General features: G+C 63.0%; 43 protein-coding genes and 2 tRNA genes. 30 read left to right on the forward strand and 15 right to left on the reverse strand.

Features of this window, described 5'->3' with window-relative positions:
- Positions 1 to 717: ABC transporter substrate-binding protein (locus F4Z81_11615; protein MXW05704.1), on the reverse strand; the 717-nt coding region annotated here is incomplete at its 3' end.
- Positions 718 to 826: 109 nt separating this feature from the next.
- On the opposite strand from F4Z81_11615, the gene F4Z81_11620 reads away from it, so the two are divergent.
- The 23 genes from F4Z81_11620 (at position 827) to F4Z81_11730 (ending at position 28,126) form a co-directional block, all read left to right on the forward strand.
- Positions 827 to 1,666, forward strand: a complete 840-nt coding sequence (locus F4Z81_11620) for a sugar phosphate isomerase/epimerase (protein ID MXW05705.1) — start codon at positions 827 to 829, stop codon at positions 1,664 to 1,666.
- Positions 1,667 to 1,769: 103 nt separating this feature from the next.
- Positions 1,770 to 3,716, forward strand: a complete 1,947-nt coding sequence (locus tag F4Z81_11625) for a hypothetical protein (protein ID MXW05706.1) — start codon at positions 1,770 to 1,772, stop codon at positions 3,714 to 3,716.
- A 72-nt stretch (positions 3,717 to 3,788) separates the two neighbouring features.
- Positions 3,789 to 4,766 (forward strand): LLM class flavin-dependent oxidoreductase, encoded by a 978-nt coding sequence (locus F4Z81_11630; GenBank protein MXW05707.1) that lies wholly within the window; start codon positions 3,789 to 3,791, stop codon positions 4,764 to 4,766.
- Between the two features lie 114 nt (positions 4,767 to 4,880).
- Complete coding sequence (locus F4Z81_11635; protein MXW05708.1) at positions 4,881 to 5,693, forward strand: phytanoyl-CoA dioxygenase family protein; 813 nt, start codon at positions 4,881 to 4,883, stop codon at positions 5,691 to 5,693.
- The gene (locus tag F4Z81_11640) at positions 5,693 to 7,897 is read left to right on the forward strand and encodes a N,N-dimethylformamidase large subunit (protein ID MXW05709.1); all 2,205 of its coding nucleotides are present in this window, start codon (positions 5,693 to 5,695) and stop codon (positions 7,895 to 7,897) included. The genes F4Z81_11635 and F4Z81_11640 overlap by 1 nt, the downstream gene beginning before the upstream one ends.
- A complete protein-coding gene (locus F4Z81_11645) occupies positions 7,894 to 8,820 on the forward strand; it encodes a metallophosphoesterase family protein (GenBank protein MXW05710.1) in 927 nt (308 codons plus the stop codon). The genes F4Z81_11640 and F4Z81_11645 overlap by 4 nt, the downstream gene beginning before the upstream one ends.
- 91 nt (positions 8,821 to 8,911) lie before the next feature.
- On the forward strand, positions 8,912 to 10,360 hold the full coding sequence (locus F4Z81_11650; protein MXW05711.1) for a sulfatase: 1,449 nt from the start codon (positions 8,912 to 8,914) through the stop codon (positions 10,358 to 10,360).
- Positions 10,361 to 10,369: 9 nt separating this feature from the next.
- Positions 10,370 to 11,317, forward strand: a complete 948-nt coding sequence (locus F4Z81_11655; GenBank protein MXW05712.1) for a phosphotransferase — start codon at positions 10,370 to 10,372, stop codon at positions 11,315 to 11,317.
- Positions 11,318 to 11,364: 47 nt separating this feature from the next.
- Positions 11,365 to 11,438: transfer RNA gene (locus tag F4Z81_11660), tRNA-Pro, on the forward strand.
- A gap of 49 nt (positions 11,439 to 11,487) precedes the next feature.
- Positions 11,488 to 11,562: transfer RNA gene (locus F4Z81_11665), tRNA-Pro, on the forward strand.
- A gap of 189 nt (positions 11,563 to 11,751) precedes the next feature.
- Positions 11,752 to 12,897, forward strand: coding sequence for a fumarylacetoacetate hydrolase family protein (locus tag F4Z81_11670; protein ID MXW05713.1), 1,146 nt, complete (start codon positions 11,752 to 11,754; stop codon positions 12,895 to 12,897).
- Entirely contained in the window at positions 12,894 to 14,648 is a 1,755-nt protein-coding gene (locus tag F4Z81_11675) for a hypothetical protein (GenBank protein MXW05714.1), read from the forward strand. The genes F4Z81_11670 and F4Z81_11675 overlap by 4 nt, the downstream gene beginning before the upstream one ends.
- A gap of 12 nt (positions 14,649 to 14,660) precedes the next feature.
- Positions 14,661 to 15,284 (forward strand): HAD family phosphatase, encoded by a 624-nt coding sequence (locus tag F4Z81_11680; GenBank protein ID MXW05715.1) that lies wholly within the window; start codon positions 14,661 to 14,663, stop codon positions 15,282 to 15,284.
- 223 nt (positions 15,285 to 15,507) lie between these two features.
- Entirely contained in the window at positions 15,508 to 17,562 is a 2,055-nt protein-coding gene (locus F4Z81_11685; GenBank protein ID MXW05716.1) for a PQQ-binding-like beta-propeller repeat protein, read from the forward strand.
- Positions 17,563 to 17,627: 65 nt separating this feature from the next.
- Positions 17,628 to 18,254: a DUF1080 domain-containing protein gene (locus F4Z81_11690; GenBank protein MXW05717.1), complete on the forward strand. Its 627-nt coding sequence runs from the start codon at positions 17,628 to 17,630 to the stop codon at positions 18,252 to 18,254.
- A 54-nt stretch (positions 18,255 to 18,308) separates the two neighbouring features.
- Entirely contained in the window at positions 18,309 to 20,522 is a 2,214-nt protein-coding gene (locus F4Z81_11695) for a TonB-dependent receptor (protein ID MXW05718.1), read from the forward strand.
- Between the two features lie 51 nt (positions 20,523 to 20,573).
- The gene (locus F4Z81_11700; protein ID MXW05719.1) at positions 20,574 to 20,966 is read left to right on the forward strand and encodes a hypothetical protein; all 393 of its coding nucleotides are present in this window, start codon (positions 20,574 to 20,576) and stop codon (positions 20,964 to 20,966) included.
- An 8-nt stretch (positions 20,967 to 20,974) separates the two neighbouring features.
- Positions 20,975 to 21,982: a hypothetical protein gene (locus tag F4Z81_11705; GenBank protein MXW05720.1), complete on the forward strand. Its 1,008-nt coding sequence runs from the start codon at positions 20,975 to 20,977 to the stop codon at positions 21,980 to 21,982.
- Between the two features lie 79 nt (positions 21,983 to 22,061).
- Entirely contained in the window at positions 22,062 to 22,349 is a 288-nt protein-coding gene (locus tag F4Z81_11710) for a hypothetical protein (GenBank protein MXW05721.1), read from the forward strand.
- Positions 22,350 to 22,370: 21 nt separating this feature from the next.
- Complete coding sequence (locus F4Z81_11715) at positions 22,371 to 22,586, forward strand: hypothetical protein (GenBank protein MXW05722.1); 216 nt, start codon at positions 22,371 to 22,373, stop codon at positions 22,584 to 22,586.
- Between the two features lie 72 nt (positions 22,587 to 22,658).
- The gene (locus F4Z81_11720) at positions 22,659 to 25,643 is read left to right on the forward strand and encodes an amidohydrolase family protein (GenBank protein ID MXW05723.1); all 2,985 of its coding nucleotides are present in this window, start codon (positions 22,659 to 22,661) and stop codon (positions 25,641 to 25,643) included.
- A gap of 39 nt (positions 25,644 to 25,682) precedes the next feature.
- A complete protein-coding gene (locus F4Z81_11725) occupies positions 25,683 to 27,080 on the forward strand; it encodes an amidohydrolase family protein (protein ID MXW05724.1) in 1,398 nt (465 codons plus the stop codon).
- A 29-nt stretch (positions 27,081 to 27,109) separates the two neighbouring features.
- The gene (locus F4Z81_11730) at positions 27,110 to 28,126 is read left to right on the forward strand and encodes a Gfo/Idh/MocA family oxidoreductase (GenBank protein MXW05725.1); all 1,017 of its coding nucleotides are present in this window, start codon (positions 27,110 to 27,112) and stop codon (positions 28,124 to 28,126) included.
- Positions 28,127 to 28,148: 22 nt separating this feature from the next.
- Here F4Z81_11730 and F4Z81_11735 read toward each other — a convergent pair whose 3' ends face one another.
- Positions 28,149 to 28,946 carry a sugar phosphate isomerase/epimerase gene (locus tag F4Z81_11735; protein ID MXW05726.1) on the reverse strand — a complete coding sequence of 266 codons (798 nt, stop codon included), beginning with the start codon at positions 28,944 to 28,946 and terminating at the stop codon, positions 28,149 to 28,151.
- 85 nt (positions 28,947 to 29,031) lie between these two features.
- Here F4Z81_11735 and F4Z81_11740 point away from each other — a divergent pair, with 85 nt between their 5' ends.
- The 3 genes from F4Z81_11740 to F4Z81_11750 are packed head-to-tail and all read left to right on the forward strand — an operon-like array spanning position 29,032 to position 33,327.
- Positions 29,032 to 30,438 carry a transporter gene (locus F4Z81_11740; protein ID MXW05727.1) on the forward strand — a complete coding sequence of 469 codons (1,407 nt, stop codon included), beginning with the start codon at positions 29,032 to 29,034 and terminating at the stop codon, positions 30,436 to 30,438.
- Positions 30,439 to 30,445: 7 nt separating this feature from the next.
- Positions 30,446 to 32,491: a hypothetical protein gene (locus F4Z81_11745; GenBank protein MXW05728.1), complete on the forward strand. Its 2,046-nt coding sequence runs from the start codon at positions 30,446 to 30,448 to the stop codon at positions 32,489 to 32,491.
- A 17-nt stretch (positions 32,492 to 32,508) separates the two neighbouring features.
- A complete protein-coding gene (locus F4Z81_11750; protein ID MXW05729.1) occupies positions 32,509 to 33,327 on the forward strand; it encodes a sugar phosphate isomerase/epimerase in 819 nt (272 codons plus the stop codon).
- A 2-nt stretch (positions 33,328 to 33,329) separates the two neighbouring features.
- Here the strand turns inward: F4Z81_11750 and F4Z81_11755 are convergent, their stop codons facing one another.
- The 6 genes from F4Z81_11755 to F4Z81_11780 all read right to left on the reverse strand — a co-directional run bounded on the left by F4Z81_11755 (position 33,330) and on the right by F4Z81_11780 (position 39,887).
- Positions 33,330 to 34,151 carry a M55 family metallopeptidase gene (locus F4Z81_11755; GenBank protein MXW05730.1) on the reverse strand — a complete coding sequence of 274 codons (822 nt, stop codon included), beginning with the start codon at positions 34,149 to 34,151 and terminating at the stop codon, positions 33,330 to 33,332.
- A gap of 29 nt (positions 34,152 to 34,180) precedes the next feature.
- On the reverse strand, positions 34,181 to 35,008 hold the full coding sequence (locus F4Z81_11760) for a 1,4-dihydroxy-6-naphthoate synthase (protein MXW05731.1): 828 nt from the start codon (positions 35,006 to 35,008) through the stop codon (positions 34,181 to 34,183).
- Positions 35,009 to 35,084: 76 nt separating this feature from the next.
- On the reverse strand, positions 35,085 to 35,870 hold the full coding sequence (gene mqnB, locus F4Z81_11765; protein MXW05732.1) for a futalosine hydrolase: 786 nt from the start codon (positions 35,868 to 35,870) through the stop codon (positions 35,085 to 35,087).
- A 3-nt stretch (positions 35,871 to 35,873) separates the two neighbouring features.
- The gene (locus F4Z81_11770) at positions 35,874 to 36,641 is read right to left on the reverse strand and encodes a methyltransferase domain-containing protein (protein MXW05733.1); all 768 of its coding nucleotides are present in this window, start codon (positions 36,639 to 36,641) and stop codon (positions 35,874 to 35,876) included.
- 83 nt (positions 36,642 to 36,724) lie between these two features.
- Positions 36,725 to 37,801 (reverse strand): Gfo/Idh/MocA family oxidoreductase, encoded by a 1,077-nt coding sequence (locus F4Z81_11775; protein MXW05734.1) that lies wholly within the window; start codon positions 37,799 to 37,801, stop codon positions 36,725 to 36,727.
- Positions 37,794 to 39,887, reverse strand: coding sequence for a M3 family metallopeptidase (locus tag F4Z81_11780; GenBank protein ID MXW05735.1), 2,094 nt, complete (start codon positions 39,885 to 39,887; stop codon positions 37,794 to 37,796). The genes F4Z81_11775 and F4Z81_11780 overlap by 8 nt, the downstream gene beginning before the upstream one ends.
- Before the next feature lie 144 nt (positions 39,888 to 40,031).
- On the opposite strand from F4Z81_11780, the gene F4Z81_11785 reads away from it, so the two are divergent.
- Positions 40,032 to 41,198 (forward strand): alpha-hydroxy-acid oxidizing protein, encoded by a 1,167-nt coding sequence (locus F4Z81_11785; GenBank protein MXW05736.1) that lies wholly within the window; start codon positions 40,032 to 40,034, stop codon positions 41,196 to 41,198.
- A gap of 66 nt (positions 41,199 to 41,264) precedes the next feature.
- On the opposite strand, the gene F4Z81_11790 is transcribed toward F4Z81_11785, so the two are convergent.
- Both F4Z81_11790 and F4Z81_11795 read right to left on the reverse strand, forming a co-directional pair.
- Positions 41,265 to 42,518, reverse strand: a complete 1,254-nt coding sequence (locus F4Z81_11790; GenBank protein ID MXW05737.1) for an MFS transporter — start codon at positions 42,516 to 42,518, stop codon at positions 41,265 to 41,267.
- Between the two features lie 56 nt (positions 42,519 to 42,574).
- Positions 42,575 to 43,645: a DUF2961 domain-containing protein gene (locus F4Z81_11795; protein ID MXW05738.1), complete on the reverse strand. Its 1,071-nt coding sequence runs from the start codon at positions 43,643 to 43,645 to the stop codon at positions 42,575 to 42,577.
- An 85-nt stretch (positions 43,646 to 43,730) separates the two neighbouring features.
- On the opposite strand from F4Z81_11795, the gene F4Z81_11800 reads away from it, so the two are divergent.
- Entirely contained in the window at positions 43,731 to 44,411 is a 681-nt protein-coding gene (locus F4Z81_11800) for a DsbA family protein (protein ID MXW05739.1), read from the forward strand.
- A gap of 85 nt (positions 44,412 to 44,496) precedes the next feature.
- On the opposite strand, the gene F4Z81_11805 is transcribed toward F4Z81_11800, so the two are convergent.
- The 5 genes from F4Z81_11805 to F4Z81_11825 form a co-directional block, all read right to left on the reverse strand.
- Positions 44,497 to 45,417: an ABC transporter permease gene (locus F4Z81_11805; GenBank protein MXW05740.1), complete on the reverse strand. Its 921-nt coding sequence runs from the start codon at positions 45,415 to 45,417 to the stop codon at positions 44,497 to 44,499.
- A 49-nt stretch (positions 45,418 to 45,466) separates the two neighbouring features.
- Positions 45,467 to 47,134 carry an ABC transporter substrate-binding protein gene (locus F4Z81_11810; GenBank protein ID MXW05741.1) on the reverse strand — a complete coding sequence of 556 codons (1,668 nt, stop codon included), beginning with the start codon at positions 47,132 to 47,134 and terminating at the stop codon, positions 45,467 to 45,469.
- Positions 47,131 to 48,120, reverse strand: a complete 990-nt coding sequence (locus F4Z81_11815) for an ABC transporter permease (protein MXW05742.1) — start codon at positions 48,118 to 48,120, stop codon at positions 47,131 to 47,133. Before F4Z81_11815 ends, F4Z81_11810 begins: the two co-directional genes overlap by 4 nt.
- A 118-nt stretch (positions 48,121 to 48,238) precedes the next feature.
- Positions 48,239 to 49,144: a hypothetical protein gene (locus tag F4Z81_11820; GenBank protein MXW05743.1), complete on the reverse strand. Its 906-nt coding sequence runs from the start codon at positions 49,142 to 49,144 to the stop codon at positions 48,239 to 48,241.
- Positions 49,141 to 50,283, reverse strand: coding sequence for a Gfo/Idh/MocA family oxidoreductase (locus tag F4Z81_11825; protein MXW05744.1), 1,143 nt, complete (start codon positions 50,281 to 50,283; stop codon positions 49,141 to 49,143). Before F4Z81_11825 ends, F4Z81_11820 begins: the two co-directional genes overlap by 4 nt.
- Before the next feature lie 253 nt (positions 50,284 to 50,536).
- On the opposite strand from F4Z81_11825, the gene F4Z81_11830 reads away from it, so the two are divergent.
- Complete coding sequence (locus tag F4Z81_11830; protein ID MXW05745.1) at positions 50,537 to 51,880, forward strand: sodium:alanine symporter family protein; 1,344 nt, start codon at positions 50,537 to 50,539, stop codon at positions 51,878 to 51,880.
- Between the two features lie 156 nt (positions 51,881 to 52,036).
- Positions 52,037 to 52,651 (forward strand): RNA polymerase sigma factor, encoded by a 615-nt coding sequence (locus F4Z81_11835; GenBank protein MXW05746.1) that lies wholly within the window; start codon positions 52,037 to 52,039, stop codon positions 52,649 to 52,651.
- Positions 52,652 to 52,757 lie beyond the last annotated feature (106 nt).

Raw genomic sequence — 52,757 nt, forward strand, 5'->3', positions numbered from 1 at the left:
CCGTTGAATCACCGCCGAAGTAAACGTTTCAGGTCCGGGGGTCCAGTTCTCATCCCGGAAGGGGCTGCCGACGAAAATCGTGGGACGCTCGCTTTCGGTCAGGCCGCCGATCCGCTCCGCCACCGTGGCCAGCCGCTGGCGGTAACCTTCGGAAAGCTCGCGTGCCAATTCCTCACGACCGACAAGCCTGCCCACCGTGCCGATCGCATCGAGCACGTCCTCAATAGACTGTGGGTCGAGGACGAACACCGGAACATCCAGTGCTTTCAAGCTGTATACCAGTTCTTTGGCATTACCCTTTGAGGCCAGTACAAGATCAGGATCAAGGGCCACGATTTTCTCGAGGCTCATGGCCGTGACGTCGCCGATCTTCTCGATTTGCCTGGCTTCCGGCGGATGATCGCAGTAGGTCGTGACCCCCACGACCGAACTTCCCGCACCGACGGCGAAAAGCAGTTCCGTGTTGCTTGGAATGAGCGAAATGATTCGCTCCGGAGTACCCTGGAGGGTCACGGCGGAACCGATGACATCCGTTTCAGTCACCTGACCGGCAGCAACCCTGGAAATCAACAGGAAACAGAGGAGAAGAACAGACCTCGGGAACCGCGAAACGTGCCTCACAATCGTACCTGACGTCACCATGGAAGGGTACTGTTTACAGCGATATACAATATAGGTGAAGACGGTTAAAACGGTACTTTTTTTTGTAATACGCACTAAATTGATTCGTAGCCTGAACTACGTAACCGGACATAGTAACTGGACATTGCCGTTGCACCGTCCGTGCCCGACCCTTTATCGGTTGAGACGGCGGTCTCTCGGAGGGATGCCTACGATGGGACGCTTTGACTACTGCCTCAATACGAGCACGATCCGTTCGCCCGGCGTTTCCGTGCTGGAATACGTGGATATCGCAGCCGACGCCGGATATGACGGGATCGAACCCTGGGCGGAGGAAATCGATGCCTGGGTCGAAGGGGGCGGTACGCTGACGCAACTGCGGGACCACGCTGCCGGCCGGGACATCCGGATCGTGAACCTGATCGCCTTTTTCGAATGGGCAGTGCCCGAGACCGACCGCCACGCCCATGGTTTAGAAGAGGCGCGGCGGTGCTTCGAAATGGCACAGGTGCTGGATTGCCCTTTCGTAGCCACGGCCCCGAAGGGGATCCACGACCGCGAAGTCGACCTTTTTGCCGTCGCCCGGAGATTCGCCGAACTGACGGACGCCGTATCGGATTTCTCCCCGAAACCCCTGCTGGAGTTCTGGGGCGTGTCCCGGACGCTGGGAACGGTGGGAGAAGCCCTGCTCGTGGCCGCCGAAAGCGGGGTGCGTGACGCCAGGCTGCTGACGGACATCTTTCACATGTACAAGGGAAGCGGGCACCAGCGCGGGATGGACTACCTCGATCCCGGCCGCCTGGGCCTGGTCCACGTGAACGACTATCCTGCAGACCCGCCCCGTACGGACATCGAAGACGAGCACCGGGTCTATCCCGGAGACGGCGAAGCGCCGTGGGACGAGATCGTCGCCAGCCTGGAACGGCAGGAATACCGGGGCATGCTGTCGCTCGAGCTGTTCAATCCCGCCTACTGGGCCGAAGGGCCGGTGGCCACGGCACAAAACGGACTGGCAAAGCTTCGGGCATGCGTAGAAAACGCGTGATTCGCAACTGACCGGTTCATGCCGCACGGACATCACGTTCATCCCTCGCGTCTATCCCCCTGCTATCATGTCCACAGCCACATTGCCACAATCCGACCGGGAAATGTCCCCAGCGCCTCCCGCTGTACGGCCCGTTTCCGCCGGCCTCACCCTCCGGGCCGTGGTGATCGGATGCGTCTTCACCATCCTGTTGACCATCTGGTCGCTCGCCTCCGAATTCGTAACGCGCGGCTCATTCATTACGGTCACCCACCTGCCGGTGGCGGCGCTGCTGCCCTTCCTTCTGATGGTCCTCATGGTGAATCCCTGTCTGAAAATCACCGGCTTCAGCCGTCCATTCAACAGCCAGGAACTTGTCGTGATCTTCTTCCTGGTCTTCACGGCTTCCGTCATACCGGGCTGGGCCTTCAGCAATTACGCGATATCGATCATCAGCGGTCCGTTCTATCACGCCACGCCCGAGAACCGGTGGGCGGAACTGTTCCTCGACTATCTTCCGTCCTGGCTGGTGGTCCCGAACCACCTGGGTGGGTTGAACCAGTTCTACGAGGGCGTGTATTCCACGCGGAACATACGCTGGCAGATCTGGTTCGTACCCATGTTCTGGTGGGTGACGTTCTACATCGCCCTGTTCATGGTCGGCGCTTCGATCATGGTCATGCTCCGGAAGCAGTGGGTTGAACACGAACGGCTGGCCTTTCCGTTGGCCCAGGTGCCACTGGCGCTGATAGACGGCGCCGAGGATCGGGCCCTTCTGCCCAGGATTGCCCGTGTACCCATGTTCTGGTGGGGGTTCGGCATCACGCTGGTCATCATGATCTGGAACATGTTCAGCTTCTTCGACCTCATGCCCGCAATCCCCCTCGGCGCGGGACACGCCTTTCCCCTGACCCTGTACGAGGCCTTCCATCCCATCCAGGTGCGCGTAAACTTCCTGCTGATCGGAGTGGCCTACTTCACGCGGGTGGAAGTTTTGCTCAGCGTCTGGCTGTTCTACCTCATCCGCATTGTGCAGCAGGGCGTGATGACCCGCGTCGGCGTGCCGGGTCCGCAGGAAATGATGCATTTCCAGCACCTGTCCGGCTTTCTGGTCTTCGTGGTGTTCGGGCTGTGGATGGCGCGAAGGCATATCCGCGACGTGATCCGGAAAGCCCTGGGAAGGGCGCCTGAAATCGATGATTCACGAGAGTTCTTTTCGTACCGTACGGCCGTGCTATCTTTCTCCGGCGGTTCGATTTACATGGTTTTCCTTCTGTGGAGCGCGGGCATGACGCTCTGGGTCGTAGCGCTCATGATGTTCGTCCTGCTCGTCCTGTATATTGGCGTAACCCGCGTAGTGGCCGAGACCGGCCTGGCATCCCTGGACCTGCCGTACAACAGCGCCAACGAAATCACGCTTCGGTTCGTCGGATCGGAGCACATCAACGCCCGGACCATCGCGGGGATGTGGCTGTGCCAGACCTTCACCCGAAACTGGCGGACCCTCGGCATGTGTTCCATGGCGCACGCCGCCAAGGTGGGCGACGTAATCGGCGGCGTGGGCAAGGGGGTGTTCGGCGCCATTGCGCTTTCGCTGGCCATTGGATTCATGACAGCCCTGTTGTACACGCTCTACCTGGGGTATGACATGGGCGCGTCCCAGCTCAAGGCAGGCGGATTCGAGTCCGGGGCGAAGGGTTACTGGACGCAATTGGAGACTTTTCTTACGAATCCGCAGGCCATGACGCAATCCCAGTTGACCATGGTAATGAGCGGCGTCCTGATCTCGGCATTCCTGATCTGGGCCCATCACCGGCTTCACTTCTGGCCCCTTCATCCCGTGGGGTTCGGGATCGTCACCACCTACGCGGCGGATATGGCTTTCCTTTCCATCCTGATCGTATGGATCGTCAAATCCGCTGTCCTCCGGCTCGGCGGCGTATCACTCTATCGCAAGGGCCAGCCTCTGTTTATCGGCATTATCGCCGGATACGCCCTGGGGGTTTTTCTGACCTTCCTGGTGGACGCGGCCTGGTTCCCGGGCGCGGGACACGTCGTGGACGGTTGGTAGCGGAGCGACCCATAGTGGCGCGGCGCGGTTCATCAACAGATAGTTCAAAGCGCAAGGAGCAGATGATTCCTCATGAAACTTTCCATTCTCGACCAGTCTCCCATACGTGATGGGGTAACGGCCGTGCAGGCCTTCCAGGAGACCCTGACCATGGCCAGGGAGGCCGAACGGCTGGGTTACCGGCGTTTCTGGGTGTCCGAGCACCACAACGCCCACTGCCTGGCCGGCAGTTCGCCTGAAGTGCTGCTCGCTGCTATCGGGGCCGCCACGAAGGACATGCGGATCGGTTCCGGGGGCGTCATGCTGCCCTATTACAGCCCCTTCAAAGTCGCCGAGAGCTTCTCCGTGCTCACGAATCTCTATCCGGACCGGGTCGACCTGGGGGTCGGACGAGCGCCAGGCGGAGACATGAAGACGGCCCGGATGCTGGCGCCCGGCGCAGGGCCGCGGTTCGAGCAGTTCCCCGAACTTGTCGCCCAGCTGGTGGAGATCCTTCAGGACCGGGATTTCGAGCCGCGGGTCACGCCGCCCATCCAGTCTCCGCCCCCCGTCTGGATGCTCGGGTCCAGTCCGGAAAGCGCGATGCTCGCCGCCCGGCTGGGCCTGCCCTACAATTTCGCCCTCTTCATCAACAGCAACATCGACCCGCGCATCCTCGAATTCTACCGTCACTATTTCGAGCCCTCCGCCCAGACGCCGCGGCCCGAGGCCTGCATCGCGATTAACGTCATCTGCGCCGACACCGAGGCGGAGGCCAAACGCCTCGCCCTCAGCCGCGACCTCCTCTTCGCCCGCTTCGCTTCGGGCAAGCCCAGCAACGTCGTACCTACGGTGGAGGAGGCCGAAAAACACCGGTTCAGTGAAGCCGAAAAAGCCTTTCTGGAGGACAAGTTCCGCCTTGCGGCCGTGGGTAGTCCGGACCAGGTCCGGGACACCATCGACCGGCTTGCGGGCCGGTTCGGAGCCGAAGAGGTCATGGCCGTAACCATCACCCACGATTTCAAAGCCCGGCTGCGGTCCTACGAACTCCTGGCCGGCGTGTACGGGTAGATCGCTTCATTAAAGGTGAATCGCTCCAAATAGGATTGCCTGCAGGAATCAAAATGACTACATTGTGATGGCCTCCACTTCCCGTACGCGACCATCGAACAAGGAGCATCCGACATGACCATGGTCATGGAACAAACCGTGCTGAGCGACGAGCAGATCGCGTTCTACCAGGAAAACGGGTTTCTCCACATCCCGGAGGTATTTACGCTGGAAGAGACTGCCGAATTGTCGGATCAAATGGACCGGCTCGTCGAGGACTGGGCGTTCACGAGCCCGGGATGGAACGGTCCATGGCGCCTGGCCTACATGGATCCGGAGACGGAGGCCAAATCCAAACTGACGGCCATGCACGATCTCCATTTCTATTCCCAGGCCTGGTCGCGCGCCGTCGCCAACCCACGGCTGGTGGAGGCCCTGTCGCAGCTGCTGGGGCCAAACGTGGAGCTGCACCACACCACGCTGCACATCAAGCCGCCCCAGACCGGGCATCCCTTTCCCCTGCACCAGGACAACCCTTTCTACGGCCATCACGACGGCCGGTACATCGACGTACTCGTCCACCTGGACGACACCTGCCACGAGAACGGTGAGATCCGCTTCCTGGCGGGCTCCCACAAATCCGGTCATCTGCAGCATATCACCGAATCAGAAGAAGGTCCCTGCGCGCCTCATCTGCCGACCGACGAGTACAAGCTGGAAGACACGGTGGCCGTACCGGCCCGGGCCGGCGACGTGGTCATCTTCTGCATCGACACCGTGCACGGTTCCTACATCAACCAGACAAAAGAGCCCCGCAGGCTCGTGCGCATGGGCTACCGGAACCCGGACAACCGGCAGGAGTACGGCCAGAGCTTCGGACGGCCGGGTCTTATGGTCTGCGGATACCGCAAACGGCGAGAAGGCGACGAACTGCTCCCGGGTAACTGATGACCGACATTCCCCTGCTGGGTTACACCGACCGGTTGTCCGGCCGGCCCGGCGACGAGATCGCCTTCAAGGTCAGCAGCGTGGCCGCGGAACCCTACCAGGCCAGCCTCGTTCGCGTGATATGCGCCGACCCCAATCCCGCCGGTCCCGGATTACAACTGGAGGAAGCCGGCCTGCCCTTCTGGGGCGAATTCCCCTCCAGGTCCCAACCCTTCCACCCGGGCTCTCACGCCGTCATCCCTCTTGACGGCCGCTTCCACCCGGCCAGCGGCCTTACCCTTACCGCCACGATATGGCCCACGTCCCCGGACAAGGCGGACCAGGGCATCGTCAATTGCAGTACCAGTGGACGGAAGCCGGCGCTCAGTCTCTGCCTGGACCGGGGCGTTTTGACCGCGGTCGTCCGTTCATCGACGAACCAGGTGACCCGTGTTACCTGTCGAAGCGAGCCGATCAAGTCCCGGCAATGGTACCGGGTGTGGGCGAGCTACGATGCCGGAAGCGGGACGGTGAGTGTGGGGTTCCGGGCAATCCACGCACCTCCCGGACCATCCAATATCACAGTTGAGGCCGTCGGCCCCGTTCCCCTGGGCGACCTGGCCCGGATCATCATCGGTGGACAGGACGGCGATCCCGTTCACGGCCACTTCAATGGCAAGATCGAAGCGCCTTCCCTCGTCGACATCCCGGTGGAAGAAACCGACCACCACGAATACGACGTCAGAAACCATCCTGGCGCATGGGCCCTGTGGGACTTCGCCCGTGACACGAGTTCGACCCGAATCGTGGACGTCGGACCGCATGGAATGCACGGCCGCCTGGTCAACATGCCGGCCCGCGCCATGACCGGTTCCCGGTGGACCGGCGAGGAAATGTCCTGGAAGCACGCACCGGATCAGTACGGCGCCATCCACTTCCACGACGACGACATCTACGACTTCGGCTGGGAGACCGATTTCACCTTCACGATCCCGGACGGCATGCGATCGGGACTCTACGCGGCCCGTATCCGCTGTGGCGAACACGAGGACATGATGCCGTTCTACGTCTGCGCGCCACGGAGCAGGCCCACGGCGGATCTCTGCGTCCTTGCGTCCACCTTCACCTATACCGTCTACGGCAATCACGCCCGTCCGAATTTCCATCCTTCCTGGCTGGACCGGATCAATGAATGGAACGCTTATCCCTGGAATCCCGCCGTTCACCCGGAATACGGGCTCTCCACCTACAACTTTCACGGTGACGGCAGCGGCATCTGCCACGCCAGCCACAGGCGTCCCCTATTCTCTCTACGCCCGGGCTACATCACTTTCGGCGCCACGGAAGGCGATTGCTCGGGGCTGAGGCATCTTCAGGCGGACACCCACCTGTACGCATGGCTCGAAAAGCAGGGTATCCCCTTCGACATCGTCACCGACCAGGAACTGCACGATGACGGTATCGAGGCGATAAAGGGCTACCGCGCCGTAACCACGGGTTCCCATCCGGAATACCATACGCCGCGCACGCTCGACGCCCTGCGGCAGTTCCGGGAACAGGGCGGCCACTTCATGTACCTGGGGGGAAACGGGTTCTACTGGCGCATCGCCGTCCACCCGGAGGGCAACGGGACCCTCGAAATCCGTCGGAACGAAGGCGGCATACGGGCCTGGGCGGCCGAACCGGGCGAGTACTTCCAGGCCTTTGACGGCGGTTACGGCGGACTCTGGCGCCGGAACAACCGTCCCCCGCAGCAGCTCGCCGGCGTGGGGTTTTCGGCCCAGGGCAATTTCCATGGATCGTACTATCGCATCGATCCGGACGCCCGCGTCAACCCGGAGACCGCATGGATCTTCGAGGGGGTGGAGGGCGAGACCGTGGGCGATTACGGGTTCAGCGGAAACGGTGCCGCCGGGTTCGAACTCGACCGGGCCGACTACCGGCTGGGCACCCCCGAAAACACCCGCGTCATCGCGAGTTCCGAAGACCACCACGAATCCTTCATACCCGTGCCCGAAGAGCTGCTCACCCACATCACGACCTGGTCCGGTGAACCGATCGACAAACTGATCCGGGCGGACATGGTGTATCAGCAGTCGGACTCCGGCAGCCAGCTTTTTTCCACAGGATCCATCACCTTCTGCGGCAGCCTGCTGCATAACGATGCCGACAACGACATTTCCAGGATCGTGTCCAACGTGCTGCGCCGGTTCCTGAAACCATGAAGATCGCCGTTTTCGCCGACGTGCACAGCAACCTTGACGCGCTGGAAACCGTCCTGGACCATATCGACCGCTGGCGTCCCGACAGGATCCTCTGCGCGGGCGACATCATCAACCGGGGACCCAAACCCCGCGAGTGCACCGAATGCGTTGTGACCCGTGCCTTGGCGGAAAACTGGGGCATGATTTACGGGAACCACGAGCGGTACGTGCTGAAGTACGGAAGCGGAAACCTGCCCGACCGCGGTCCCGAATTCGAGATCATCAGGCATGCGAAGTGGACGTACGATCAGTTGGCCGGGCAGACTGGACAGGCGGGTCAGACTGGGGCGAAGAGGCCGGACCGCACGGTAAGCGAGACCGGCCCGAACCGACCGGACAGCCTGGTCGAACGCCTCGAAGCACTGCCCTTTCAGTGGTCCATGACCGATGAGGCGGGGAACGAATTCCGCATGGTGCACGCCTCCATGCTGGGAGACCGCAAAGGGATCTTCCCCGATGACACCGAAGCATCGCTGCGCGAGAAAATCGCTCCGGCGCCGAAGGTGCTGGTGGTGGGACATACGCACCGGCCCCTGGTCCGGCCCGTGGACGACGCCCTGGTCGTCAACGTGGGCGCGGTGGGTGCGCCATTCGACCGGGACCCCCGCGCGGCCTACGCCCGGATGACGTTCGAGGCCGGCGCCTGGAAGGCGGAGATCATCCGACTCGACTATGACCGCGAACGGGCGATCTCGCGCTTCCACGAATCCGGCTACCTGGAGGACAGCGGCGATTTCGCCAGGCTTATCCTTGCCGAGTTCCGCGAAGCCCGGTCCCTTATACCAGGTTGGTACCGCGCCTTCGAAGACCGGGTGATGGCTGGTGAGATATCGCTGAAGGCGTCAGTGGATCGTTACCTGGAAGACTGCGAGATCGACGGCTGAACGCGTAGATCGCCGGCCGTGCGCGTCGGGCGACCTGGATTGACCCACAAGCGAGACGTAAGGGAATCGCCATCCCATTCATGAAAGGATCATGATGCCGAAGAACATCGTCGTACTCATTACGGATACCTTCCGCCACGACAACCTGGGAAACCGCGCGGAGCGGTCCGTGCGAACGCCCGAGCTGGACCGTTTCGCCGCGGAAAGGGCGACGGAGATCACAAAGGCCCACATGGGCAGTTTCCCCACGATCCCCCATCGCACCGATTTCGCGACGGGCGTCACCGGTTGGCCCCATTACGGCTGGCAGCCCATCGATCTGAGCGGGCCCAACCATGCGGGCAGGATGCTCGGTGAACAGGGTTACGCCACGCAACTGATCTGCGACTGTCCCCACCTGTTCAAGGCCCGTTTCACCGATGGCTTCGACGCGGCGTACCAGAACCGGGGCCAGGAGGGCGACAAGCCGCTGCTCCACCTCAACGACCCCGTAGAACGCGTCGTCCAGGACGACAAGACCCGCGTGCACCCGCGCTACCGGGGCCATACGCTCGTCAACCAGCATCGCTGGATCAACCACTACTACCGGTACGAATCCGACGTCTTCTCCGCGCAGACCGCGCAGACCGCCGTTCGCTGGCTCGAGGAAAACGCGGAATCCGGCCCGTTCTTCCTGTGGGTGGACTTCTTTGATCCCCACGAACCCTGGGATCCGCCGGAATACATGGTGCGGCGTTACGACCCCGATTACACGGGACCCCCCATGCTGCATCCGAACTACGGACCGTCATCGGCCTACACGCCGGAGGAACTGCATAACCTGTGGGCCCACTACGCCGCGGAGACGGAACTGGTGGACCGCCATATCGGCCGGGTCCTGCAGAAGATCGACGACCTGGGTCTTTGGGACGATACTATCGTGACCGTCATGTCGGACCATGGCATGTCCATCGGCGAACACGATCGGACCGGCAAGTCCAATATCATGGACACCGACGAGAGGTTCTGGCCCATCTACCCGGAGATCGGTCACGTCATGCTGATGCTGGCAGGCGGCGGCGTGCCTCGCGGGGCGCAACTTCCCCTGATTACGCAGACGATCGACCTGTTCCCGAGTCTCTGCGACCTGGCGGGCGTCACTGTGGACCCGCCGAAATCTTTCGATGGTGTATCCTTTGCCGGGGCCGTGCTGGAAGGCCGGACCAGCCACCGCGAGTACGCGGTAAGCGGCTGCCACCTGGCGGACCCGTCAGAAGGCCTGGCGAGGCGCGCCACGACGCCCTTCCTCGTTACGGACCGTTGGGGCTACGCACCCGTTGGAGCGGACGGACGGCCCGAGCTCTACGACCTGCAGAAGGACCGTCTGGCCCAACAGAACATCGCCGACGGCAACGACGCCACCATGGATGATCTGCATGCCCTTTTCCTGGCCCACCTGGCGGAAAACCACGCTCCGGAAAACGTGACCGCCGTCTGGAGCCAGTCGGGTGGCAGCGGAAACCTCGAGGGTAAGTGGGCTATAGACTACCCCGGGGAATAGGGAACGCCCATGGAAGCGGTCGACGATTATACCCGATTTGAAAAGCTCGTCCATCGATTCGATCCGCACGCCAGGCTGAAGCACCATCACAGCCTGCCCGGCGGCTACTCGGCCGATGTGACCGTCCTGGAAATCGAAGCCGGAGACGGTACGTCGAGAAAGCTCATTCACCGGTTGCACGGCGAGGTGGACCTCCAGCAGAACCCGAACGTGGCCGCGGACGAGTTCCGCGTGCTGCAACTGACCCACGCCGCGGGGCTGGCCACGCCCGCCCCGGTCTACCTCGACACGACGGATCCCCTTTTTCCCACGCCCTCCCTGGTGCTGGAATATGCCGAGGGGGTTACCGATCTGAAGCCCGGCGATCCGGCGGAGTACGTGATGCAGATGGCCTGGGAACTGGCCAGGATACACCGGATGGACACGGCCGGCCGGGATATTTCCTTTCTTCTGCGGTTGGAGGATGAATGCGCTTCGGCGGTCGGGAGGCCGCCGGATGCTCCCGGCGTTACCGCGGGCGAACGCGAACTGATCGAAATGCTCGCGCCGTGCTGGCCACTTCCCCGCAGCAATACGCCGGTTGTCCTGCACGGCGACTACTGGCCGGGGAATACCCTCTGGCAGGATGGACATCTCACGGCGGTCATCGACTGGGAGGACACCCGGCGGGGGGACCCGCTCTTCGACGTTTCGAACGCCCGGTTCGAGATCCTGATGCTCTTCGGCGCGGAAATCATGGATACCTTCACCCGCCACTACGAATCCCTGAATCCTGTGGACTCCGGATGCCTTCCCTGGTGGGATGTCTATACGGCGTTTCGCATGGTAAATAAACTCGACTTTCTCGCCACGGAAGAACGGGACGAATCCCTGATTCGCGCCGATCATCACTGGTTCGTCGAGCAGGCCCGCGACCGCATGGGATCGTGCCGAACCATGCGTCAACCGCCAAAATAACACTTGCCCGAAGCCCCTCCTCCGCGTACATTATACGCCGAAGTTTTCGGGGCGTAGCGCAGTCAGGTAGCGCACCAGCATGGGGGGCTGGTGGTCGCTGGTTCAAATCCAGTCGCCCCGATTCCGGCAAGGCAGCCCACCGAGCCCTTGCCCCTTGATCGGTCATATATCGGGGCGTAGCGCAGCCCGGTCAGCGCGCCTGCTTCGGGAGCAGGAGGTCGGGAGTTCAAATCTCCCCGCCCCGATCCGATTTCTCAAACAACAGAAATTCAGCATAGCCATCCTACCTGTTCGCTTCCGTACCCCGTTACCCCGCGACTTCCCGGCCGGACGCTCCGGCAGGTCGCCGAATCCGTAATATCGCGATCTGGCGCAATCTCGTCCCTGAGATACGAACGCGCCCTGATCGACCGGTCATCGAGGAGGATACCGCCATGTCGTACCGGATACGCGTTTTGCCGGCCGTCGTCCTGTTCATTGGCACCGCGCTGTGGCTGACTACACCGGGCTCGGCCCGGTCCCAGGTATCGGACCAGCCGGACACGCCCTTCAAGCTCGCCACCTTCGAGGCCACGGGAACGATCCGCATCGGCATGTCGGTCCGGGCGGACCAGGCGGACCAGGCTGACCAGGCGGACCAGGCGGACCAGGAAAGGCTGTTGGACCTGCACGAGGCGAACGCCTACGTCACCCGGCAGCTTGGATTGCCCGTGGTATCCATTCCGATGGAAATGCGCGCGCTTATCGAGCAGTACGACGCCGTTGCCAATCGCATGTACACGATCGCGAACTACATGGGCGCGGAAAATCGCCTGACGAACCCGGACCTGCCCTTCGTGTTCGATCCTGAGGACGTCTCCTTTAAGGCGCCGATCAAGTATCCCTACAACCTGCTGGCGGCCGCGGCGAATTACCGGGCCCACGCGGACGAGATGGAGGAATCCGCCATCGGGGGCGCGGGTTTCTCCGCCGTTGAAGTGGACGTGGACGCCGAAGAACCCTACTTCTTTGCCAAGTCCCCCCGCTCCACGATCATCGATCCAGGAGAGCCCTACTACGTGCCGGAAGACGTGAACATCGACTGGGAAGTCGAGCTGGCTATCATCATCGGCCGGCCGGCCCTGGACCTGACCCTCGAAAACGCCCACGACTATGTCTTCGGCTACAGCATCATATTCGACGTCAGCCGACGGGGCGGCTCAGGACTGAAGCCGATCAACCGCATGTTCCCCGGTCCGAACTGGTTCAACGGCAAGAGCAGCGACCGCGCCGCGCCTTTTGGCCCGTACATCGTGCCCAAGGAGTTCATCCAGCATGACGACCTCGGCATAAAGACCTGGGTCAACGGCGTGATCAAGCAGGACAGCAACACCAGCTACATGATCTACGATGAAGCGCACATGATCCGGTATTTGACCTCCGTCCAGACCCTCTATCCGGGCGACGTGATCGCCACGGGCACGCCGGACGGCGTGGGCCGCGCCCGTAATCCGCCCGAGTACCTCATGCCGGGCGACGTGGTGGAAATGGAGATCGAGGGTATCGGCCGGCTCGTCACACCCATGGAAGCCAAGCCATGAAGACCTTTGTTGCCGCGCTGCTGAGTGGAGCGATCGCCGCAGGCTGCGGATCTTCACCTGAGGGCGATTCTGCGGAGGGCGATTCTGCCCCGGTAGTCGAATCCCCGCTCCAGACCACCGTAACGGATGAATACGTTCTCCGCGCCGACGCGCTCGCGGAGGATCGTACGCCCCCCGAACCGGATCCCGCGAGCTACGGGATGGACCCGAAAACCGGGCGGTTCGTCTACCCCGCGGCCACGCCCCATCAGCACGAGTCCAAACCCTTCGAAGGCCAGCTGGACTACTGGGATACGAACGAGTACGCGAAGGCCATGACCGTCGAGGCTTACTACCCGATCACCGTCGAACCCTTCCATACCTGGCAGAACATCGTGGACTTCGACGGCCGAAGGTACATGTACCAGTATGTGCGGCGCGCCCTCAAAATCTACGACATCACCGATCCGAAGGACTTGCGAGTCGTCCACGAGAAGGGCAGCACGTGGACCGGAGACGGACCGGGCGAAGAGGTCAATCCCTATGACGAAAATGACATGTTCGGCGCCGCGTCCATCCAGTGGAACGAGGATCTGGGCAAGTACGTAATGGTGCAGGCCTTTGAGATTCGGCGCTTCGGCGTACTCGGCGACAAGCGCGCGGAACCGGACAAGGTGAAGGCCATTCGAAATGCCAGTCATCTCAAGGGGTTCAAGGTATACGAGATGAACGGGCCCCTGCCGGATGACTGGACCTTGCTCGCCGAGCGAACGACCGACTACGAGCACCCCGACGCGCTGATCGGCCAGCAGCAGGGCTCCGGCGTCCGGGACATCCCGGCCTGGCACGGCGGCAGATACATGTTCGTCGCCGCGGCGCCCAGCGCGGAATACGCGCTTACCGAATACCCGAGCGACCTGTACTCGGCCGGCTACCAGGCGTGGGACATGACCGACCCGGCCGATCCCAAGTTTCTCAGCCAGTTCAACGTGCCGGGCCAGAAGCTGGGCGAACCCGGCGATGAGGCCGCCTACCGGGCCAATCCCCGTGCGGGAAACCGGACCTCCTGGTTCGGCGCACGCATGTCGATTTTCATGCCCCGGCCCGTGGAGGAAGGCGGTAAGTACGGTTATGCCGCCATGGGTGGCCTGGGGTTCTACGTGCTGGACATCTCGGATCCAACCGAAATCAAAGCGTGGGGACACCTCAACTTCCCGCCCAGCGTCGCGGGCACGGAAGGCGACTACATTAACGTGACGCAGGTGGAAAAGACCGGCGTGGTCTACTTCTCCGGCTACCCCTTGAACGAAGACGGCTGGGAGCCCTACAAGGACATCTTCATGATCGACGTGAACGATCCTTCCAATCCGAGGTTGCTCGGCACGTTGCCCAGGCCGGTGCCGCCCGCGGATGCGCCGTTCACGGATTTCGTGCAGCGACGCGGGAGTTTCGGGCCGAAAAGAAGCGGCTATTACACCCAACCCGGAACGCCGAAGGAGGATGTCCTCCTCTATGCCTTCTACAACGCCGGCGTGCAGGTATTCGACGTCTCCGACCTCACCGATCCGAAGATCACCGCCTATTTCGTACCGAAATTCGATCCATCCCGAACCCCGGAATATGCCCTGGGCAACTTGACCCACGGCATATACGTCGAATACGACCGCAACCTGGTCTGGCTGTTTACCAACCACGGTTTCTACTGCCTGTCGACCCCCGTACTGGGCGAACCACATCTCGGCCCACCCGAGACGCCCTGGCCTGAACGATAGTCGGTAACTCAAGTGTGCGCTGAACTCATGATCAAGGCGGTGCTGACCGACCTGGACGGCGTTGTCCGCAGATGGGATCCCGACATTGTCAAGCAGGCCGAAATCGCTGCGGGTCTTCCGCCTGACGCCCTGCTGAATACGGCATTCGAACCCGATCTGCTGCTCCGCGCCACAACGGGGCAGATTGACGATGAATGCTGGCGGTCGGAAGTGGCCGAACGGCTCAGGCTTCGGTATCCGAATGCAGACGCTCGGGAAGCGGTGCGGCTTTGGTCCAGGTCGCCGGGCGAGATCGATATCGATGTGTTGGATCTGCTGCTGCGATGTCGCGACAGTGCGAGCCTGGCGCTCATCACGAATGCCACGACCCGGCTTGACTCCGATCTCAAGCGGCTGGGCATCGGCCAGGCATTCGACCACGTCGTGAATTCCTCCGCGGTAGGCCACGTCAAACCCCATCCCGCCATCTTCAACGCGGCACTCGACGTCGTCGGTATCGAGGCAGACGAGGCGTTCTTTATCGACGACAGGGCCGATAACGTAAACGCGGCGGTCGAATTGGGCATGGACGGACATCACTACACGACGATCGAACACCTGAAACGGGCGCTGAAGTATCACGGGCTACCGGTTTGAATGTGCACCGGGCAGCACCCTCAACATGGCGGTCACGCCGTTCGTGAAGTTGCGGCTATGCGGCTCCTGCCACAAAGGGCTTTACATCAAAAATGCGTGACACTACATTGGGCAGATATTTGCGAAACTTTTCAATATCAGATCGCCTGTTTTGTATACAGGGAATACGGGCTTGAATCCTTACCCCGGTCCGTGACATCTCTGTGTCTAAACGGTTTTGTGCATGCGATTCGCAGTACCATTCAACCTGCATCATGGGAGGCAGCGTGTGATGAGTAGATTTTCCCCCTTGTTTCGATGGACGCCGCCGGTGATCGCGCTGGCCATGGCGATCACGGTATTCGCATCCTGCGAACCCGCGGCACAAAGGGCGCCGGGCAAGATCATCCCGGTGGAGCAGCCTGATAGCGAATGGCGCATGCTGGGCCGCGACCTGGCCTACACGCGCTATTCCCCGCTGGACCAGATCAACGCGGACAATGTGGGCCGCCTCGAGGTCGCCTGGCGATGGAAGCAGGACAATTTCGGTCCACGTCCCGAATACTATGCCCAACCGGTGCCCATCTACGTGGGGGGCATGCTTTATTCCACGGCAGGTACGCGGCGTAGCGCCATGGCCATCGAGCCTGAAACCGGCGAGACGATGTGGACTTACCGCCCGGTGGAGGACGAAGAACGCTGGGCTACGGCTCCTCGGCGAAATTCGGGGCGCGGCGTCTCGTTCTGGACCGACGGGCAGGGCGACAACCGGGTCATCCTGATCACCCGGGGGTTTTACCTGGTGGCTCTCGACGCCCAGACGGGCATCCCGGTGGCCGAATTCGGCAATAACGGCGTGGTCGACATGATGGCTGGCTGGCGCAATTCCGAGAACGTCACGCCCGTCGGCAACCTGGCCAACACGTCTCCCGCGACGGTCGTGGGGGACATCATCCTTGTTCCGCCGGCCCTCGCCGCGGGATTCCGGCCCCGATCGATGACCAACTCGCCGGGAGACGTCGTGGCCTACGACGCCCGCACCGGCGCGGTCCTCTGGAAGTTCAAGGTCATCCCAGACGATGGCGAGGACGGCTCCGAGACCTGGGAGCAGAATTCGAGGTCCTATACCGGGAATGCCGGCGTATGGACGTCCATCTCCGCCGACACCGAACTGGGCTATGCCTATCTGCCCATCGAGGCGCCGACGAACGACTATTACGGCGGGCATCGCCTGGGTGACAACCTGTACGCGAACAGCCTGGTGGCCGTGGATTATACGACGGGCGAGAAGATCTGGCATTTCCAGATCGTGCATCACGATATCTGGGACTATGACAATCCCGCCGCGCCGATCCTTGCCGACGTGACCATCGACGGCGAGCCACGCAAGATCGTGATCCAGAACACCAAGCAGGGCTATTCCTACGTCTTCGACCGGGTCACCGGCGAACCCATCTGGGACATGCCCGAGACCGACGTACCCGCGACCGACGTACCGGGCGACCGGGCTTCACCTACGCAGCCGATTCCCGTGAAGCCTGCCCCCTGGGAACACCAGGGTATCAGCCAGGACGACCTGGTGGACTTCACCCCGGAGGTGCGCCAGGAGGCGATCAACCTGATGGCCAACCACCGGTACGGACCGCTTTACCAGCCGCCTTCGCTCGCGGAAGCGCCGGACGGTACCATCGGCACGATCCAGATCCCGGGCGCGAACGGCGGGGTCAACTGGAACATGACCTGCCTCGATCCGGTTTCCGGTGTGAATTTCATCCCCTCCAACACCAGCATTTCAAAGCTGGCGCTGCGGGCGCCGGATCCCGAAGAGTCGGACATGGACTACTTCTCGGCCGGCCTGAGAGCGCCGCGGGTCTTCGGCGAGATCCCGCTGGTCAGGCCGCCCTGGGGACGGATCACCGCGGTCGACATGAATACGGGCGATCACGTGTGGATGGCGCCTAACGGCGATACGCCGCAAGCCATCAAGGACCTGCCGCAGCTCGCGGGCGTCGATCTGCCCCGGACCGGCAAGGCCACCCGGATCGGTTCCCTGGTGACGAGCACGCTGCTCTTCGCCGGCGAGGGCTTCGGAGGAGATCCCTATCTGCACGCCTACGACAAGGCGACGGGTGAAGTCGTCGCGTCGATCGAACTGCCGGCGGCCCAGAGCGGTATGCCCATGACCTACATGCACAATGACGTGCAATACCTGATCATGACCGTCGGCGCCAGTGGCCATGCCGCCGAGTTGGTGGCGTTAAAACTGGGCGAGGAACCCGCAGCCGAAGAAGGCGAATAGCCGACGGGACCAGGAGGAACGGGATCGAGAATCCCGCAGTTGGCGACTAAAACAGGAGAATCGTAATGAAACGCTACATCTGGAGCGTGGCCGCCGCAGCCCTGATCGCAGCCTGTATGCAGGGCACGGCCGCCGCGCAGGACAATATGCTGACCGAAGCGGAGCAGGAGGCGGGCTGGAAGCTGCTGTTCGACGGCCAGACCCTCCTGGGCTGGACCCATCGAGGCGGTACCGCCATCTGGGCGGTGGAAGACGGCATGCTCACCGGGGAAGCGACGGGTGGCCCCGGTTACATCGGGTCCTACGACGAGTTCACCAATTTCGAACTGAGCGTGCAGTTCAACCAGGACGCCGGACATAACAGCGGCGTCTTCGTCCGTGGACCGCGCGATACCGGGGCGAGGGTGAACCAGTATTCCTTCTACGAGATCAATATCGCGGATACCCATGGCTCGGGCTACACCACTGGCAGCATCGTGGCGCTGGCCAAGTACGAACCGCCGCCGAAGACTGAAGGCCAGTGGAACACCATGGTCATCACCGCCGACGGACGCGACATCACGGTCATGCTGAACGGGGAAGAAGCCGTAAAGATCCAGGATTCCTCCCATTACAGCGGTGTCGTCGTGCTGCAGGCCTTCGGCCAGGGCAAAATCCGGTTCAAGAATGTCAAGATTCGTTCATTGGATTAGTGAACACCGCGGGGCGGGCCCGTCGTCCGCCCCGCCACATCGATTCGGTACTCGATGAAAACGATTCTCCCAGCCTGCGGCGTCCTTTTACTGTATCTGCATCTGTTTCTGCATCCGCAACCCGCCCACGCCTGGCCGCAGTCGACTCCGGACACCACCGAAGTTACCGTAGATCACGTTCTCCAACCCATTGAAGTCACCGCTACCCGATACATCCGGGAGATCCTCGACATCCCTTATGCCGTGGACCGGGTGGACCGGGACGAGATCCAGCGCGCCGAACCGGGGCTGTCCCTGGAGGAAAGCGTCCGCGGACTTCCGGGCATCATCGTAAACAACCGGAACAACGTTTCCCAGGGCGACCGGATCAGCATCCGCGGCCTGGGCAGCCGGGCGTCCTTCGGCGTGCGCGGGGTGAAGCTGGTGCTGGACGGCATTCCGCTGACCATGGCCGACGGCCAGTCCCAGCTCAACAACCTCGATCTCACCTCGACGGGGCAGATCGAAGTACTGCGCGGTCCCAGTTCCTCGCTTTACGGCAACGCGGCAGGCGGCGTCATCCAGATCCGCACGGAAGAGGCCCCGGACCGGCCACTCGAAGTCACGCCCCGTTTCATTACCGGCTCCCATGGCCTGCGGCGCATACAGGGCAAGGCGGCCGGCACCGCGGGCGGCAGCCGTTTACTCGTCAATTTCAATACGCTCTGGTTCGACGGGTTCCGCGACCATGCCTTCGCACGGTCGACCGGCATCAACTCAGTCGGCAAACGGAGGATCGATGATACCTGGACCGTCACAGCAGTAGCCAATTACTACAATGCCCCCTACCAGTACAACCCGAGCTCTCTCGACAAGGCCACCGCCGAATCGGACCCTGCCAGCGCGAGGGCCTTCGTCCAGCGGCAGGGCGCGTCCAAGGAGGTCAGACAGTTCCAGGGCGGCCTGTCCCTTCGTTACGAGGCGCCCGGGTCCGAGGGGGAGATCACGGTGTTCGGCATGGGACGCACGCTGTTCAACCCCATACCGGGCCGGATCATCGACCTGGACCGCATGGCCGGTGGAATCCGGGGAGTGTACAGCCGCGAGGGCGGGATCGGAAACGGCGGTTACCGAATGACGGCCGGACTGGATCTGGAGATACAGCGCGACGATCGGCGTGAATACGGCAACGGCGGCATTCCGGGAGACCTCGTGGGCACGCTGGACGACGCCCGCGTCTTCGACGAAATCTCTCGCGGGGACAAACGGCTGGACCAGGAGGAAGGCGTCGATGGCTTCGGCCCCTTCCTGGAACTTGAATGGTCACCCGTTCCCGATGTTTCCGTCACCGCCGGCGGGCGGTACGACCGGTTCCGGTACGAGGCGACGGACCGGTTCCTGAGTGACCGGACCGACGATTCGGGTACGCGGAACATGGCACAGTTCAGTCCCCACCTGGGCGTGGCCTTCCGGCCTGCCCCGCTCACGGCGGTGTACGGAAATTTTTCCACTGCTTTTCAGACCCCGACCACCACGGAACTGAGCAACCAGCCCACCCAGGCCGGTGGTTTCAACCCCGATCTCGAGCCCGAACGAATCCGCGGCTTCGAGGCGGGCATTAAGGGATTCCTGCCCGATGCCGGGTTGGCCTATGACGCGGCCCTCTTCACCTTCGGTATACGCAATATGCTCCTGCCCTTCCAGATCGACCATCCGGAGACGGACGAGGTCTTTTTCCGCAACGCGGGCAAAACGCGGAACCGGGGCATCGAACTGAAACTGACCTGGTCTCCCCTGCCCCCGGTCAACCTGGCGTTGGCCTACACGGGCATGCAATTCAGGTTCGACGACTTCGAGGTCGAGCGGGAGGTCGATGGAAGCGCCTCGCGCTTCCAGTTGTCGGACAACGAAGTGCCCGGCGTGCCGCCCCACCACCTGTTCGCCGGATTCACCTACACACATCCGGGGAACGGCGCGTTCGTGGAGTTGAATGCGCAATGGACGGCGGAGTACTACGCCAACGACTTCAACGGTCCCGCTCCGGGGAACGGAAAGCCCGTATCCGACTTCGTCAACGATGGTTACGGCCTCGTTGATTTGCGCGCGGGAATCATGTACCATGGAAAGATGGTCGGCGGCGTCCTGTTCGCCGGAGTCAACAACCTGTTCGATACGCGTTACAATGGTTCCATCGTCCCCAACGCCTTCGGGGACCGTTTCTTCGAGCCGGCCGCGGGCCGGACGTGGTATGTGGGACTCGGCCTTCCCATCGGTGCGGGTTCGAGATGACATCCCGCCAGCCCGGATGAGCCGTTCCCAATGAAGACACAGGAGTCGCACATGAATAGGTTTATGCGCGTCCTTGGCCAGATCGCCTTCGTGATCGTCCTCGATGCCCTCGTGATCGGCGTGATCTACTACGAAGCGGAGCGATCGAAAGTCGCACTGGCCAATGCCAGGGCCGAGGCGGCCAAGCCCGTGGCGATGTTCGATCCCCGGACCGGACTGGAACTGAATCACCGGACCCGGCTGATCATGGGCGACGGCTACCCCGTCGTGGAAAGGGAATGCGCGCAGTGCCATCCGACCCAGATCATCCGCTCGTACCGGGCGAACCGCGAGGAGTGGCTGGACGCTATCCGGTGGATGCAGGCGGAGAAGGGCCTGAAGACATTCGACAGCAAGACTGAAGACACCATCCTGACCTATCTCGAAAACTACTACGGCAGATAGCGGTTCCGATGGCCCACCAGGTTGAATCAGAAATCGATGCCATCGAGTACGCCCATGACCGGGGCTGGTCGGATGGTCTGCCCGTCGTGCCGCCCACCCGCGATCGCATCGACCGGATACTGACCGCGCACGGACTCGAGCCCGGCCGGGAAATCGGGCGGGTGTCCGAACGAAAGCGAACCGTCACCGCGGAACTGGTCGCGGCCAACGCGGTGATGGCCGGTTGCACCGACGCGCTTTTCCCCGTGGTCCTGGCCGCGGTGGAAGCCGTCCTGGACCCGGCATACAACATTGTCGGCCCCTCGGCCAGTACGGGGGGCGCCGCACCGCTGGTCATCGTACACGGCCCTGTCGTGGCCGAACTGGGTTTCAATGCGGAAACTGCGGTACTCGGTGCGGGCAACCGGTCCAATCTGACGCTGGGCAGGGCTCTGAACCTGGTGATCCGGAACGGTATCGGCAGCGTGCCCGGGGACCTGGACCGGGCGACGGTAGCCCATGCCGGACGCATCGCGTACTGCCTGCCGGAAGCGCGTTGCGCCGGCTGGCCGACCCAGGGCGAAGAACGGGGTGTTCCCGCGGACCGCGGCGCCGTAACGGTATTTGCCGCCGAAGGCCCCCATTCCGTGGCCGACCACGTAAACGACGTACCCGAAGGCCTGATCGACTCGTTCGCGCGCGTCGCCCGCACGACCAACTACGCCGGCGCCGCCATCGTTTTCGTCATCTGCCCGGAACACCGGTCGGTCTTCGGCGGGGCCGGGTGGACGCGCGATACGATCCGGGACGCGCTGTTCGAACGCACGGCGGCCGCAGGACGCGAGATCCACGCAACGGGCCGGCACGACGACCTGGATCCCGACGAACGCATTACGCTGACGCCGGACCGGGAAGGCATCTGGATCGTCTTCGCAGGAGGTTCGGCGGGCGGACACTCCGCCATCATCCCCTCCTGGCTGGGAGCAGGCAGGGGAGTCGGATCGCGGCCTGTGACGCGCCTGGTTTCCATATCGTAACTACCGTACAACGACCGTTTATCGACCGAATTCAAGCCGCCGATCCGTTTTCACCCCACAGGCTACCGGAGCATGGAATATGCCCATATCCCTCGTCGATCCCACGGCCTCCGCCGCCGAAGCGGTCCTTCGGCCGGCCCGTCGTCCGCTCGGTCCCGGGCACACCATAGCCGCACTGGTGGGTAATGGAAAGCCCAATTCCGATGTCATCCTGCACGGCGTCTTCGAGCAGTTGAGCAAACGCCTGTACCATCCCGTGGAAGCGCTCGAGTTCACCAAGGAAAGCGCCAGCCGGGTGCTGTCCGACGAGATGACCGGTCTCATCGCGAGGCGCTGCCATTTTGCCCTCGTGGGCGTCGGCGACTGAGGCTCCTGCAGCGCGTGCAGCATGCACGATGCCCTCATCCTGGAGAATCTCGAATTACCGTCCGTACTGCTGTGTACGACCAACTTCACGCACACCGCCCGCGTGCTGGCGGAGCAACTCGGACGCGGTGACTATCCGATCGTTGAAATCGATCATCCCATTGGCCGGCTCGATGAAATCGGACTCGCCGACCGGGTCGGCCAGGCGGTGGACAAAGTCGTTGAACTGTTGAAGTAGGTAATTCATGTAAGTACCGGTGTAACAATCGGTTTCAATTACGATAAAGTTCGTGGTTTCAGGAGGTGAACCATGTTTAAATCAAGTTGGAAACTGATCCCGGCCGCGCTGCTGGCCGGGATCGTCAACCTCGCCGCGGAGGCCCAGCAGACGGCACCGCAGGCGGGATTGCGGGAAAACCCCTCGCGGGTACACGCCCTTGAAAACGCCCGGATATACGTCCGTCCCGATCTCGTGATCGATAAAGGGGTCGTGGTCATTCGGGACGGGCTGATCGTCGAAGCGGGCGCCTCCGTCGACATCCCGCCGGATGCCCAGCGTTGGGACTACTCCGGCCAGACGATTTATCCCGGGTTGATCGAGATGTTCACGCAGGCCGGACTGCCGGAAGAGGAAGGGGGTCCGTCCTCGGGGTCCGCCCACTGGAACCCCGCCGTCCGCCCGGAACATTCCGCCGCCGAAGCGTACCGCGTCAATGAGACCGAAATCGAACGGTTGAGGAATACGGGATTCGCGGCTGCCATGGTCGTGGCCAACCGCGGCGTATTTGCGGGCAGCAGTGCGGTCGTCAACCTGGGTTCCGGATCCCCGAACGAGAACATACTGAAGCGCGACGTCTTTCAGCACCTGCGCATGAAACGAAACCGGAACCGCACTTATCCGGCTTCCATGATGGGGGTCGTGGCCCTCATGCGGCAGACGATCCTCGACGCGCAGTGGTACCGGGACGCCCACGCGGCCTACGCCGCGAATCCCCGCCAGGACCGTCCGGAGGACAACGACGCGCTGGCGGCATTGGACAGGGTGGCCGCCCGCGGCCAGGCCGTGCTCATGAGTGTCGATGACGACCATGCCTTCCTGCGCGCCGTCCGCCTGGCCGATGAATTTGGATTGCGGCTCCTCGTGCGGGGCAGCGGCCATGAATATCGCATGCTGGACGCGGTCCGCGAAGCAGGTGCGCCTGTCATCCTGCCTCTCGATTTTCCCCGGTCGGACGATCTCTCTGTCTCCACGCCGGAAGACGCCCTGGACGTCACCCTGGCCGCACTGCGGCACTGGGACCTGGCGCCCGGGAATCCCGGACGGCTGCACCGGGCCGGGATCCCCATCGCGCTAAGCAGTACGAGGTTGGACAAGGGCGCCGAATTCCACGAAAGGGTACGTGAGACGATCGAGCACGGGTTGGAATATGAAGCGGCGCTGGCCGCATTGACCACAACGCCCGCGTCCATGCTCGGACTGAGTAGCCGCCTCGGAACCCTGGATCCCGGTAAGCTGGCCAACATGACCATTGCCGACGGCCCGCTATTCGCGGAGAACGTAAACGTGCAGGACGTCTGGGTCGCGGGCAACCGCCACGTGGTCACCCCCCGGCCGGTTACCGATCCCCGGGGCGCGTGGGTAGTCGTCCTGGAAGGTGACAGCCTGTCGCTGTCCATCGAAGGCACACCGGAGGCGCCGAAAGGGACCCTGGACAAGGCCGGGAACTCCATGAGGGCGGCCAGCATGGCGTTGGAAGACGCACGACTCGCATTCAGCGTGGAGGACGAGACGCTGGGAGAAGCCGGCGTATGGCGTTTCTCGGGTTCGATCCAGGGAGACCGGATCACCGGCCGGGGGATCCGCCCCGGTGGCGAAAGCGTGGTCTGGTCGGCCGAACGCACCGCACCGCGGGAAGCGGAAACGAAGGACATACCCGCGCCGGCCGATGTGGCTGAACCTCCAGCGCTGTACCCTCCGGGCGCCTTCGGCAGGGAAAGCGCACCGGCACGACCGGAACATCTCGTCGTCCGGAACGCCACGGTGTGGACGCTTGACGAGCGGGGCAGGCTGGATAACGCGGATGTGTTGATCCGTGAAGGTAAGATCGTGGAAGTCGGCGCGGGCATCACAGCGCCGGGAAACGCCGTAGAGATCGACGGGACGGGCAAGCACGTCACGCCCGGTATCATCGACGCCCATTCGCACACGGCTATCCTGGAGGGTATTAACGAAGGAACACAGGCCGTGACCGCCGAGGTGGGCATCGGCGACGTCATCGACAGCCACGATATCGCCATGTACCGGGAACTGGCCGGAGGACTCACGGTGGCCAATGTGCTACACGGTTCGGCCAATCCCATTGGTGGGAAGAACCAGATCATCAAGCTGAGATGGGGCGCCGGTCCCGAGGAACTCAAGTTCACGGAGGCCAAGGCGGGGATCAAGTTCGCCCTGGGTGAGAACGTCAAGCGCAGCAACTGGCGCATCCTTAGCGACCGCTATCCGCAGAGCCGCATGGGGGTCGAGCAGATCATCCGCGACCGGTTCCGGGCGGCCCGGGAATACCAGCAGGCGTGGGACAGTTACGAAGCGTTAGTGGACAATTCCGACGTCGTGCCGCCCCGCCGGGATCTCGAACTGGAAACGCTTCAGGAAGTCCTCACCGGTGAGCGCCTCGTCCACTGCCACTCCTATCGGCAGGACGAGATCCTGATGCTCCTTCGAGTGGCCGATGACTTCGGGTTCACGATCGGTACCTTTCAGCACGTGCTGGAGGGATACAAGGTCGCGCCGGAGCTGGCCGCCCACGGCGCGGGCGCATCCGCTTTCAGTGACTGGTGGGCCTTCAAAGTGGAAGCCTACGACGCCATTCCCCACAACGGGGCGTTGATGCACGACGCGGGCGTGATGGTCACCTTTAACTCCGACAGCAACGAACTCGCCCGGCGTTTGAACACGGAAGCTGCCAAGGCGGTGAAGTACGGCGGGGTAGACGAGGTGGAGGCCCTGAAGTTTGTCACATTGAACGCGGCGATCCAACTGGCCGTCGATCCCTGGGTCGGATCGCTCGAGCCGGGCAAGGACGCAGACTTCGTGATCTGGAACGGCCATCCCCTGTCCACTTATACGAAGTGCGAACAGACGTGGATCGATGGAAAGAAGTACTTCGATATCGAAGAGGACCGGGAAATGCGGATCGAAGTTGAAAAAGAACGGATCCGGCTGATTCAGAAACTGCTCAGATCACCGGAAGCAGACGAGTCCGAGACCGAAGAACGAGCGCCGGAGGCGTAGGCCCGTACAAGCCGGTATCCCGGCGAATGGAGGCTGGAAATGGTAGCATTACCCCGTGTATCACTGGGGACGGACCCGTCGGCGAAAACCGCCGCCGGTACGTGGTGGAAGCAAACCGCGGCTCCGTTGATGTTTCTTTTGCTTGTATCGGGACTCACCTTCGGACTCCTGGTCCACGAAGCGTCGGCGTCCAAGCAGAAACCCGCCGGCCCGCAGGAACAACCCATCGCGCTGGCCGGCGGGACGGTCCACACGGTAAGCGGCGGCGTCATCGAGGGCGCCACGGTGCTTTTCGAGTCCGGCGTCATTACCGGCATCGGGACCGACCTGGCCCTGCCTGACAACACCCGGGTGATCGATGTTACGGGAAAACATGTGTATCCCGGCCTGATCGCTGCGCCGACGACCCTTGGCCTCACCGAGATCGGCTCGGTGTGGGCGACCCATGACAATATCGAAACCGGGAACGTGACCCCCAGCGTCCGTGCGGTGACCGCCGTGAATCCCGACAGTGAATACTTCCCGGTCGCCCGGGCCAACGGGATCCTGACCGCCCTGACCATGCCGGGCGGGGGACTGATCTCCGGTCTTTCCGGGCTGATCGCGATGGATGGATGGACCACCGAGGGAATGACCCTTGTAGCGACAGTAGGGCTTCACGTTCGATGGCCATCCTACCGCGTTCGCGACATTCCCGGCCTGGGCGGCCGGGAGGACCAGATCAAGGATCGCAGAGCGGCCCTTACCCGGCTTCGCGACGCCTTTCGTGAAGCCAGGGCGTACATGATTGCGAAGGAGGCCGAGCGCGGCGGCGGGCCTTTCCATCCCTCAGACCTCGGCTGGGAGTCCATGATCCCGGTGCTCAGGAAGGAACTGCCCGTTTTCATACACGCGTCTGAAGAAAAGCAGATCCACGCCGCGATCGACTGGGCGCTGGCCGAGGATCTAAGGATCGTCCTGGTCGGCGGCGCTGACGTCTGGCGTGTGGCGGACCGTTTGAAGGAGCACGATATCCCCGTGATCATCGGCGCCGTGCATTACCTGCCCGCCCGTCGTTGGGAGGCCTACGACGCGCCGTTTACCAACGCCCTGAAGCTGCATGAGGCCGGCCTGGCCTTCTGTATCGGTGAGGGCGGGGGCGCCTCAAACGTGCGGAACCTCCCATACCACGCTGCCACCGCGGCGGCCTACGGCCTCCCGAAGGAAGAGGCGCTGAAGTCCGTCACCCTTTACCCTGCACGCATTCTCGGGGTGGAGGACCGGCTCGGTTCCCTGGAGACGGGCAAGGACGCCACACTGATCGTGACCGACGGGGATCCGCTCGAAATCATGACCCAGGTGGAACATGCCTTCATCCAGGGCCGGCCGGTCGATATCAGCAGCAAGCATACGGACCTGTACGACAAGTATCGGGAACGACTGGAGCAGGTGAAGTGAGATCCGGTCGCTGAATCCAGCACCACGACATGTCCTATTCCATTCTCCTGAGCGGTTGCGGCAGCGCGGGAATGTACGTGGCCCAGGTGGCCGAGCAAAGCGGGCGCGCGCGGGTGACCGCCCTATTCGACCCATCCGGGGAGCAGCTCGCGGCTACCCGGTCGCGCTACCCCGATGCGGTTACCGGCGACGATCTCGGATCGCTGATCGAGGATACGCGGCCGGACATCGTCGCCGTGGCCGGACCGGACCACCTGCACGCCGACCAGACGGTCCTGGCCCTGGAGCTCGGCGCTCACGCCCTGGTGGAGAAGCCGCTGGCCACGACCGTGGCCGACGCCCGGCGCATCATGGACGCCGCCGACCGGACCGGCCTGACCGTGATGACGGATCACACCATCCGGTACATGTATCCCTGGCGAGAGATGTCCCGCATTGCCCGTTCAGGAGAAATCGGCGACATTTTCTTCGTACAGGGCGACTACATCCACGACATGTGGTCCATCTACGAGCCCGGCGAGCGCAGACACACGCCGTGGCGGATCGACCGGCAGCACCCACAGAACATCCTGCTGGGCGGCGGCTGCCATCCCATCGACAACATCCTTTCCACGGTCGACTCGCCCGTCGTGGAGGTCTTCGCCTGCAGCAGCAAGATGAGCGTGCCCGAGTTTCCCGCGGACGACTGCTATATCGTCATGCTGAAGTTTGAAAACGAGGTGCTCGGTAAGGTCTTTGTGTCCAGCGGCTGCTCCGGACACGGCATGGGCGGAGGCATGCTGGCCGTGTACGGCACCGAAGGAACGCTCTGGAACGGAAAGCTATACCGCAGGGGAGAGGAACCCGTGACACTGCCCAACGTCTCGGACGAGGCCGCCGTGGGCGGTCACGGTTGGGGCCGTTCCGTCATCGATTTCCTGGACACGCTCGACGGGCGCATCGAAAACCCGATTCCCGCCCGCATGGGCGCCCGCGTCGTGGCCGTCTGCGAGGCCGGGCTCGAATCCGTCCGCACCGGCCGGCCGCAAAAGCCGGAGTGGCCTTGAGCCGTCCCACCGGCGCGGCGCGCTAGCCCGGCTTCAGTTCCCTTAAGAAGGCCATGCTCTTCTCCGCCGCTTCGCGCAGTCCGGCCTTCCTGTAGACCTTCACTGAAGCGAAATGGGGATACCCGACGCCTTCCAGGGCATCGAGGACGACCGCGAAGTCGATGCGGCCGGTACCCGGCAGTCCGCCGTGGCTCTCGCAGAGATGAACGTGCCTGAGACGGGCGCCGCAGTCGTGGATGGGCTGTACGAGAGAGGTCTCCTCGATATTCATGTGGATGGTGTCGACCATGGGATGGAATGCGGTGGATCCGGTGTCCCGGATCAGGCGCAGGACTTCCCCGACGCTGTTGTTGAACCCCACCTGGAGGTGGTTTACCGGTTCGATCACGATGTCGACCCCCCTGCCCTCGGCTTCCCGCCCCACCCGTTGCAGGCAGGAGACAATCCGCCCATGGGCGGCCTCCGGATCCGGTTCGTCGGAGCGCAAGCCCTGCAACAGGCCCACCACCAGGATGGCGCCGAACCGATCTGCGGTTTCGATATACTCCACAAGGCGCTCGACCGTTCGGTCGCGAATGGACGGGTCCGGGGCGCTGAGACAGAGGCCCTCCTCGTAGGCCGCGCCGGTGAGCAGCGAAACGACCGGCAGATCATGGGCGCGGGCGGCGTCCTCGACATGGTCCAGCAGGCCGGCCAGTTCCGGGGTAAGGTTCAATTCCACGCCGTCATATCCGATGGAACGTATGAAACGGAAGGTGTCGTCTATGCTCCCACCCCATCGGGACGGCGGATCGATCAGCATGAAACTGAGATGATTCATGAAGCACAATATAGGTTGTTGCCTGTAGCGCCCGATAGATGTTTCTTAGTTGAGATCCGATCCTATCTCGAATCCGGGAACCCCCATGGAAACCGACCTCGGCATCCTTTCCATCGTGCCGCCGGCCCTTGCCATCGTACTGGCCTTCCTCACGCGGAACGCCGTGTATTCCCTGGCGGTGGCCTGCCTGGTGGGCGTACTGATCGCGGGCCAGGGCCCCCTGGGGTTTTCGCAGTTGATGATCGACGCGATCGGGAATACCAGTTTCTCCTGGGTGTTCCTGCTCGAGATCTGCATCGGGATCATGATCGCCTTCTTCATGCGCACCGGCGCCATCGAGGCTTTCACGCAGTTCGTGGCGTACCGAAAGCTGTCGCGCAAGGGCGTACAGCTCTGGACCTGGATGCTGGGCATGTTCGTTTTCTTCAGCGACTATTTCAGCCCGCTCTTCGTCGGGACCACGATGCGGAGCCTGGCCGACAAGGCGCGGATATCCCGGGAGAAACTGGCCTATATCGCAGACTCCACCTCCGCCCCGGTCATTGTCCTCCTGCCCTTCACGGGCTGGGCGATCTACATCTCGGGACTCACCATCGGCATGGGCCCCATCGCCGATGCCGGCGATGCGCTGAACGCGTTCATTCACTCCATTCCCTACAATATCTACGCCATTACGGCGGTCATTCTGGTCGGGTTGATCGCCGCCGGCGTGGTCCCGGAGTTCGGCCCCATGAGGAAAGCGGAACGCCGGGCCATGGACGAAGGCAAGGTGCTGAGAGACGGCGCGGTCCCGCTCATCGGCCGGGAACTGACCGAGACCCCCGTGTTTCCGGATATCAAACCCCGCCTGTTCCTGAACTTCATCCTGCCCGTCATCCTGATCATCGTCATCGTACTGGGTTCCTTTGTGCTCACGGGATCCGCGAAGACGCTGGAGGCCTATCTCGCCGTCGTCATCTTCCTCGGCATATCGATCCGCATCCAGGGCATTCGGCTGAACGACATCATGGACACGGCGATGACGGGCATCAAGGGGATCATGCCGGCCATCATGATCCTGGTTTTTGCCTACACGATCAACCAGTTGAGCAGAGACATGGGTACGGCCGACTACATGGTGTCCATTTCGAGGGATTTCCTCACCCCGTCCATGCTCCCCCTGGCCACCTACCTGCTGGCGGCCGTGATGGCCTTTTCCACCGGCACGTCCTGGGGCACCTTCGCCATCATGCTGCCGATCGCGGTGCCCGTGGCCCTGGTTTATTCCGGGGACGCGCTGACCGACATCGTATACGCGACCATTGCGGCCGTGGCCGGCGGCGGGGTCTTCGGCGACCACTGCTCTCCGCTTTCCGATACCTCGATTCTCGCTTCGACCGGCGCGGCATCGGATCATATCGATCACGTCAGGACCCAGATCCCCTATGCGATGATCGCCGCCGTGTTGACCGGCGTCGTATACCTCGTCATGGGGCTGACCGTATGGTCCTGACCGATTAATGACATCGATCGCATCGGCCTTCCTCCAGCGCATCCGGTCCATCAGGGCGGTCCTCATCGGAGCCGCGCTTTCGATATTCATCGGTTTCACGGGGGAATACTCCGCCAACCAGATCGGCTACGAACCGGCGGCGACCCACCTTCCCCCGGTGTTCCTCGTTCCCTTTCTCTTCTGCGTGCTGCTGCCCAATGCCCTGGTCGCGCGGATCCGTCCCGCGTCGGCGCTCTCGTTCTACGAATTGATCATGGTTTTCGCCATGGGATGGATCGCTTCCACGGTACCCGACCAGGCCATGACGAAATACCTGCTCGTCGTGATCACCGCGCCGTTCTACTTCGCCTCGCCGGAAAACAGCTGGGAGACCATCTTCTTTCCCTATCTGCCCGAATGGCTGGTCCTCAGCGATCGGGCTGCGGCACGGGTTTTCTACGAAGGACTTCAGTCCGGCCAGTCGATTCCCTGGGGCGCTTGGCTGTCTCCCCTTTTCTGGTGGGGATCCTTCATCCTGATCCTGCTTTTCGTAGGTGCGTGCATCGTCGTCATGCTTCGCAAGCAGTGGGTCGAACACGAACGGCTTCAGTTCCCGCTGGGCGAAGTGGGCCTGCACCTGATCTCGCTGGGTGGCGGCAGAGGGAAGGGCGGTGGCATCGGCGAGGGCGGCAGAGAGGAGAGCAGTGGCATCGGCGAGGGCGGCAAACGCTGGATCCAGACCGGTGCCGCGGCCATGTCCCTGGTCATGATCTGGAACATCGTTTCTTTCTGGGGTGTATGGCCACCGGTCCCGATCATGGCCGTACACTCCCGGGTACTTTCCCTCGATCCCGCCTTTCCCGGGCTCATCTTCCGTATGAACGTGTTCGTCTTCTGCCTGCTGATCTTCGTCAACCGGGACGTGCTGCTCAGCATGTGGCTGTTTCTCATCTTCTACATGCTCCAGGAGGGATCGCTCAACCTGCTCGGTGTCGGATCCACCACCGGTACCATCATCCACGGCGGCCTGGCCGGCATTCAGTCCATTGCCGGCCTGGTTACTTTCGTCCTCTTCGGCCTTTGGATGGCCCGCCGGCATCTCGGGGCCGTGTGGCGCCACGCCCTGGGCCGGCAAAGCGAACTGGACGACGCGGAAGAGCTGTTCTCCTACCGCACGGCGGTCTTCGGTTTCCTGTTAGGACTACTTTTCATCATCTGCTGGCTGTACGCCGCCGGCTTGTCCCTTCCGATCATGGCGCTTTTCATCATCCTGCTCTTCATCTTCTACATCGCCCTGGCCCGCGTCGTGGCGGAAACGGGCGTGGTGACGCTCGACCTGCCCATCAACAGCCACCAGTTCTCCATCGCCATCGTGGGGTCCGCGCAGATCGGCCGCGGCGACCTCACGGCCCTGGGCATGGCCAATGGGTTCGCGCGCAACTGGCGCACCTTCACCATGATCGGCACGTCCCACGTAGCCTGGCTCAAGTCCCGGTGGCGCCAGCACCGGCAAACCCCGGCCGATCCATTGCCGGATGCGCGGGGTCCCGGAAGCGGGATCGCTTCCGGGCACCTCTTCGCCGGCGTGGCGCTCGCGTTCTGCCTGAGTGCCGTGACCTCCATCGGCTACGTGATTTACGCCGGGAACACCTTCGGCGCCCAGAACCTGCGGACCGACCTCGGCACGGACCGGGGCATCCGGTTCTACGACCTGATCGTGACCTGGGTCAACAACGCCACGCAGATCAGCGACCTCGAAATCCTGTTTTTCGGCAGCGGGGTCGTGATCATGATCGTGCTCCTGGCCGGGCGGGTTCTCCTACCGTGGTGGCCGCTCCATCCCATCGGCATGGTGGTCGTCATGTCCGCCCCGGTACGGAACGCCTTCCTGACCATCTTCCTGGCCTGGCTGGTACAGGCTATCGTGTTCCGTATCGGCGGCCCGACGCTTTACCAGAAGGTTCGAAAGTTGTTTATTGGCATATTGCTCGCCTATCTCTTCTGGCAGTTGATTGCCATGGGAGTTGACCTGGCCTGGTTCCCGGACCGGCCTCATCGCTGGGAGTCCTACTGAGAAAGGGGATTTAACGCATGCAGTTCATCATGTTCACCAAGCACCTCGAGGGTCTGACGCTGGCGGAAATCGCGCAGAAACTGAACAGCGTGGGCGTTTCCGGCGCCGACCTGTGCGTGCGCGACGGATATCCGGTGAATCCAGGGAATATCGACCGGGCCCTGCCGGAAGCCGCGCGGGTGCTTTCGGAAGAAGGGCTTTCGATCCCGCTCGTGACCGCGCCGGGAGATTTCACCACGGCCACGCTGGATTACGCGGAGAGATACTACCAGGCCTGCGGGGAGAACGGCGTAAAACACATCAAGTTGGGGTACTGGCACTGGTCGCCGGGGTCGGACTACTGGACGGAACTGGACCGTGCGCGGAAGGAGCTGGAGGGATTTCACCGCCTATCCGAGAAAACTGGCGTCAAGACCGTCGTGCACAACCACTCGGGCCACTCCATGGGCCTGAACTCGTCCGCCGTCATGCACGTCGTGCAGGGATTCGACCCCCGCCACGTCGGCGTGTTCGCGGACGTGGGGCACCTGTCCATCTGCGGAGAGCCGATCGACATGGCCCTCGACATCGTCCGGGCGTACCTGTCGGTCATGTCCTTCAAGGACCTCGCACGGGTGCAGCGGGTCCACGACGGCGAACGTAGGTGGGAAGTCGACGTGGTGCGGCTGGGCACGGGTTTCGGGGACTGGAAGACAGTGCTGTCCACGCTGAAGGCCCAGGGGTTCGACGGACCCGTCAGCATGCACAGTGAATACGGGGGAGAACCCGTGGACACAGTCGTCGATCTGGCCCGGTCGGATCTGCGGTTCGTCCGGAACCTGATGGAACAGGTGTAGGCCTACCAGTGCCAGATCTGGTTCCAGGCCTCCATCCAGTCCCGGCCGATGCTGACGACGGTCAGGTCGTCGGGAAAAGAAACTCCCGTCCGGCCCTTGTAATGCGCCGCGTTGTCAACGGTGTCGAGTTCGATGGTGATCTTCGTGGGCGCCGCCGGCACGTAGGGTTCGATGGTCGGCCTGTCCGGCAGGTCCTGCAGCGCCTGCCGCGTGCCTTCCTCGATCATCCGCCGCGCGCGGACCGGGGGTATCTGCCGGGCCGAGTACCTGGACAGGCCCCGTTTCACGGCCACGACCGGCAGGTCTTCTCCCAGCAGTTCCCGGGACTCCCGGCATACGGCCTCGTCACCGGTGACCAGCAGCACGGGACAGCCGTAGTGCCCGCAGAGGGCGGCGTTGATGCCGACTTCGCCCACCTCGTCGTCGTTGAACCGCAGGCTGCGCCAGCCCGTCGTCGAGATCGTATGGCACATCACGCCGTCCGGCGTGTTCGCCCGGGCATGCATGCCGACGAAAACCGCGGCGTCGCAGCCAGTCTCGAACATCTCCGTATAACGCGACCAGGGATGCTTGGCCACCCACTCGCATCCTGGATCGAGCAACTCCGGCACCAGCGAATTGAAGGTCCAGTCGCCGCCCGCGCCGTGGCAGTCCACCACCACGATCTCCTTCGCGTCGGCGGCCCGGGCGCCCCGTACAGCGGCGTTGATCTCCTCCGTATACAGCCGCCGGCCTTCCTCATACATGGGCTTCCCGCCCGTGACCTGGTCCCAGGCCACGATGCCGCTGACGCCTTCCATGTCCGTCATGATCAGTATGCGCATTTGATTCCTCTCCGTGCTGAGTGTGGCCGTTACTCGAACAGGGAATGCTTCGATGAAAGGACGATTCCCGCTCGTTCGGCCCGTTCGAACAGGTCCCGAATCGCCGCTTCTCCGTCTTCGCCGTACTGGAGCGAGTACTGGTTCACGTAAAGGTCGATGTGCTGCTGCATGACCGATTCATCCATTTCCTGGGCATGACGGCGGATATAAGGCTTCACTTCATCAGGATGAACGTATGCGTATTCGATGCTCGATCGTATAGACCGGTTGAGCCGTTCGTGCATGGCGCCGCCCAGGTCCCGCCGCGCAAGGATACCGCCCAGCGGAATCGGATGCCCTGTTTCCTCCTCCCACCACGCACCGAGGTCGATCACCTGGGATAGACCGTGTTCGACGAAGGTGAACCGGCTTTCGTGAATAATCACCCCGGCGTCGACTTCGCCGCGCTGGCAGGCCGGCATGATCTGGTCGAATGGCAGGTAGATCAGGCGTTCCAGGCCGGGATCGAAGAGCCTCAGCAGCAGCGCCGCCGTGGTCAACTGCCCGGGCAGGGCGATTTTCTTGTCCCACAGTTGTTCCGGCCGCAGCGGTTCCCGCGCGACCACAAGGGGGCCGCAACCCCTGCCCAGGGCCCCGCCGGACCGGAGCAGGACGTAGTCTTCCCGCAGATGGCCGAGGGCGTGAAAGGAGATCTTGGTCAGGTCCAGTTCACGCTTCAGGGCCAGGATATTCAGCGTTTCGATATCCTCCAGCACTTCCCGGCACCTCGGCGCATCGGGAATCCGCCCCTGGATCAAGGCGCAGAAGATGAAGGTGTCGTTGGGACAGGGCGAGTAACCGAGAGAAAGGGCGGTCATGGCGATACCCGGGGGCGTGCGGGACCAATGTAGTGTAGACTACCAGAAAATGGAGGCACCAGGGCCGTGTGCCGCATCAGCAGACCCCGCTTTCCACGATCAATTCGACCGCTCGCTGACAGCGACGGATCGCCAGGGGCAGGTCCCACTGCGACAGGTCCCGGTCGACCACCCGGTTGCTGATTCCGCGTATTTCCACGAAGGGGATGTCGTTAGCTTTGGCTACGTGGGCCGCGGCCGCTCCTTCCATGTTCTCGCAAATCCCGCCGTAACGGGCGGCCAGCGTATCGCCGGCCGCCTGGACGCCGCTGCACTGCTGCACGGTGACGAACGGACCGGTGGCGACCTGGTGCGACGATCGGCCTTCCAGCCGGCCTTCAAGGCACCGGCTGATGCGTTCGGTACGCGGTACGTCGAGCGGTATCCGGTTGTACAGGGGCTTTCCCGGCGTCTGCCCTGCCTGCCCGGCCTGCTCCTGGGCGCCGGTCCGGACGGGAAGCATGGGAAATCCCATTCCCTCCAGGTCCATCCAGCCTTCCGGGGTCAGGACGCCGGTATCGCCGTAGTATTCCTCCGTGGCAATGGCGAGGTCACCCACTTCGAGACCGGACCGCACGTACGCGCCGCCCACGCCGAATTGGAGGATCGCGGCGGGGTCATGGCGCGTCAGCGCAAGAGTCAGGGCCACGGCCGTATTGACCTGGCCCACGCCGCCCTCGATCAGGAGCACCGGCTTCCCGCACAACGAGCCCAGGTGCCAGGGCCGGACCAGGGGATCGTCCGTTTCGGAAATCTCCATCCGTGCCTGGACCCGTTCCTGTTCCATTTTCGTCGCGGTGATGAGTAGATAGTCCAGATTCATGGCTCACCTCTGTACCCGGCCCTCGACGGCCAGCAGGTAGAGGGTTTGTGAAACGGCGTTGGAATCAATCCACTCCAGGTAGTCTGCTTCCGCGGCCGCTCGCTGCGATTCGGTCAAATACCCGTCCTGAACCAATTGAAACCCACGGGTCGCGGCAACCGCCGACCAGATACCCAGCCGGGATTTACCGTCGCCGTCATGGCTGTCGGCGTATTCATGCTGCGCGGTTTCCCGGATGTCAACGAGTCCCAGCCGCTCCAATGCAGGCGCGATATTGTCGGCAATCGCGTTATCCATGCCGGCATCGGAACGCCAGGCCAGGAACGCTTCATAAAACGCCTTCATGCTCGTGGGTGGCCGCGGATTCCACACGATCTTCTCATGGTTGTAGTCCAGCGCAAGAAACCGGCCGCCCGGTGCAATGGCACTTACACAGGATGCGATCGCCCGCCTGGGAGCGGAATGCCACTGGATCACCCGGGCCGCACTGACCAGGTCGAATGTGCGATAGAACGGCATATGGAGTATATCGGCTGCGACGAAACCGGGGCCGCAAGGGCTTGCGTCGACGGCCTGGCGGATCAGGTCTATGTCGATATCAAGCCCTACGGTGACGCCAGAATCGTTTTTCTCGTCAATGCCCCGCGTAATCGCCCCGGTTCCGCACCCGACGTCCAGCACACGCATCCCGGGTCGAAGCAGCTCGTCAAGCCGCCGGTGCGAGGAAGAAAGCGTTCGTTCATTCAGGATCTCTTCCGTACCGGATGGCATACGTGCGCGTATCCGTGCCTGGTCCGCCGCCTTCCTGGTGTCCGCCCCCTTCGTGCTATCCGTGTCCTTCCTGCTGTCCTGCTTCAGCATTCGACATCGACCCACCGGCCCGCATCGTTCGACTCGACCGCCGCATCGATAACGAGCTGGGCCGCCAGGCCGTCCCGGAACGTGGGCGGTTCGTCCTCGTCCTGCCGGATATTGTTAAGGAATGACGTCACGATGGTGCGGTCACCAGGCGGTTCCGGCATCTCGACGGGCTTGTATTCCGCCTCCGTGGACCGTTCCGTGAGGCGCCGGTCGCCCGTCATCTGCCAGCGGTAGGAGGTCCGTTCGCAATCTATCCGTATGGAATGTTCCTGGTGGAGCCTGCTGGCTCGGATCGATCCACGGGCGCCGTTTTCGAACCGCAGCAGCAAATGACAAACGTCATCGTTTTCCACCGGTCCGGTCTCCGTGGGAATATCCAATATACCCTCTCGATGCTGCCGACGCAGTTCGCCGAAGTGCCTATCTGACGTCAGCACCGGACGCCGCGGAATATAGGTGGCCAACTCCGCATTTACCTGCCGTATCTCGCCGACCAGCCAGCGGGCCGCATCGATCATGTATACCCCGAGGTCGCCCAGGGCCCCGGTTCCGGCCTCGGTCCGCTTGAACCGCCAGGTCAGCGGAAAGCGGGGATCCCTGGCCCAGTCGAAGGACCAATGGGCGTTGAAAGTATGAATCTTGCCGGCCCGTCCCTCCCGCAGCAGGCGTGCAAGGAGCTGGAGCGCCGGAAAAAGACGGATGCCCGACTGCATGCCCGTTTTCATGCTGCCCGCCTTCGCGCCAGCGCACATCTCCCGGGCCTGCGACCCGTTCAGTGCAAGGGGCTTTTCGCAGAACACGGATTTCCCGGCCGCCAGGGCTGCGAGGGCAATGGGATGGTGCAGGTGATGGGGCGTGGCGATACCGACGGCGTCGATGTCGTCTCGATTAAGCAGCTCGTTCGCGTCCCGGCACACGTGGGGAATGTCATACTGTTCCGCAAGGGACCGGGCGCTTTCGATACGGCGGCTGGCAACCGCGGTCAGCGTGGTTTCTTTCCGCCACGCCTCCGCATGGGAATGGGCAATGTGCCCGGCGCCGATCATGCCGATACGAACGATGTCATTCATGGAGCAGACCGCCCTGCCGGAGCAAAGCCTCCGTGGTCGGTTCCCTTCCGCGGAAATCCCGGAAGACGTCCATGGGATGCCGGCTGCCGCCCAGGGCAAGGATGGTATCGCGGAACCGCCTGCCCAGCAGACGCATCTCCTCTTCGTTCTCCAGCCCCGCTTCCTCGAAGGCGGAGAAGGCGTCCGCGCTGAGCACTTCCGACCACTTGTAGCTGTAATACCCCGAGGCGTAGCCTCCCGCGAAAATGTGGGAGAACGAGCAGAAGAACCGGTCTTCCTCCAGCGACGGCAGGATCAGCGTCTCCGCGTCGATCCGGCGCTGCACGTCCAGGATCGTCTCCGTTCCCGCGGGATCGAAGTACTCGTGCAGTTCCATGTCGAGCAGGCCGAAGTTGACCTGCCTGAGGGTGTTGCTGCCCTCCCGGAAGGTCCTGGCGCCGAGCAGACGTTCGATGATCTCGTCGGGAAGCAGTTCGTCCGTCTCGTAGTGACGGGCCAGTCCCTTCAACGTCCCCCGGTCGTAACACCAGTTTTCCATGAACTGGCTGGCGATCTCCACCGCGTCCCACTCCACGTTGGAAATGCCGGACGCCATGCCGTAGTCGATGGTGGTCAGCATGTGCTGGAGCGCGTGGCCGAATTCGTGGAACAGCGTTTCCACTTCGCGGAACGTCATGAGCGAGGGCTTGCCGCCGACGGGTTTGCCCTGATTGCAGATCATGTAGGCCACGGGCAGCCGGGTGGCCTGTCCCGCGGAAGCCATGACCGCGCTTCTGCCCACAAGCGTATCCATCCACGCGCCGCCCTGCTTCTCCGCGGGTCGGCTGTACGGGTCAAGGTAGAAGGCCGCCATGAGTTCGCCCCGGTCGTCGAACACCCGGAAGAACTGGACGTCCTCGTGCCAGACCGGTGCCTCGCCGGTCGCTTCCTCCAGGCGCACGCCGAACAGGCGCTCCGTGAGTTCGAACAACCCGTTCAGCACGCGTGGCAGCGGGAAAAAGGGTCTCAGTTCTTCGTCCTTCAGGTCGTAGCGTGCCTCGCGAAGCCGTTCCGCCCAGTACGGAACGTCCCAGTGCCTGAGTTCGTCGTCCCCATCGTCACCGTACACTCCATCCACGCCGGCCAACTCCTTCAACGCTTCCATGTCTTGCTCGGCGGCGCCACGGCCCGCGGCGCGCAATTCGTCGAGCAGGCGCCGCACCGAACCCGCGTCGGGTGCCATTTTCCGGCTGAGGCTCAACGCTGCGAAGGTGTCAAAGCCGAGCAATCTGCATTTATCAATCCTAAGGGCGATGATCTCCCTGGCCACGTCTTTGTTGTCCCACTGGCCGTCCGACGCCTTGGATATGAAAGCACGGTACATGCGCTCACGCAGGTCCCGGCGCTTGCTGTGCTGCATGAACGGCATGAAACAGGGGTAGTCCAGCGTGAGCACCCAGGGACCGTCCGATGCCGTGGCCTCTTCATGGCCCTCCTGCCGGGCCGTATCCGCGGCAAGTTCGAGCAGCGTGTGGGGAAGGCCTTCGGTCTCTTCGGCCTCCGTGAGCTTGATCTTGAAAGCCTTGGTGGCGTCTAGGACGTTGTTGGAGAACTTCGTGCTCAACTCCGCCAGCCGCTGGCTGATCTCGTTGTAGCGTTCCCGGTCCGCGTCATCCAGGCCCACGCCGTTCAACTCGGCCTCGCGTATGGCTGACTCCAGGATCCGCTGCTGGGCGGGCGCGAAACCTCGTGCTTCCTCGCTGTCCCGCAAGGCGCAATAGGCCTGGTACAGGGGCTTGCTCTGCCCGAGCCGGTTGCCGAACTTGACCACTTCGGCAAGCAGGGGATCGTATACTTCCCGCAACTCAGGCGAGTTCTTCACCCCGTGCAGGTGGGACACGATACCCCAGATACGGCCGAGGTCGTCTTCGATGCGCTCGAGCGGATCCATCAAATCGCGCCAGGTGCGCGGCGCGGTCTCCTCGAGCCGGGCTACGGCCTGTTCGCAGCCCTCGAGCAGGGCGCGGATTCCGGGTTCGATATGGCGGGTTTCGATCCGGTCGAAGGCGGGAAGATCGTCCCAGTTCAGCAGCGGATTGTTTTCCATTTTCGATCGCCTTGCCTTTTTGTTGCGTGCGTTTATCTTGGGGTACGATCCACGCCGGAAACAGAAGCGCGGGAACCGTAGCAAATTACGAAGTACCACGGTCTAAATCAACCGATCATTTCCAGTCGAAACGGAACGAAAAGTATGACGGAAAAGCGATTCAATCGGCGGCTGCAACGCTACCCCGCGGTGAGTGACCTGCGGAGGCTGACGCGCAAGCGGCTGCCGCACATCGCCTGGGAGTACCTCGACTGCGGCACGGGCGACGAAAGGGCCGTGGCGAGGAACCTGGAACGCATGGCGGAGGTCACGCTCGCACCGGTTTTCATGAAGGGCGACCTGAAACCGGATCTGGCCACGACCCTGTTCGGGCGGACCTACAGCGTGCCCTTCGGCATGGCGCCGGTGGGACTCACCGGGCTCATGTGGCCCCGGGCGGAGTTCATCCTGGCCGCCTCGGCCGCGAAATACCGCTTCCCCTACTGCCTGAGCACGGTGGCCACACAGGCGCCGGAGACGGTCGGACCCATCGTGGGCGACATGGGCTGGTTCCAACTCTATCCGCCCCGGCGACGGGAAATCCGCGACGATCTGTTGAAGCGCGCGATGGATGCCGGCTTCCATACGCTCGTGGTGACGGCGGACGTGCCCATGGGAAGCCGCAGGGAACGGACCAGCCGCGCGGGCCTGGAAACGCCACCGCGGATCACGGCGGGATTCGTGTATGAAGCGCTGATTCACCCCACCTGGACGATCCAGACCTTGCTCGCCGGGCTGCCCAGGCTCAGAGCCATCGAAAAGTACGCTGATTCGAAGCAGATGGGCGAGGTGGCAAGTTACGTCGGCCAGGAACTGGGCGGCACCCTCGATTGGGACTATGTCCGGGAAGCCCGTGATCTATGGGATGGGCCGGTGGTCGTGAAGGGCATCCTTCATCCCGAAGACGCGGAGCGGGCCATAGAGGCCGGCGTGGACGGCATCCAGGTTTCGAACCACGGCGCCCGCCAGTTCGACGGCACGCTCGCCGCCATCGACGCGCTGCCGCCCATCGTCCGCAAGGTCAATGGACGGGCCCGCATCCTCTTCGACAGCGGTGTACGCACCGGGCTGGACATCATCCGGGCGCTCGCCCTGGGCGCTGATTTCGTGCTGCTGGGCAGGGCTTTCATGTACGGTGTAGGCGCCTTCGGCAAGACGGGCGGCGATCACGCCTTCGAGATCCTGAAGGCCGACCTCGAAGTCAACATGGTCAACCTGGGATGCGCCTCGGTGGACGAGATCCCCGCTCCGGTCCGCCCGGAGTCCGCGTAGCAATTCTGCCGCGCTTAGTCGGCCGGCCGCCTTCGCCATTCGGCATTCCGCGGGCCGCCTCCACAATCACCCCGCCGCTTCCGCCAGTGTCCCGCGCCCCGTTTTCCTTGAATAAACCAGGCTGCAGAACCCCAGGCCGACGGAGAAAGCGGTCCCTATCGCCGCCAGCAACAGCATGCCGCCCGATTCGAAGAGGAATCCCGTCACCAGGCTGGCCGAACTCGCCGACAGCGCGATGAACATCTCGTTGACGCCCTGCACGCGGCCCCGTTCCAGGGGCGCGAGCGCGTTTGAAAGCAGGGAAGAGCCGGCGATGAAGCAGAAGTTCCACCCCAGGCCGAGGAGGAAAAGGGCGATCGTCAGGGGGATGAACCGGGGCGAAACCGGGGTGATCACGCAGGAAACGACGAGGATGAGCACGCCCCACTTCACGATGGCGTGCTGCCCCCACCGGATGATCAGCCGGCCGGTGATGCCGGAAACGCCGAACATGCCGATGGCGTGCGCCATAATGACCCACGAGATCAGCCAGGTGCCATGATCGTGGTGGCTCATGTGCAGGGGCGTGATCACCATGAGCAGCGTCATGACGAACTGGCCGATCACCATGGCCGCGATCCCGTACCGGACGTGCACGTTGCGGAGGATCTCCCGTACGGGACGCGCGGTCGACGCATCGATTTCCGATTCGGCGGATGGTTTGATGCGCCGGGCGAGGTCGAGCGGGTCGGGGCGGACCAGGAAGAGGGTCAGCAGCACCGCCGCCAGGCTAAGGCCCACGCCGATGACGAAGGGCCCCGACATGGGAGGATAGCCGTACTGCGCGATCCAGATGCCCGCGGGCGCCACCATCATGGCGCCGCCGATGGCGCTGATGGTGCCGGCGGACACGATTCGGCCGATGATGCGCGCCCGTTCGTCTTCGGGATAGATTTCCGCGCCGATGAACCGCGCCTGCTCACTGGAACTGCGCGCCATGCCGGCGAAAAAAGACGCGATGCAGAATCCCGCGAAGGAATGGACGGCGACGCTGAGGAAACTGGCCGCGGCGGCGATCAGGGACGACAGGTATCCGGCCGTAAGCCCGGCCCGGCGGCCCAGGCGGTCCATGATCCAGCCGAAGGGGAAGGCGCTGATCGAGCGCGCGAGAAAGGCGATGGTCATGGGCACGCCCGTCATGCGCTCGCTGTCGGACAGCTGCGCCGCCAGGATGGGCACGACGGTGAAAGCCGCGACCTGGGTGGCGCCGAAGAGGGCCTGGGTGACGAAGAGGGTGTGGGTGATCCGGCTGCGGACCGACTGAAGCTGTTCCGGTTCCATTGTGCTCCCGCGGCCCGGTATTCATGCCGTTCTGCCGCTGGTAACTCCTCTCCCGATCAGATGACTTCCAGCTGATCCCGGTCCGGCAGCGCGGGGAAGGGCGCGCTCGGCAGGGTCTGGTACCAGAAGGCCACCGATGCGACATCGTCCTGGAGCGCCTGGTAGGGGCCACCCTCCGCAAAACCGAGCAGTTGCCGCCAGCCCAGCGCCTGGATGGTTACCTTCAGGTCCTCCTCGAACCGCACCGGATCCGACACGTGCCACCGGTACATGCCGAACCGCTGCTGGGACTTGTACATGCCGTCGGGGCGGATGACCTGGGGCATGCCCGCGTAGGGGGTGGTGTACTCCACGTACCGGCCGTCGATATCGAAGTTGTACGAACCGCAGAAGTAGTCCTCGACGCCCGTCCCGCAGATCGTCGGAAACTCGTCGTCGCCGTCGATATAGAACTTGATCTCCCCCTCGCCCCACCATCCGTTGCTGTTGGATCCCCACGCCATGTAGGTACCGACGTAATGGCCGTGCCCCTGTACGCCGTCCAGTATGGTGAACACCTCTTTGTACGGAACGGGGTTCGTCCGCCGGAAGCTCGCGTGGAAATAGCCGATGTCCTCGGGGACCTCGGTCAGCGTGTAGTCGATCTGGTAGTACACGCGCATCTTCTCGTCGGCGATGTTCTCCAGCGTGATGCGGCAACGCTTGCGAAAGGGCATCTCCCAGTAGCAGTTGAACGCGCTGGCCGGGTTTACGCACACGGCCAGCGAGGACACGTGGGCGTATTCACTCCACCCGCACGCGAAGAAATCGCCCATGGGACACTCCACGGAGGGGTACTCCTCGTCATCCCAGTAAATGCGCAGGATGGCGAAGCGCCAGTGGCCGGTTGGCGTCAGCCAGATATGCTGAATGGCACCGGACCCTTCGATATCGGCCATCGTCAGCGTTTCCCCCGCTTCAATGTCGAAGGAAGGGGAGATCTTCCAGCCCTGTCCCAGGTGCCGTGCGTTATGGGCGCCGGTGCCCTCCGTGGCCATGCCGCCCCGGCCCTTTCCGCCGTCCGTGTTTTCCGGCGAGATGGACCGCGTCTTGGCGCGCGACAGGCGAGCCAGGTTTCCCATGTCCATGCCCAGTCCGTTGAACATATGCGCATCTCCTCGTGGTAACTTTTCTTGATAAGGTGATCTCGGCTTCACTATAATACGTTCCGCGATGGCACGCGCACAGGTCTTTTTAGGTGTCCACAACCGACGAGAGCGACGGTGTAATTTGCAACGCGACGTACTCTACTACATCGCCGATCCCATGTGTTCCTGGTGCTGGGGATTCAGTCCGGTGCTGGAGGCGGTCTCCGGAGTGCTCCCGGAGGAAATCCCCATCCGCTACGTCATGGGCGGCCTCGCCCGGGATTCTGCAGCTCCCATGCCGGAGGACACCCGGACCTACGTGCAGTCCCAGTGGCGGCTGGTCGCCGAACGGACGGGCGCGGAATTCAACTGGGACTTCTGGAAGGACTGCGAGCCCAGGAGATCGACGTACCCGGCCTGCCGGGCGGTCATTGCCGCCGGGATGCAGCGGCCGGACGGGACCGGGGCGATGTTTCACGCCATCCAGCGGGCCTACTACCTGGAAGCGCGGAATCCGTCGGACGCGGAAACCCTCGTGCAGCTTGCCGGCGAATTGAACCTGGATACGCAGCGCTTTTCCGAGGACCTCACCTCGGCCCGCACCGACGAACTGCTCCACGAGGACTTCGCCCTTCGCCGGTCCCTCCACGCCGACAAGTTCCCCACGATGATCCTGGAGCACGACGGCAACCAGTTCTGGCTGGCCTACGGGTACGAAGAAGAAGCCCTGGTGGTGGATTTGCTGACTTCGGCGTTGCTTTCCTGAATACGTCCCGGGCGGCATTCCGGCTGCGGCTCGTGACGCAAGCCCTCTTCGCGGGTCGCGGGGCCGCCGGTCGGCCCGCCGAACGCTACATCCCCTCGACCCTGGGATCGATCCACATATACACGAAATCCACCACGATGTTGGCGCAGACCACCATCGCGGCCGAGAAGAGCACGACGCCCATGATCATGGGCACGTCGAGATTGAAGACCGACTGCAGGGCCAGGACGCCCAGGCCGGGCAGGGCGAAGACGTTCTCGGTAAACACCACGCCGCCCATGAGGGCAGCCATGTCGAGTCCCAGGACGGTGATGACGGGGATGACGGCGTTCCGCAGCCCGTGCTTGAACAGGACGACGTACTCGGGGATCCCCTTGGCACGGGCCACGCGCACGTAATCGGCGTTCAGCACCTCCACCATGTTCGTGTGCACCAGCCGGGCGTAATAACCCGTTATCACGAGGGCGAGGGTGGCCGCCGGCAGGATGATGTGGGTCCAGCCCGTCAATCCACCCACCGGAAACAGGCCGGTCCGGTAGGCCAGGTAGTACTGCAGCATGCGGGCCAGCCAGAAGACGGGCAGGGAAATGGCGACCAGGGATACGATGAGGACGGTCCGGTCGATGGCCCGGCCGCGGTACTTTGCCGTGAGGACGCCCAGCGGCACGCTCATCAGCATCCACAGGCATACGGCCGTCAGTGCCAGGGAAAGGGTTACCGGAAATCTCGCCAGGAGGGCGTCGAGCACCCGTTCTCCCGTCACCAGGGACGTGCCGAGGTCGCCCCGCAGCAGATTGCCGATATAGCGGCCATACTGCACGATGAGCGGATCATCGAATCCCATCTCCGCGCGGATCCGCTCGATCGTCTCCGCGTCCGCGTTCGCCCCGGCGTATACCCGCACCGGATCGGCCGGAACCGCGTGCACAATCAGAAACGTGATCACCGTGGTCCCCCAAAGTATCACGACCGCCCATCCCAGGCGGCGCAGGATCCTGCTCAACATAGCGAGGTCCTTCTAAACGGTGAGGTCCTTCTATGGTTTCGGCCGTGTTTCATGATTCGATCCACATCAATTCATAGCGGATGGGCCAGACCGGATTGAGCTTGAGCCCCTTGAGCCAGGGTTGCCGGAGCAGGTACATCTGCGGGTAATACAGGAATACCCAGGGCGCGTCCTCTACCACCAGACGCTCCGCCTCCCGGTAGAGTGCCAGGCGATGATCCTGGTCCGTGCTGGTGGACGCTTCGTTCAGCAACGCGTTCACCGATGCGTTGTCATAGAACGCCACGTTGGTGCTGTTCACCTCGGTTATCCGGTTGCCGTTCAGAAGCACGTCGAGGAAATTGCTCGGATCCGGATAGTCCTGGTACCAGCCGAAGGTGGTAAAGGGCACCGCGCCGCGCCGGCCCGTCGCTTCGATCCGTGTCGAACCGGTGACCGGCCTGATTTCCACGGTGATGCCGACCTCCCCGAGATCCTGTTGCACCGCCTGTCCGATCTTGGTATCGATGCCGCTCTGGGCCGTGATCATGAGCTCGGTGGTGAAACCCTCGGGGTATCCGGCCTCCGCAAGCAGCCTGCGAGCCTTTTCCGGGTCGTGGTCGTATCCTTCGAGCGCTTCGTTGAATCCGGGCATGCCGGGCGGCAGCACGCCGCGGGCGAGGATGCCCCGGTCGCTGATCAGGCTCACGATCCGCTCTCGGTCGATGGCGTGGTTGACCGCCCTGCGCACGTTCACCTGGTCGAAAGGCGGCATCTCGGTATTCATGGAGAGATACTGGATGGCGTTCAGCGGTTGATGGGCGACGCGTTGGCTGAGGACGGGGTCTTTCATTACCCGGATGAAGTCCGCGTCCGGGATTCCCGTCGACGTGACGCTCGCGATGTCCAGCTCGCCCCGTTCGAACATCATCATGTGCAGGGTCTCGTCCCCGCCGACCATCAGCTCGATGGCCTCCAGCCGGACCTCGTCCGCCCGGTAAAAGGACGGACTCTTCTCGAGCCGCATGCGCGTTCCGCGCTGCCAGTCCGCCAGTACAAAGGGTCCTGCGCCGACGGGATGGCGCCCGAATGTGTCCCCGCGCCGCTCCACCTCCTCCCGTGGAACGGCGTACGCGAAGGGCATGGCCATGCAGTACAGGAACGGCAGATCGGGATGGGCCAGCTCGATCACCAGGGTCTCGGCGTCCGGTGTGCGCAGGCCGGAGACCCGATCCGCCGAACCGTCCTGAAACGCCCGGGCACCGGCGATGTTCCTATAGAATCCCTGCCCAGGGGACCTGGTGGCCGGATCCAGAATACGTTCGAGGGACCAGGCGAAATCTCCGGAGGTTATCGCCCGGCCGTTCGAGAACCGGATATCCCGGCGCAACTTGAAGGTAATGGTCCGGCCATCCTCGGAGACCGTCCAGGAGCGCGCGTGCCAGGGGACCAGGTTCAAGTCGTCGTCATAGTCGATCAGACCGTGGAACAAGGCGCGCACCAGCGGCCAGGTCACCACGTCGTAGGCGATGGCCGGATCGAGCGATCGCGGGTCCGACGGCACGGCGATCCGCAGGACGTTCTCCTCGGGGTGCAGACGGTCGGGTGGTGCGTCTCCGGAACAGGAAACCGCGAGGAACAGCACAGCAAGACACGCCGCTGCCAACGAAAGCGGACCAGACCGGGCTTCAATCGCGGGTTTCCGCGCCGTGGATTTCTGCGCCAGTGTACCATTCATCGTCCCTGTCCCTCCTTCACGTAGGGATCCAGTACCTCCTGCAGGCCCTGGCCGAGCAGGTTGAATCCCACCACGGCCGCGACAATGAACAGGCCCGGAGCCACGGTGAGGTGCGGAGAGACGATAAAGTAGGGCTGTCCCTCGGCGATCATGGTTCCCCACGACGGCGCGGGCGGCGGTACGCCGACCCCGAGGTAGCTCAGACCGGCGTCGAGCAGCACCGTGTTCGCCGTGGCCAGGGATCCGAGTACGATGATCAGGGGAAGGACGTTGGGCAACAGGTGCCGGAGCATGATGCGGACATCCGAACAGCCGATGGCGCGGGATGATGTGACGAACTCCCGGGTCTTCAGGATCAGTACCTGGCTTCGTATGGTCCGGGCGATCCAGGTCCAGCTGACGAGCCCAATGACCAGGAATACGCTGACCAGTCCGCGTTTCAGCGTGAAATCCAGTACGTGCCAGTCCAGGGACTCGAAGCGGATCTGGATCACGCGTCCGTCCATCAGTCCGGCGAAGGCGATGGCCAGAAGCAGCCCGGGAATGGCCAGCATGACGTCGGTCCCGCGCATGAGCAGGGTGTTCACCCAGCCGCCGTGGTATCCCGCGAGCATGCCCACGGTCACCCCGACGCAGACGGCGATGAGCATGGCCACGATGCCGACAAGCAAGGAGATGCGGGTACCGTGTACCAGGCGGGCCAGCACGTCCCGTCCGAGCTGGTCCGTGCCGAGGAGAAACCGTTCGCCGGGCGGGATGGGCAAGCCGTCGGCGTCGAGGCCGTCGGCCAACTGCAGCATGGGGTCCTGTAGATAACCCAGCCCGGTCAGGACCGGGGCAGCCAGTGCCAGGGCCGCCAGGAACAGGACCAGTCCGCCGCCGGCGCAGACCATGCGGTGCTTCAGCATACGCCGCAGGAAGGGCAGAGACGCCGGGCCGGTCTCTTCCGACTCGAAGCCGGCGGCAGATGGGGAAATGACGGTCATGGTAACATTCAATAGTTGAAACGCGCTTCATCGTCGAAACGCGCCGGTCCGCGCAACCATGGGCTCGTATCTGCCAGGCTCGTATCTGCCAGGCCCGTATCTGCCAGGCCCGTATCAGTCAAGCCGCGGGGTATTCCAGGCAGATTCCGCTCCGAGACCGCGATGAGTCGCCGATCGCACGGAGCAGGTCAAGGTAGAAACGCCGTTCATCGGCGGACAGGGCGATCAGGGCCTCATTCCCCCACAGGCTGGCCAGACATCGTCCTGCAGGCCGTATCGGCATGTGATATTCCGATTTCCCGTACATGCCCGGTTGATTGAACAGGGGATCGTCCGCCAGCGTACCGCCCGTTCCCACCAGGAACAGGTCGTCCTGCAGCCGGGACCCATTTGGCGCCACCAGCAGATGACCGGTGGAATCGCGGTGCGTCTTCAACGTGATGCTAATGTGCAGACGAGGCGCGGTTCCCGCCGCGGCTACGTACACGCGGCGCAGGGGGGAATCCATTAGGACCTCGGCCTTGCGGCACGACTGGAAGACACACCACCACTTCTGCCACTGCCCACCTTCCGGCGAGGAAATCAGACGAAGATACACCGGTTCGCCGAAATCGGCGTGGCGACTCGCTTCAAGCATCGCCCGGAATCCGGGCTCGGACCGGTGTATATCCGTGATGGGAATTTCCAAATTACGCGTCCGTACGGGCAGCGGTCCGGCCGTTCGCACGTCTACACCGTTTTCAACGAGGCGTGCCGCATCCGCGGCCATGCCCCGGTAAGGTGAAAGGAATACGGCCTGCCGGGGCCGGTACGCGTCGAGAGCGTCCCGCACGGTCTCAAGTCCTTGAACCGTCCCGCTCGCACTGCCCTGGGCGCTTCCACGCGGCCCCGCGTTCGGCCGCCCCGCGTTCGGCCGCCCCGCATCCGGCCGGGCGAACACCATGCCGTCCGGCCCTTCAGTGTACTCCTGAAATAGTGCAAGGACCTGGCGGCTGCCGATAACCAGTCCATCTATTTGCTTCACGCCGCCTCCCCGCCGCACAAGGGAAGACGTACCGGCCGGTTCCGCACGATGGATTCATAACCCGCGAGCAGCACTTCCATATGGTCCCGGGCGTCCCGGACGGTGAAGCGCGGTCTCGAACCGGTGTCCAGCGCGTGTACCAGGTCATCCAGGGCGGCGCGAGTGAATTCAGTCCCTGTGGAGGTCAGCAAGGTGGGCGGGCCGCTGTGCCACTGCATGGGATCGTCTTCGTCGACGCAGTAGTCGCCGTCCACGATGCGGTTTCTCAGGTGGGTATCGATGCCGGGGCGCTTCCCGTCGATTCGTCCCGTTCCCTTCGTGCCGAACAGGTAGGCCAGGTTCGGTCCACCGGCGCCATGAGAGGCGATGCCGTTGCGCCCGGCGGACAGGGTGGCCACCCGGCCGGACCGGTCCACAAGGCTCAGCGTGCCGAAGTCGTCCGCGCCATGGGCGGCATGTTCGGGGAAGAAGTGGGCGCCGCCCTGGCCGTATACCTCGACGATGGGGTCGAAGCACTGCTGTACCAGGGCAACGGCATAGGCGCCGACCGTCAGCAGTTCGCGTTTGATGTCCGGAAATTTCCACCTGCCCGGCGGCAGGAAACCGGGTTTTCGCTGCGCATTCGAAATGGACCGCGGGATCCCCTTGCCGAAGAGGATGTCGACGTGCATCGCCGTTAATTCACCCAGGATCCCCGCGTCGATCATCCTTTTGCTCTGGTTGACGAAATCATTGTAAACGTAACTGGGAAGGATGGTTGTGACTTTTGACCTTTCGACGGTGTCGACCACTTCGCGGCATTCCCGCATGTTGGCGCCGATGTACTTGTCGATCCACAGGTGCTTGCCGGTCCGAGCGGCCAGTCTGGCAATTTCGGCACGGCGCTCGATCTCGTGACCGATGCTCACGACATCGACCTCGTCCCGCTGAACGGCCGCCTCTATCCCTTCCATAAAGGGCACGTCCAACTGCTCGGCCCAGGTCCGGTTCAGCGGCTTGAGATAGGGGTCGATGTCCGCGTCGTCGGCCACCCCGACGATGCGGATCCGGGGATGGTCCACGAAGGCGGGGACGAAACTGCTCTGGTGGCTGTGCTTGCTGAAACTGACCAGCAGCACGCCGTAGACGCGGTCGGCCATGACGACACCATTTCATTCATGATGTATGCGTGGATGTTTGCGAGCATTCAAGATAAGCCGGGCCATCACGAGTGACAACCAAAACAGGACTCGAACAGCGCGGTCGGTTTTGAACGGCGCGGTCGGAATCGAACAGCACGGTCTGTGGTCTTTGGTCTTGTTTATCACGCGAAGCACAGTAGATTAACCCACATCCCGTTTCCGTGCTTTTAGTACCACATCCTCACCACGTCATCAGCGAGAGAGGTACGCCATGGACGCCGTCCTGCGCGCGATATCCGATTTCATGTGGGGGCCCTGGACGATCGGCGTGCTCGCCGTCCTGGGTCTCATGCTCACCGTGGCCAGCAGGGGGGTCCAGTTCCGGAAGTTCGGCACGGCGGTCGGCCTGGTCATGCGCGGCGCCCTGCGCAGGGACAAGGGCGAGCAGGAATCGGGCGACATCTCGCCCTTCCAGGCGCTGACCACGGCCATGGCGGCCACCATCGGCAACGGCAACATCGCGGGTGTGGCGACGGCCATCGCGGTGGGCGGCCCGGGCGCGGCCTTCTGGATGGCGGCCATGGCACCACTGGGCATGGCGACGAAGTACGCGGAGACCGTGCTGGCCCTGCGGTACCGGGGAAAGACGCGGGACGGCCTCATGCTCGGCGGCCCCATGTCCTATCTGAAGGAGGGGCTGAACCTGCCCACCATAGGCGTGGTTTTCGCCCTCTGCGCCACGCTGGGTGGCCTGGGCGGCGGAAACATCGGCCAGGCAAACTCCATCGCCCTCGTGCTCGACTCCCAGTTCCACGTGGCCAAGTGGATCACCGGCGCCCTGCTGGCCGGCATCCTGGCCGTGGTCGTCATCGGAGGGATCAAGCGTATCGGCCTCGTAGCGGAAAGACTCGTACCCACGATGGTGATCGTCTACGCCGCCAGCGTGATCTACGTCGTGATCACCCATTTCAGCGCGCTACCGGCAACCCTCTGGCTGATCGTGGAAAGCGCCTTCACGCCGGTCGCGGTCGTCGGGGGATTCGCCGGGGCCACGGTGTCCCGGACGATACAGTACGGCATCCGGCGCGGCGTCATCTCCAGCGAGGCCGGCCTTGGAAGCGCGGGGATCGCCCACAGTGCGGCGCAAACGAACAACCCGGTGCGGCAAGGGTACATCTCCATGATCGGCGTCTTCATCGACACGATCGTCGTCTGCTCCATGACCGCGGTAACCGTGGTCATCGCCGGCGTGTGGCATAATGGCGAGATCAGCACCGCCCTCGTGGCTTCCGCGCTCAACACCACCATCCCCTTCGGCGGGGCCATCGTCGCACTCTGCTCCCTGATGTTTGGATTCACGACCATGGTCACCTGGTCCTACTATGCCGAGCAGGGCCTGCGGTTCGTGACGGACTCCCGGGGCGTGGTGCTGGGCATCCGGATCACCTGGTGCGCGGCCGCCTTCTTCGGAGCCGTGTACGAAGCCCGGGTGATCTGGGACCTGGGCGATATCATGGTCGCCTGCATGATGTTTCCCAATCTCGTCGGACTGATCGGTCTGACCCGAGAAATACGCGTGGTATCAGCCAACGAACAGGCTGCCACGGCCGCTTGACGATGAAGCGTTTATCGGGTATATTACCGGTGGGTTGGATCGGTGCGAAAAAAACCGAACCATTTTTCGTTCCGGGGCCTCTTAGTATAGTAGACGGTATCGACAGCGGCACCCTCGCTCCACACGTAATCGAGCCCAAAACGCAGGATACACGAAATGGCGCACACGGCGGACGGACTCATCATCGAAAGCGTGCTGAACGGCAGTCCGGACGACTTCGAAAAACTGGTGACGCGGTATGACCGCGAGATCAGGCGTATCGTGGGATCCATGGTCAGGAACCGCCAGGACAAGCAGGATATCGTACAGGATATCTGGCTTTCCGTTTACCAGCGGCTGTCGTCCCTGCGCGATCCGGAGCGGTTTCCGCAGTGGCTGCGCGCCATTGCGCGTAACCGGTGCCTTGCGCACGCGGGTGACCGGCACCACCGGGAAACGGCCTGGTCGGAGATCCAGCCGGAGGAATGCGCCGGAAGTACCTGGCCGGGCGACGAGCACCTGGACCGGGCAAAGCGCCGCAGCGTGCGGAAAGCCGTAGCGACGCTGTCGAACGCACTCGGCCGGACCGTCGCCATGTACTATTTCACCGGGTATTCCTGTGACGAGGTCAGCACGCGGATGAACGTCCCCGTGGGTACCGTGAAACGCAGGCTATCGGAAGCGCGAAGCAAGCTGCGGAGCATGTTCAGGGACTGGTCGCAACTGCCTGCAGAAGGCGGCCTGGATCTTCGACACCTGATCGTCGCCGCGCCGATTTGCACCGGTTTCTGAGTACTCCATCCAACCCCCGAACGAACCGAGGTCTTCAACAAGACATGTCCCAACCACCGCAGGACCGGAATCAGCACCCGCCCCCGGCCCAACGCAAGCCCCCCCC

The organism is Gemmatimonadota bacterium (assembly GCA_009835325.1).
Classification (GTDB): Bacteria; JAAXHH01; JAAXHH01; order JAAXHH01; family JAAXHH01; genus JAAXHH01.

Coding starts and splice junctions, on each gene's coding strand:
- F4Z81_11620 (MXW05705.1), top strand. CDS start 827: ATGCCTACGATGGGACGCTTTGACTACTGCCTCAATACGAGCACGATC.
- F4Z81_11625 (MXW05706.1), top strand. CDS start 1,770: ATGTCCCCAGCGCCTCCCGCTGTACGGCCCGTTTCCGCCGGCCTCACC.
- F4Z81_11630 (MXW05707.1), top strand. CDS start 3,789: ATGAAACTTTCCATTCTCGACCAGTCTCCCATACGTGATGGGGTAACG.
- F4Z81_11635 (MXW05708.1), top strand. CDS start 4,881: ATGACCATGGTCATGGAACAAACCGTGCTGAGCGACGAGCAGATCGCG.
- F4Z81_11640 (MXW05709.1), top strand. CDS start 5,693: ATGACCGACATTCCCCTGCTGGGTTACACCGACCGGTTGTCCGGCCGG.
- F4Z81_11645 (MXW05710.1), top strand. CDS start 7,894: ATGAAGATCGCCGTTTTCGCCGACGTGCACAGCAACCTTGACGCGCTG.
- F4Z81_11650 (MXW05711.1), top strand. CDS start 8,912: ATGATGCCGAAGAACATCGTCGTACTCATTACGGATACCTTCCGCCAC.
- F4Z81_11655 (MXW05712.1), top strand. CDS start 10,370: ATGGAAGCGGTCGACGATTATACCCGATTTGAAAAGCTCGTCCATCGA.
- F4Z81_11670 (MXW05713.1), top strand. CDS start 11,752: ATGTCGTACCGGATACGCGTTTTGCCGGCCGTCGTCCTGTTCATTGGC.
- F4Z81_11675 (MXW05714.1), top strand. CDS start 12,894: ATGAAGACCTTTGTTGCCGCGCTGCTGAGTGGAGCGATCGCCGCAGGC.
- F4Z81_11685 (MXW05716.1), top strand. CDS start 15,508: ATGCGATTCGCAGTACCATTCAACCTGCATCATGGGAGGCAGCGTGTG.
- F4Z81_11690 (MXW05717.1), top strand. CDS start 17,628: ATGAAACGCTACATCTGGAGCGTGGCCGCCGCAGCCCTGATCGCAGCC.
- F4Z81_11695 (MXW05718.1), top strand. CDS start 18,309: ATGAAAACGATTCTCCCAGCCTGCGGCGTCCTTTTACTGTATCTGCAT.
- F4Z81_11700 (MXW05719.1), top strand. CDS start 20,574: ATGAATAGGTTTATGCGCGTCCTTGGCCAGATCGCCTTCGTGATCGTC.
- F4Z81_11705 (MXW05720.1), top strand. CDS start 20,975: ATGGCCCACCAGGTTGAATCAGAAATCGATGCCATCGAGTACGCCCAT.
- F4Z81_11710 (MXW05721.1), top strand. CDS start 22,062: ATGCCCATATCCCTCGTCGATCCCACGGCCTCCGCCGCCGAAGCGGTC.
- F4Z81_11715 (MXW05722.1), top strand. CDS start 22,371: ATGCACGATGCCCTCATCCTGGAGAATCTCGAATTACCGTCCGTACTG.
- F4Z81_11720 (MXW05723.1), top strand. CDS start 22,659: ATGTTTAAATCAAGTTGGAAACTGATCCCGGCCGCGCTGCTGGCCGGG.
- F4Z81_11725 (MXW05724.1), top strand. CDS start 25,683: ATGGTAGCATTACCCCGTGTATCACTGGGGACGGACCCGTCGGCGAAA.
- F4Z81_11730 (MXW05725.1), top strand. CDS start 27,110: ATGTCCTATTCCATTCTCCTGAGCGGTTGCGGCAGCGCGGGAATGTAC.
- F4Z81_11735 (MXW05726.1), bottom strand. CDS start 28,946: ATGAATCATCTCAGTTTCATGCTGATCGATCCGCCGTCCCGATGGGGT.
- F4Z81_11740 (MXW05727.1), top strand. CDS start 29,032: ATGGAAACCGACCTCGGCATCCTTTCCATCGTGCCGCCGGCCCTTGCC.
- F4Z81_11745 (MXW05728.1), top strand. CDS start 30,446: ATGACATCGATCGCATCGGCCTTCCTCCAGCGCATCCGGTCCATCAGG.
- F4Z81_11750 (MXW05729.1), top strand. CDS start 32,509: ATGCAGTTCATCATGTTCACCAAGCACCTCGAGGGTCTGACGCTGGCG.
- F4Z81_11755 (MXW05730.1), bottom strand. CDS start 34,151: ATGCGCATACTGATCATGACGGACATGGAAGGCGTCAGCGGCATCGTG.
- F4Z81_11760 (MXW05731.1), bottom strand. CDS start 35,008: ATGACCGCCCTTTCTCTCGGTTACTCGCCCTGTCCCAACGACACCTTC.
- mqnB (MXW05732.1), bottom strand. CDS start 35,870: ATGAATCTGGACTATCTACTCATCACCGCGACGAAAATGGAACAGGAA.
- F4Z81_11770 (MXW05733.1), bottom strand. CDS start 36,641: ATGCCATCCGGTACGGAAGAGATCCTGAATGAACGAACGCTTTCTTCC.
- F4Z81_11775 (MXW05734.1), bottom strand. CDS start 37,801: ATGAATGACATCGTTCGTATCGGCATGATCGGCGCCGGGCACATTGCC.
- F4Z81_11780 (MXW05735.1), bottom strand. CDS start 39,887: ATGGAAAACAATCCGCTGCTGAACTGGGACGATCTTCCCGCCTTCGAC.
- F4Z81_11785 (MXW05736.1), top strand. CDS start 40,032: ATGACGGAAAAGCGATTCAATCGGCGGCTGCAACGCTACCCCGCGGTG.
- F4Z81_11790 (MXW05737.1), bottom strand. CDS start 42,518: ATGGAACCGGAACAGCTTCAGTCGGTCCGCAGCCGGATCACCCACACC.
- F4Z81_11795 (MXW05738.1), bottom strand. CDS start 43,645: ATGGACATGGGAAACCTGGCTCGCCTGTCGCGCGCCAAGACGCGGTCC.
- F4Z81_11800 (MXW05739.1), top strand. CDS start 43,731: ATGGCACGCGCACAGGTCTTTTTAGGTGTCCACAACCGACGAGAGCGA.
- F4Z81_11805 (MXW05740.1), bottom strand. CDS start 45,417: ATGTTGAGCAGGATCCTGCGCCGCCTGGGATGGGCGGTCGTGATACTT.
- F4Z81_11810 (MXW05741.1), bottom strand. CDS start 47,134: ATGAATGGTACACTGGCGCAGAAATCCACGGCGCGGAAACCCGCGATT.
- F4Z81_11815 (MXW05742.1), bottom strand. CDS start 48,120: ATGACCGTCATTTCCCCATCTGCCGCCGGCTTCGAGTCGGAAGAGACC.
- F4Z81_11825 (MXW05744.1), bottom strand. CDS start 50,283: ATGGCCGACCGCGTCTACGGCGTGCTGCTGGTCAGTTTCAGCAAGCAC.
- F4Z81_11830 (MXW05745.1), top strand. CDS start 50,537: ATGGACGCCGTCCTGCGCGCGATATCCGATTTCATGTGGGGGCCCTGG.
- F4Z81_11835 (MXW05746.1), top strand. CDS start 52,037: ATGGCGCACACGGCGGACGGACTCATCATCGAAAGCGTGCTGAACGGC.